Source organism: Prosthecobacter sp. Pr1 (assembly GCF_057652315.1).
Genome location: NZ_JBYFBS010000003.1, coordinates 1 through 57671 on the forward strand (window position 1 = coordinate 1; position 57671 = coordinate 57671).

The window sequence follows — 57671 nt, forward strand, 5'->3', positions numbered from 1 at the left end:
CTTTTCAGCACCTGCCTCACCGATCCGCCACCGGGTCCTTGCCCACAAAGATGCCCAGCACAGCACCACCGATGACCCAGGCGATCAAGTGATCGGCGATGTTCACCGCCGCATCGCGGCCCGGATTTTCAAACCAGATCCACATCGGCAGGTCGGCGGTCAGGCCGGCGAACAATCCTGCCGCCGCCACGAAGGCAATGCGCGCCGGATAAAACAACGCCGTCTGGGAGAGCAGCGCCGCAATCAACAGGGAGCAGACCAGGCAGCGGATGAAGCTCAAAGTCAGGTTCATCCCCATGCTGACATCAGCTTTGCCCGGACGAACAATGGCATACACGTAGGGGCCGTTCTTCATCGCTTTCTGCTGCTCTGCTACGAAGGCTTTTTTCTCTTCCGCAGTGGCGATTTTCGGCGCCTCACCCATGGCTGGCAGCAAGTAGATACCATGGCCGGAGGTCACGTTGGCCTTGATCACTTCGGCAACCTTGGATTCATCACGAAAGGCGCGGAATCCGTTTTGATGCCAGCCGAGGGCTGTCCACGACACCGCCTCCCAGCCGAAGACGGCCATGGCGGTGAGAACTGCTCCGAGAATGATTTTACCCATGAAGTTTAATAGTGGCTCAAGCTTGAAGGGCAAGCAGGCAATCTGCCAAAACGATCAGGCAATCCTACGAAGAACCCCTCAGCACACGGGCGTCAGCAGCGCCGCGCCGCTGAAGTGCGCCGCCAGATTCTCCACCACCAGCCGGGCCATCTCCGCACGCGTCTCATGCGTTCCGCTGCCGAGGTGTGGCAGCAGCACCGCGTTCTCGCACTGCATCAGCGCCTCCGGCACCTGCGGTTCATTTTCAAACACATCCAGCCCCGCGCCACGAATCGTGCCGTTTTGCAGCGCCGTGATCAGCGCCGCCTCATCCACCACCGAACCCCGCGCGATGTTGATCAGCGTGCCCTTCGTGCCCAGTGCGGCCAGCACCTCCGCGTTGATCAGGTGCTTCGTTGCCGCACCGCCAGGACAGGCCACCACCAAAAAGTCCACCTTTTGCGCGAGCGCGACCAGCGAGTCCACATACTCCCAGCTCACTTCTTGTTTTGTGCGGCCATGATAGGCGATGCGCATCCCATGCGCTTCCAGCCGGTGCGCGATCGCCTTGCCAATGCGCCCCAGACCCACGATGCCCGCCAGCTTGCCGTGCAGCGCATGCGCCAGAGGGAAGGCCCCCTTGGTCCACGCGCCCGCATGCAGGAAACGGTTCGCCGCGATCAGCTTCCGGCTCGTCATCAAAACCAGCGCGCTCGCCGTGTCCGCCACGTCTTCCGTCAGCACGTCCGGCGTGTTCGTCACCCGGATGGCATGCGCTTTGCACCAGTCCACCGGCACGCCATCATACCCCACGCCAAACACGCTGATGATCTCAAGATTCGGCAGCTGCTCCAGCAATGGCACCGGCGACACACTGCCCCCGGCCATCACGATGCCGCGGATTTCCGCCCCCACATCGGCCAGCAGCGCCGCCTTGTCCTCCGCATGGAAGTAATCATGACACACATGCGCCGCCAGCAGCGGCTGCATGAGGAAGTCCGGCAACGGGGCGAGAATGAGAACAGGGTTTTTTTCCATGGGATGTTATGAACGTGATTTTTTCCAGTCCTGCGGTGGCGTCAGGCGCACGCCCTCCGGCCATTTGGCGCCTTGCTGGATCCAGTCGTGAATGGTCTGCTCGTAATCGCGCTCCAGCCGTTCAGGGGTGGGCGGCATGGCCACGGGGTTGTCATGGCCCAGCAGCAGGACCTTGTAGAGCCGGCTTTGATGCGGCGCTCCCGGCACGATCACCGGCCCGCTGCGCCCGCCCTTCATCGCCCGCTCCTTGGTTTCCAGGTTCAGTCCGGCAAACTCATACCGATGCTGGTGGCACTCCAGGCAGCTCTTCTCCAGGATCGGCTTCACACGGCGCACAAAATCCACGGGGTCGTTCTTCAGCCGCGTCAGCTCCATCACGCAGGCAGGAAGCGCCGCGCCCAGCGCCAGTGCAATGCGAAGAAATCGGCTCATGAGTTCATCATCCGGTGGCAGCCCCGCCTGACAAGCAGCGATTCAGCCCGGACGATTCCGCATCATGTCCGCCACTTGCGCAAAGAACGTGCTGATGATGGGCGCCTCGGGGTCCGGCACCGCCACTTCGGTCATCGCCTCACCCATCAGTTTCATCCAGCGGTCCCGCTCTGCCTCACCGATGGAAAACGGCATGTGCCGGCCGCGCAGACGCGGATGCCCGCGCTCCTCGATATAGGTCTGCGGCCCGCCGAAACGATACACAATGAAATCCGCCAGCCGCTTCTCCGCATTCTCCCAGTCATCCGGCGGATACATCGTGCCGATCACATCATCCACCCGCACCCGCCGGTAAAACGCCGTCACCATCTCGCGCAGCTTGGTTTCGCCCACCCGGGCGCAGAGAGTTGAGAGTTCATCCATGGGAGCAGAGTAGAGATGGCCGCCAGGAAACGCAAAAAAGATCAAAGAACCAAACCTTCCGAATCTGACTCATTTTTTGTCCTTTTTTGCGTCTCCTTGCGGCCGCCCATCTTCAGTTTTCAGGAATTCCCCCGAAAGTTTCGTCTCTCACAGGACGGATGATTGACTCTCCGATCCAACTCGTTCGTATCTAACCCATGAAAATCGCGCTCACCCTCCTCACTCTCTTTCTCATGGCCTCCCTTGCCCCGACCTCCTCTGCTGCTGACGCCGCCAAAACTGAAACCGCCATCATCGGTGGCGGCTGCTTCTGGTGCGTCGAGGCGCAGTACCTCCTCGTCAAAGGCGTCAAGAATGTCGTCAGCGGCTACGCCGGCGGCAAAACCGAAAACCCCACGTACGAAGACGTCTGCACCGGCGACACCGGCCACGCCGAAGTCATCAAGGTCGAGTTCGATCCCGCCGTCATCAGCTACAAGGAAATCATCGATCTCTTCTGGGACGCGCATGACCCCACCAGCGTGACCAAGGAAGACGGGGTGCATCACGGCAAGTTCCTGCCCAAAGGCACCGCCTTCCAGGGCAACGACTACGGCACCCAGTACCGCTCCGCCATCTACTACACCAGTGAAGAGCAGCACAAGATCGCCGAAGCCTCCAAGATCGAAGTGCAGAAGAAGTGGAAAGATCCCATCGCCACCGAGATCGCCCCGCTGAAAAAATTCTACCCCGCCGAAGACTACCACCAGAACTTCAAAGCCCTCCATCCCGACCAAGGCTACGTCCGCGCCGTCGTTGATCCCAAGACCGAGAAGTTCAAGCACAAGCTCGAAGAGAAGGGCAAGATCAAGCCCGAGGCGAAGTAACCACCCACCGTGAACTGGTCCGCGCTCTCCAAGTGCGGTTTCCGATTTAGCCCAAGCCGCAAGGCTTGGGCTTTTTTGTTTAAACGACCGAGGTATTTTTTGAACAAACCTAGAAACGATCTTTCTCCGTCATAGGTTCTGGATTTATCTGGCCGCAGGGTCGCCATTCTGGCAGAACGGGCCTCCATTGATTTAACCATGAGTTCCTCCCGAATCATTCTTTGCCTCGCTTTATTTGGCGCGAGCCTGGGAGTTTGCCGCCAGGCACTCCGCCTCACCGACAGACCTCAGGAATTCCGGTCGCTGGCAAAGCTGGTCAGAGGCAGTACCACATATGGGGGCGCGTATGAATGGCTGGCTTTGCCTGCGGAGTTTTACACGAACATGGTGGAAAGCCTGGAATCGGAAGAACTTAAACGACGGGCTTGGAAGCGATTGTCGGTTTCAAATCCCGAGCTGACAAAATCGCAGATCAAAATTCAGGCCACCCGAACCAGGGCAAGCGGAATTCTCAATGTTCTTGCCACGGGTTCGGAGCCACGCGGAACAAGAATTTTTCTAGATGCCTTGATGGATGAGTTCATTGCCTGGAGAATGAGCGTGGTAGAGGTGGCGGCAAACAAAGCCCTCCACGCCTTCCTTCAAAAAACTGCGCGTTCGCATGAAATGGAGCCGCCTGCGGTCATCCTGGAAAAGTTCTTCTCCAGGATGGAAGCCGCCAGACATGGGGCGGACCAGAAAGTGGTGGCTCCCTATCTGGAAACTCTCCGGCTCCCACTCAAAGACCTGCCAGGGCAGCCCGGGTCGGAAGATAGCGGGAAGGCAGCACCAGATCATACCACCCACCTCGACCAAAACGTTCGGGAACTTGAAGCCAGAGTGCATTCCTATTTGTCCGATGCTGCAGAGTTGGTGAGGACCACTGAAATACAGGCGCTGGAGCAGGGGCCTCATCAAAAACAGTTCGAGCAGCTGGAGTTGTTCACGGGTACTTTCCTCGGGATAGATCCCACACAGATTGCCATCCAGGAACGTGCCACTCCCGCCACCGAGTACGTCGAAGACTGGCGCTGGCCCATCGCAGCGGGCGCCGGTGGTGGCGGTCTGTTGGGTGCCTTCGTTGGTCTGGTGCTGAGTTTGATCATCGTGCGCTCTTCCGTGCCACCTTCTAACTTGCCGCCTGGCATCCGCTCTGCCGAAATCGGGCAGCATTAATTTTCACCATGATTGTCTTCCGCTTTTTGCTTCGCCTCGGCATCATTCTGGGCTGCGCTTATATCGGCGCACTCATCGGTGCCAAATTTCAAGAATACCGCATTCTTGGCAGACCTGAGGCGTTTCGTTCGGAGGCAAAGCTTGTGGCAAACGTTCAGTTCATCAACCGCGAGCTGGAGGAGAGGAAGTTAGGGCTGAGTGAAGGCACCACATCTGACACTCTGGAAAGCGCTGAAATGAGCCGCCGCGCTTGGGAACGTCTGAGCGCACTGAGCCCCGATATCCACAAGGGTGAGATCGCCATCCGTGCCACCCAGACCAAAGGCAGCGGCACCATTAACCTTTTCGCGACCGGGCCGGAGCCCAAATCCACTCGGATCTTTCTCGATGCCTTGCTGGATGAGTTCATCGCCTTCCGGCGGGACGTTCGTGAGAAAACGCTGGGCGGGGCGCATCAGAAGGTGCTCAACGAAGCGACTGCCCTGCAGAAGGAGATGAAGGAGGCTGAAGCCTCTCTGGAGAAAGCACGTGCCAGCGCGGGCTCGGTCAGCGCCAATCTGGAGCATGTGCGCCTCCTGGCCCGCCTCACCACACTGCGAAACGAGCGTGACGAGCGCCGCTTCAAAATAGGAACCATGCCCGAAAACGATGCCGCACGCACCCTGATGCAAACCCGGCTATCCGCCATCGAACTCGAAATCAAGGGCATGGAAACCCAGCTCCAGCGCCAGGAAGCCGCCGCCTCCGAGCTTCGCGTGCTCACCGAAAAATTTGATGCAGTCAAACAGGCCTACGACAAAAAATTCGAACAGGCGGGCGAGCTCCAGACCTCCATCGAGGATGCGGATTTCGTCGTCATCCAGGAACGCGCCACCCCTGCCTTCGTAATCGTCGAAGAATGGCGGCTGCCCGTTGTCGTAACTGCCGTCGGCGGCGGCCTCATCGGCCTGGTGCTGAGCCTCCTGCTCGTGAGTTCTCCCAGGCCACCGCAAAGGCCAAGGGGGATGAGTCGATCGTGATCCCGGCTGCCAGCTCGTTCAGTACCGGACCACATCCTCCCCTCCCCGCACCACATCGTCACTTGCATCCCGTCCCTGCGTGCTTCATTCGCGGCGCTTGCAACCACTCCACCTCATCGACGCCATCGGCCCCTTCTTTCGCGGGCATGACGTGCGTACGATCAACTGGTCCAAGATCCCCTGGCACCACCTGCCAAAGGCTCGCGATGCCGCTGCGGATGCCTGGTGGGCGCAGGTACGGGAGGACGTCACGCGCTTCGCCGATCAAGCCTCGTCTTGGGGCTTCAATGCCGTCTCCCTCGATGACGTAACCCATCTCGCCGATCACGTCTGGCTGGAGCCGGAGCTGCGCGCACGCATCGCCCTCTACCGCGAGGAATTCGCCCGCTGCTTCGAGATCTTCACCTCACGCGGCCTGCAGATTCATCTGACGATGGATGTGATGACCTACACGCCGGAACTGCGGAGGCGCATGACGGATGCCAAGCGCGAGGTGAACGACTACCTCGCCGAATTGCTCGATGGTTTCTTCACCAGCTTCCCGCAGGTGGCAGGCATCATCCTGCGCATTGGCGAAGCCGATGGCAAAGGCGTGCACGATGAATTCCGCAGTGAGCTCGTCATCCAAAAGCCCGCGCAGGCGCGCCAGCTCCTGCTCGATCTGCTGCCCGTGTGCGAGAAGCACGCACGCCGCCTCATCTTCCGTACCTGGACGGTGGGCGCCTATCGCATTGGTGATCTGATGTGGCACCGCGGCACTTTCACCCGCGTGTTTGAAGGCCTCACCAGCCCGGCGCTCGTCATCTCCATGAAATACGGCGAGTCCGATTTCTTCCGCTACCTGCCGCTGAACTCCAACTTCTTCCGCACCGACGTGGCCAAGATCGTCGAGCTGCAAACTCGGCGCGAGTACGAAGGCTGCGGTGAGTACCCCAGCTTCACCGGCTGGGAATACGAACGCTACGCGCACGAGCTCAAGCACGCGAAGAACGTCATCGGCTGCATGGTCTGGTGCCAGACCGGCGGCTGGGTCCCCTTCCGCCGCATTGCATTGATCGATCCCGAAGCCATCTGGATCGACCTCAACACCTTCGTCACCATCCGCCTCATCAAGGACGGCATGCCCGTGGAAGACGCCGTGCGCGCCTTTGCCAAAGAGCGCTCCCTCGGCGATGCCGAAGCCCTCATCGAACTTCTGCGCTACTCGGACGAGGTGATCCGTGAGCTGCTCTACGTAGAAGAATTCGCGCAGCAAAAACTCTTCTTCCGCCGCGTGCGCATCCCGCCGCTGCTCCAGGTGTATTGGGGCAACATCTTCATCAATCACAGCGTCAAAAAGCTGCTGCTCTACTTTGTGCAGGAGCCGGAGGCCGCCCTGCGCAGCGCCGCGCGTTGCATGGGCCGGCTGGAGCAGATGATCGCTCTCGCCCCCCGCGCCGGTGTGCCCGTGGCCGATCTCGAGTACATGCGCGACACCTTCCGCCTTCTGGCGCTGGCGCGTGAGTACTACTTCACCGAGTTCACCCCCGAAATGGAGACTCGTCTCCGCGAAGCCAAGCGCGCCTACAAAGCCACTTACGCCAAGCGCGGCCTGCGCGCCCGCTATCGCATCAAGACCGACTTCAAGCCCTTCTGGCTCCACCGCCGCTACCTCGGCTGGGCCATCGAGCTCCTCATGCGCCGCCGCCGCGGCTACCGCCTCATCGACCGCCTGCTCATCCTGCACGTCCTCTCCATGATCTACCGCGTCATCGCCCTGCGGAAGCCGCACTGGATTCCCGGCTTTGCCAAGGAAAGCGCCATGGGCGTGGACGTGGTTTTTCGGTAGTACGACAGACACTCCTGTCTGTCGATCAGCGCTCACGCATCACCCGAACTCACGCAAATCCCACCCCACACGCCACCTTTTTCATGATGCGTGCTTCCAAGGTTGGGTTCTCTAAGGATGGACATGCTTGTCCGTCATTTGAGAAGGGTGGGGCTCGTTGAGAGCGCTGGCCGACAGACAAGAGTGTCTGTCGTACCTCAGATCTTCGGCTCCCACCCCTTGCGGTAGCCACCGTCGCGGCCCCAGAGCTTCAGCGCCTCCGCGTTATCCAGCACCTTCCCCGTCTTCGGATCACACTTCACCACCGTATTCGTGCGGTACGCCATGTTGCCCAGGTGGCACATCATCGTGCTTTTCTGGCCTTCTTCGATGGGGCTGTTCAGCTTCGCATTGCCACGGATGGCCTCGATGAAATTGCCCATGTGCGCGGGGTCACCGCCGCCTGCGCCTTTACCCTTGCTCATCTCCACGCCCTTCAGGTCGTAGTTGATCCAGGAGTCACGAGCGATGGCCATGGTGCCGTTGTCGCCATAGAACATGACTTCCGCCAGCGGCTTCTCCGCCGCACGTGCGTGGGAGCTGCTCTGCACCCACTCGCAGCCGGCGTGGCCGAAATCATACACCGCCGTTCCCGTGTCGGGCGTTTCCTGCGCATCATCGTAGAAGTAGCGCCCACCGTTGTAGGTGGTGCGCAGCGGATACTCGCCCTTGAGGCCCCAGCGCAGGATGTCCAGCGTGTGGATGCCGTTGTTGCCCAGCTCGCCATTGCCCCAGTGCCAGAACCAGTGCCAGTCGTAGTGCGCGAGCGATTTGAAATCATGCTTCGCATCATCCGGCACAGGGCCCTGCCAGAGGTTGTAATCGATGTCCGGTGACGCCGGCTTCTCGTTCGTCGCCACGGACTTGCGCGTGTTGTAGTAAAATCCACGGCCAAAGCGCACGGGACCGATGGCACCACCATGCAGCGCCTCGATCGCCTCCTTCATCCACGTCCGGCGCTGATTCCCCATCTGCACCAGACGGTCATACTTCTTCGAAGCCGCCACAATCATCTCCGCCTCATGCGCGTTCTGGCTGCCGGGTTTCTCCACATAGACATGCTTGCCCGCCTGCATGCACAGCAGCGCGGCCGGGGTGTGCCAGAAATTCGGTGTGGCGATGAAGACCGCATCCAGCGTCTTGTCGTCCAGGATGGTGCGGAAATCCTTCACACCCACGCAGGAGACCTTCTGCGTGTCATTGACCACCTTGAGGCCCAGTTCGAGACGCTTCGGGTCCACTTCGGCCAGATAGGCGATCTCCACGCCCGGGATTTTGAGCAAGGCCTGCACGTGCTGCATGCCACGCCCCAGCGCCACCACCGCCACTTTGACCTTCTTGCCCGCTTCATCAGCGGCATAGATTTTCGGAAGAGCGGACACCGCCGCGAGCGCGGACGTTTGGTGGAAAAAAGTGCGGCGGTTCATGTGAGTGAGAGCAAATCGGCACCGGAGGGGCCTGTCTTGCACGCCAATCCATTCACCAGCAGCCTGAGAGTTGACCACGGAATACACTGAATACACAGAAACTGAACCAGACTCTGGATTCCGTGTATTCAGTGTATTCCGTGGTTGATTCAATTCCGGCCAAATCTAAGCCGATGCAGAGCCGTACTTTCCCCGTGCATCCGGCCCATTTTCGCCCACTATCGGGGCTGCCACCATCCGCCATGACTTTCGCCGAACTTCACCGCATCTATCACCAGCCCTTTTTCGACCTCCTCAAGCAGGCCCGCGCCGTGCATGACGAGCATTGGACCGGCAACGAAGTGCAGCTCTGCACCCTGCTCAGCATCAAGACCGGCGGTTGCAGCGAAGACTGCGGCTACTGCGCCCAGAGCGCCCGCTACAGCACCGGCCTGCAGAAGGAAAATCTCATGCCCAAGGAGCAGGTCATGGAGCGCGCCCTCGCCGCCCGTGCCAGCGGCTCCACCCGCTTCTGCATGGGCGCCGCTTGGAAAGGCGTGCGCAAAGGCACCCAGAAATTCGATCAGGTGCTCGACATCGTGCGCGACGTTTCCAAGCTAGGCATGGAAGTCTGCGTCACCCTCGGGGAGCTCGGCGCAGATGAGGCCACCGATCTCAAGGAAGCCGGCGTCACCGCCTACAACCACAACGTGGACACCTCCCCGGAGCATTACCCGAACATCGTCAGCACCCACACCTTCGACGACCGCCTGCGCACCATCCGTCACGCGCAGGATGCCGGCATGTCAGTCTGCTGCGGCGGCATCCTCGGCCTCGGCGAGACCATCGAAGACCGCCTCAAAATGTTGGAAGTCATTTCCAATTTCAATCCCCAGCCCGAGAGCATCCCGATCAACGCCCTCATGCCCATCAAAGGCACACCGATGGGCGACAATGAAGTCGTTGATTCCTTCGCCTTCATCCGCATGATCGCCGTCACCCGCATCGCCGTGCCGAAGGCCAAGGTGCGCCTCAGCGCCGGCCGCACGAATCTGAGCCGCGAAGCCCAGGCCCTCGCCTACTTCGCCGGAGCCAATTCCATCTTCTACGGCGACAAGCTCCTCACCGCCGCCAACCCGCGCGCCAACGAGGACATGAAACTCCTCCGCGACCTCGGCCTCGCACCCCAGGCCCCCAATCCCGAAATGGAAGCCCCGGAAGCCACCGAAGGCCGCCCGCTGATGCCCTGCTGCACTGAGGAGCATGCCTGTGAGATGGAGAAGGCGAGCGGGTGCTGCTAGAAATCTATTTCGCTATTTCATTCGACTGCAACTTTGCGAAAGCCTTGCGTAAAAATGGCCCGGAGTCGCTATCTAAAAGCGTCAATTGGAAGCCATCAGTGGAAGCAATGGCGCGTGAAAACACCCACTTCTGGTCTTTGACATTCAGGGTGAATTCCCAATAAGTTTCTGGGGTGGTTGAGTTGCCTAATCTGAATGAAACTTGTGGTGAATCATCAGATATTTGATCCAGCTTCAGTTCGGTAATTTTGTTGTTCGCCTCAAACTCTTTTCTGGACTCCATCAGCGTTTCATCCCTGAGCCGTATTGTGGCATATTCATACAATGCATCACGGAACATTCCCGGAAATTCCTTGAGCAACGCATCCAGCTTATCTTTTGCTCTCGATACGTCTGTCTGTGCAACTACTAAGGTTGAAACAAGCAGCAAAGCAAGTGAGGCAAAGATTCGGCAATAACTCGGTGAATTCATAGATGGAATTAATGAAGCTATTCTGTTTATCGTAAAGCTTATCACACCGCCGCCTTCAGCAGCCGTGCCAGATACATCCCCGCCGTCTTGCCCACCTCCACCACTTCCGCGTGGTGCAGCGTCTGCGCTCTCAATCCGGCCGCCCAGTTGGTGAGCATCGAAATCCCCGCGACCTCCATCCCCAGCGCACGGGCTTGAATCGCTTCCGCCACCGTGGACATGCCCACAGCATCCGCACCCAGCGTGCGCAGCATGCGAATCTCCGCCGGCGTTTCATACTGCGGGCCGAGCAGCCCCGCATACACGCCCGCATGCAGCTTCAGGCCGATCTCCAAACTCGCCGCGTGGAATTTTTCACACCACGCCCGCGAATAGACCTCGCTCATGTCATGGAAGTTCGGCCCACCAAGCAACGGCGTGGTGCCTTGGAGATTGATGTGATCGGTGATGAGCATCAACCCGCCCACATGAAAATTCTCATGGATTGCCCCCGCCGCATTCGTGAGCACGACACGCTTCACGCCGATCCCGTGCATGAAGCGGATGCCCGCCGTGACCTCATGCGCCGTGAGCCCCTCATACAAATGCCGCCGCCCCTGCGCCAGCAGGATGGGCTTGCCGTGATGCTGCGCCAAAACAAACCGCCCCGCATGCCCCGGCACCGTGGAAGCACTCAATCCCGGCACCTCGCCATACGCGACTTCACTCTCGATTCCAAATGCATCCGCCACGGCTCCGAGACCGGAACCCAGCACGATGGCAGTTTCAGGACGGGCGTTTTGAAGGGCGATGAGGGACATATTGTGGACCACTATCTGGCGGCAATCCTCTCCTTCAACTCCTCATACAGCCGCTCCACCTCCGGCATCTCAATCCCCGCTGCTTTCGCCTGGCGCACCGGCTCGCCCCAGATCGCCTCCAGCTCCACCTCGCTGCCTGCCAGAAAATCAATGAGGCTGCTCGGCTTGTACGCAGACATCGTGCGCGTCCGCTCGATCATGTCATCAATCAGCGACAGCGGAATCGCATGTCCCAGCCGCCCTGCCGTTTGGATGATCTCACGCATCAAATCCCGCACTCGCTGCTCCAACACCGGATCCGCCAAAATCGCCGCCGTGTCCTTCCCACCCGCAGCAATCGAAAGACCGTTGAAGGGAATATTCCACACCAGCTTCTTCCACCGCGCCGTGAGCAAACTGGGCTCCACCTTGCACTCAATATCACAACGCCGGAACTCTGCCGCCAGTGCCTTCGTGCGCACCTGCGGCGCACCACTGTGCTCGCCCAGTGCAATCTGCCCCTGCGCGATGTGATGGATCACACCCGGCGCAATCCGGTTGATGCACACAAAGCACAGCCCGCCCAGCACATGCGCAGAGCCAAAGTGCCGCGCTAGGAAGTCATCGCTGCCCAGTCCGTTTTGCAGCGTGAGGATCATCGTCTTTTTGTGCAGCAGCGGCGGCAGCAAAGAGAGCAACGCCTCATTCGCCGTGGCCTTCATCGCGATGATCACCAGATCGCACTCCCCGATCTCCGCTGTGCTGCGGTGGCAGTGCACTTGCGGCAGATCGAAGTCGCCGAGAGGACTGCTGATCTTGAGCCCGTGCTGCTTCACCTGCTCATAATCCGAGCGCATGAGAAAATGCACCTCATTTCCATGCTGCGCCAGCCGCCCGCCATAGTAGCAGCCGACGGCACCGGAGCCGATGATGGCGATGCGTGGATGATCCAGATTCATAGGCGCAGTGTGGGGTGCATCGGTGATTCTTCAAATCATCACAAGCATAAGTAGTGCGGGCAATCCTGCCCGCGAAGGACGCGCTCAAATGCGGGCAGGATTGCCCGCACTACTTCACCATCAAATAATGCCGCGTCTTGCCATGCCTCTGCTTGTTCGTCAGTGGCGGCAGGTCGAGGTGGAAGAAATGGCGCAGGGTCTTGGTGTGGTGCTTGAGCGTCTGCTTTGCAGCCTCCTTCAGTTCCTTCCACCTCCTCCATGGATGATCCGGCGCATGCGTGATGTGCCTCAGCAAACTCAGCCATTCCACATACGCACGTGAGATGTCCCCTTCCGCAATGCCCGCCTTCAAGTCCTGCGCTCCCGGCTGCTCCGGATGCAGCAGCGCATCGAGCAATTCCGCCGCGCCTTCGCCGTAGTCATCCGGCAGACCATTCTCGAGATAGCCGTGATGATTCACAAATCCATACGTGCCACGACACACCGCCGCGAGTCGTTCGGAACCGCAGTTCAGCGGTAGATCAAATTTGGAGCCGCTGCGCAGATTCGCCAGGTGATGCACCAGATCATCCGCAGGATAGCTTTCATCCTCCAGCGCCGCCACAATCGCCAGTCCTTCACCGTGCTGGAAGAAGCTGAAGATTTCTCCACGCCGCGTCGGCACACCATCGGCATCGATCAGACCCAGTGTGCGCCATGCATGAATCGGTGATCCGCCACGCGGTTCGCGATCAGTCGTGGCCGTTTCGGCCATGTGAACCCCAGTCGCGTTTTGCACCACGATGCTGCGTTCCTGCGGTGCAAAGAGCAGCCTGCCATGACCATCCTCATAGGCCATCACCTCGATGGGCGCGAGATCGAAGCACGCAAAGACCAGGTTCTCCTTCGTGACTGTGCCGATGAATTCAGGGGCCACATCTGGGATGACGTCTTCGCCATGGTCGAGGATGGCCTTCGCGAGGTCACCCGCATGCAGCACGGTGATTTCCTCCAGCGGTATCGTTTCTGCGTTGCGCGGCAGCTTGAGCAAACGGCGAATCGACTTCGTCGGCTTCACGTCATCTCCCACCGGCGTGCCTAGGCTGATTTCGACGCCGTAGGTCACTTCCTTCTCGCGGCGGATTTTTCCCACGCGGCCGATGCCGTGAGCAAACTTCGCGGCGAAAGCCGGAACACTCAGCACCGCATGCACACGGCTCAGGGGCACGCGTTGCAGTGCATGGCGATGCTTGCGCTCCCACTCACCGTAGGAGTTCAGGATCTGCTTTTCCGTGGCTTCCAGTCCAAAGAGCGCCTTCGCATTCTCATGCTGCGGATGCACCACGTTCGGCTCCAGTTCCTCCAGCCCCAGCAGCGGCGGTACTTTGGCAAACAACCTGCCCGCAAAGCGTGTGGCGGCCTCGAAAGGATTCTCCTCCCTCAGCGCGGCGTGCTTCATCACGCGCAAAAAAATCGGCCATGCCAGCAGGGTGCTGCGGTGCAGCCGCGCAGGCCGCGCATCAAAGATGGAAGGGCTGTCACGGCTGGTGATCACATGGCCCTTGTCATCCAGGCCGCGTCTTCCGGCGCGGCCATACATCTGCAGCAGTTCATCCGGCGCGAGTTTGTGCTCGCTCTTGCCATCGTGAAACGTCGTGCCCGCCACATGCACGCTGCGCACGGAGAAATTGATGCCTGCCGCGAGTCCCATCGTCGCTGCGATAACGCGGAGCTGCCCCGCTTTCGCCAGCGGTTCGATCACACCCGCCCGTGCGCCATACGAGAGTCCGCTGTGGTGAAAAGCCACGCGTTTTTCCAGCAGCGTGGCCAGATCTTTTCCACATACCGCACGCTGTTCCGCCGTGAGCTCCAGCGGATCACCCATCGGCAGATCAGCGGCCAGCCTGCGCGCAATCGACTCCGCCTCCTTGCGTCGCGGAGCAAAGATCAGCAGCGGCGCAAGATCGGCCATCATCACCGCCGCCGCAAAGCGCGGCCAGTAGTTCTGAAACTGCTTCTGCCGCTGCGGCAGCGTCTCCATCGGCACCTCTTCCAGTGGCACGGGCCGTTCACGCGTCATCACCACTTCCGCCTTGCGGCCCAGACTCACCAGCCACGCCGCCACATCCTCAGGGTTTGCCACTGAGCCGCTCAGCAGCAGCAGCCGCGTGTCCTGCGGTGCCAGCGCGATGGCTGCCTCGTAGTTCGCACCCCGCGAGTGGTCCGAGATCATCTGGTATTCATCAATCACCAGCAGCGCCGGACCTTCGCCCCGCACGAGCCGCTCGATCTGCGTCTCCAGCGTGGCCACGACGACAGGCGCATCCACATTCTCCGCGATGTCCCCCGTGGCGATGCCCACATTCCACTTCGCCTCTTTCCACTCGGCGTACTTGTCATTCGCCAGCGCCCGCGTCGGCACCGTGTAGATCGCCGGACCCTGCAAATGCCGTCCCTGATGCAGCAGCTCAAAAATGTAGGTCTTCCCCGCCCCGGTCGGCGCGCTGACGACCACGTCACAGCCCGAACGCAGCAAATTCACCGCCTGGTGCTGCCACGGATCGGGGAGTTTGAGCTGGTTGAGAGATGGAAGCATGCGCCGCTCTCTATGACGCACGAATTCAAGCTTGTCACGAACCAGGCTTGTTCGTATCCTTAATGCATGGCCACCAGCGTATCTTATCTCTTGCAAGAGGCATTGCAGCTGTCTGCAGACATGCGCATCGATCTCGCGGAGCAGTTGATGGAAAGCGCATCTCCTTCGACTGAGGCGATCTCGGAGCAGATGAAGATCGTGCGCACGCGAATGAGCAATGTGGAGCGCGGTCTTTCGCGGCTGGTGGAGGCAGATGCGGCGCATCAGATGGTCCGCGAGGCTCTCTCTGCGAAAGCATGACGCTGCATTTCGAATTGGAGGCACTCGAGGAGTATCGCGATGCGGCGATTTACTCCAAGACAAGGTTTGGTCTTGGCGAAGACTTTGTGCAGGCCATGGAAGCAGCCCTGGAAACCATCGCACACGATCCCGCCCTGTTTCAGCTTGTGGGCAATGGCGTGCGGATCTTCCGCCTGAAGCGTTTTCCTTATCATCTCTACTACCATCATGATGCAGAGGAAGAGAAGATCACGATCTATGCCGTGGCTCATCACAGCCGTCGGCCTGGCTACTGGCGCAAGCGTCTGCGGTAGGTGCACAAGACCGGCTTGAATCTTCAATACGCCCCGGTATTTCTTTCCGGTAGCTTCTGAAAAGCTGTGCCAACGAAACGTTTCCCGGATTGCGGCTTTTCATATCCGCACTCCTCATGCTGCTGAACGGCTGCAATGCGGGAACCATGACCGTCGGCTACTATGACGGCACCACTGGCGAAGCCAGCAAGACCACGTACTCCAAGTACTACGACAATGGCGACTGGCTTCTGAAGGACAAGCTCGGGCTCGTCATCCTCGTGGATCACGACAAAAAAGTCATCCCAGTCGCGCATGGCACAGCGCAGGCGTTCGGAGCACTCGGGCCACGCGATTCCCTCGTTTCCGGCAAGCTCTCGATTGTTCTGTGGAACTTCGATTCTGTGCCTCATCAGGAAAAGTTCAAACGCATGACGGTCCCCAGCGGGTCACTGGATTTCCAAAATGAAGTGCTCACCGCCGCTCCGCAGAAGGAGACAGAAACCGAGGCTGGCAGCTTTCCGATCTTCAACTACGGCACTTCCATCCATGTGACCCTTGAGGTGGAGGTGGCCGAAAAGCCACGTTACATCGAGCTGGATCTGCTGCGGCGCACCAAAGCTCAGTTGAATCAGTACTTCTCCGGCGGTGCAGCGCGCCCCTATCCTTGGGGCGCTCGCAGCGTCAATCAGTGAACGATTCCACCACCCGTTCCAGCTCTCGTAGATTCGCCCGCGCCTGCGATTCATATCGCTCGCGTGCCCATGCGGTGAGGTAGATCTTCTCACGCTTCAAAAAGCCAGTCAGAATCTCCGCACGCTTCTCTGCATACACCGCCTGCGGCACCCACGCATACTCCGCACGAATCTGCCGCTCATACTCCAGCACACGCTCCAAGGGCTGTGCGAAGATGGCCAGATCAATGTCGATGATCCAGGCATCATCCTCTCCTTCTCCCGGCTGATGTGACTTCGTCAGCAAAATGAGCCGCGCCACCTCGCGCGCCATTTCATGATTGCCGAGCGCCTCCAGCGCCATCTTTGCGCTAAGTTCTTCGTTCTCGCTGCCCTGAGGGTCATACACCGCATCATGAAACCACAAGGCCATCTCGATGAGGTCCGGCTTCGCGATCAAACCCGACACCTTGGCTTCATCAAAGCATCGGAGGCACTCCTCAAGATGTTGCAGCGTATGGTACGCACGCTGCGGCTCCGAATAGCATTCCAGCAGCCGCGCATGCCAGACGGAGGCCTTGCCCGACAAACTCAGACGTCTCCAAAGGTTTTCCAAGCGTACGTTTGAAGTCATCATGAGGAGGAAACAATTTGAGACACAGGGTTGCAATTGCCAGACGAAGCTGCAAACCCTGAGTTATTCACAGCAATCATCTCACCCCCGCGCTTGAATCCAGATCACAGCACGGTATCGCTGAATGCACACATGGATTGCCGCCAAAATGAAATCGTTTCCAGCCTGATGACCTCGTATCACGAGGTGGGCGGGATCAACCATGTCGATTGCGGCAATCTGCCGTCCAAACGTGCCATTGCCACGCTCTGCGAGGATCTTCTTCATCTGCTCTTTCCCGGCTTCTTTTCCGACGAGGCCGTGTCCTCTCAGGAACTGGAGCTGATGACGAACGAACTCGTCGCCAGCATCCGTGAGCGCCTGAATGTGGAGGTGCGCCGCAGCCTGCGCCTCAATGGCAGCCATGAAAATCGTGATGCCGAAGCCGCTGACGTGGTGTGCAGTTTCTTGATGAGGCTGGCCGAAGTGCGTGCCCTGCTGAAAATGGATGTGGAGGCCGCCTACGCCGGAGATCCCGCAGCGCGTGGGTTTGAGGAAATCATCCTCGCCTATCCCGGACTCGAAGCCATCGCGATTCAGCGCACGGCCCATGTGCTTTACCTGAAGAACGTGCCGGTGATCCCGCGCATGATGACGGAGTGGGCGCACAGCCGCACCGGCATCGACATTCACCCCGGCGCGGAGATCGGCTCGCATTTCTTCATCGACCACGGCACTGGCGTGGTCATCGGTGAGACCGCCACGCTGGGAAATCACGTGAAGCTGTATCAAGGCGTCGGCCTTGTGGCGCGCTCCCTCGCCGCCGGGCAGGCTCTGCGGGGCAAGAAGCGCCACCCCACGCTGGAAGACCACGTCACCGTGTATGCCAATGCGACGATTGTCGGCGGCGACACGATCATCGGTGCGCGCAGCACCATCGGCGCAAACGTATTCATCCTCGAATCTGTGGCCCCCGACATGCTCTACGCTCTGGGTGAGCAGGAACACAAGGTGCAGGTCAAAAAGAAGAAGTGAGCATGCTCGATCTCTCCCAGCTGAATTTTGATTTTTCCGCCCTGCCGCACTGGGTGCCGTTTCGCAAGGTGCGTGACCTCACGCCCCCGCCAGAACCGGCGGAGGCTTCAGCGGAGGAACCCATCCCGGATGGCCGCGATGCGGAACTGGAGGAGCAGACGCGGGCCATGCTGCTGGCACTGGATCTGCCGGGCGGAGCCAAACTCGTCACCGTGGCATGGAATGCGCGCCTGCGCAGCACGGCAGGCTATGCGCGCTATCCGGGCTGGGCCATTGAGCTGAACCCGCGGCTGCGTGAGTTTGAAGGCCAGGTGGAGCGCACCCTGAAGCATGAGCTGGCGCATTTGATCGCCTACCATCGCAGCGGCCGCAAACGCATCGAGCCGCATGGCCGCGAATGGCGTCAGGCCTGTGCGGATCTCGGCATCGCCGGTGAAAAAGCCCACCACCGTCTGCCGCTGCCGCGCAATGAAGTCGAACGCAAGCTGACTTACGCCTGCCCCGCCTGCCAGACCACCGTGCAGCGTGTGCGCAAGTTCCGCCGCCCCACCGCCTGCCTGCGCTGCTGCCGGTTGCATGCCGGCGGCCAGTATGACGGGCGCTTTCGTCTCGCGTTGGTGACTAAAAATTAGTTGCTGGGATACGCGTCTTTCCTCCAAACTCGGGCCTCCAGGCTGCGTTTATGCTTGACCTAGGTGCTCCTACCCGCTGCTTTAGCGTCACTCTCAACCCTTCCGTCATGAAAACCGCTTCGCGTTTCCTCTCTCTTGCTTCCGTCTGCCTGTTCGCCGCCAGCGCCAGTGCGCAGCTCGCAGAAGAATTCCACACCTGGACGAACACCTCCGGCAAAACGGTGGAGGCGACCCTGATTTCGGTCGATGCCGTTGCCAAGACGCTGAAGATCAAGACGAAGGACGGGCGCGAGTTTGATGTGGCCATTGCCAATCTGAGCCCGGCTGACTTTGAATACGCCAAGGGACGCTATGCCGCCATGCAGGCCGCCCCTGCTGCCGCACCCGCAGTGGCGATGCCTGCGACTCCAGCGGGTACACCCCCTGCCACGCCCCCCGCTGCCGCGCCCAAGGGAGGTGCCAAAACCGCTGCCGTCGTGAAAAAACCTGCGCCCCCGAGGCCTGCCATCGCGGTGGTACCAGCGGCCAAATTCAAAGCCCCCTCGGCCAACGATTACCTCAGTGGCGTCGCCAAAGTGCGGCCGCGCCTGATTCACAACGCCGCTGGCTGGGCGGCGCTGAAAGGTCAGATCGCAGCGGATCCTGTGCTGGCAAAAATCATGGAGGCCATGAAAGCCTCCGGGGAGGATCTTCTGCTGGATCCGGAGCTCACACGCATCAACGGCGAGACCGGGGGTGAAGGACCAAAAGCTGTTTATCGCATGGGCCTGCTGGGGGCGCTGCACTTCTGCGACGGCGATCTGAAATGGCAGGACAAAGGCACCAAGGAACTCATCGCCCTGACAGACAAAGTGACCTTCCGCGACTGGCATCCTGATCTCATGGACAATTTGACCGACCTCGTGGTGGCCACCTCCCTGGGCTATGACTGGTTCCGCGCCGGATTGAACGCCGAGCAGGCGGCTGTCGTCCGTACCTTCCTCGCAGAGAAAGGCATCGGGGCCCTCATCGCACATCTTGAGGGCGAAGAGATCCCCGAGAGCGCCAAAGGCACCTCCGGCGGCCAGACGGGAACAAAATCCAAGGCCGCCCCACCGAAGGCCCAAGGAAAGCCTCAGGCGAAACCCGATGTTGGCAAACTCCTTCCAGACAGCAAGCAGATGGCCGCCGCCTCCGCCCTCCTGCTCTCCGCCATCTGCCTTGTGGATGAGGACCCTTCCATCGCCAAAAAAGCGGCGGATGCGGCTGCCAAGGTCTTTGGCAAAGGCATCGTCCGTTTTGCTCCAGCAGGTGTCTGGCCCGAAGGCCTGCAGGCCGGTGAAACAGTGATGGATTACGTGGCCATGCTCTCTGAGTCCCTCAAGGCCGCTTCTGGACGCGATCTTAACATCAGCCTGCTGGAAGGCATTCCGCAGTTCAACACCGCCCGCATGCACATGATGGGCCCCAGCGGTCAGTCTTTCAATTTTGGAGATGCCACCAGCGCTGCCTCCACCCGTCCGTGGGTCGCCACCTGGCTGAGTGGCATCGCGGGAAATCCCGGCCTCCGTGCCGTCGCTGCCGCTGGCAAGCAGCCTGTGACCGCCGCCTATTTTGGCCAGGTCGGCAACTTCATCTACTACAACCCGCACGCCGCCGGAGACGGCACGGCGGACACGATGGACTACGCTCAGCCCGGCGGCTTTGTGGCCACCTCACGCTCCGGCTGGGAAAAGACGGATTACTTCGTCGCCGTCAAAGGCGGCGAAAATGAAGACACCACGGCGCAGCTCGACATCGGCAGCTTTGTGCTGGAAGCCGGCGGTCAGCGCTGGGGCATCGAACTCGGTGCTGAAATGGACAAAGCCCCCGGCTTTGAAGTCAAACCCGGCGCGGATCGTACCAAGCGTTTTGCCCTTTACCTCGAAAACACGCTGGGTCAGAACACCCTCGTCATCGACGGCAATCAGCAGGAACTCGATGCCAAAGCAGCGGTGCTGCTCGGTGCCTCCACACCGGAACGCGGCCTCGCCGTGGTGGACATGACCAAGGCCTATTCCAAACCCGCGAAGGACGTCCATCGGGGCATCATGGTCGTGCGCGGGGAGAAGCCCTACATTGTGGTGCAGGATGACCTCATCATGAAAAACACCGGCAACATCACCTGGAGCATGCACACCATGGCGGAGATCAACCCCTCCGGCACCACGGCCAAGCTCACCCTCGGTGGCAAAACCCTCGTCGCTACGATTGTCTCACCCGCCTCGGCCACCTTCAGTGCAGGCGTACCACCAGAACCCGCCAGCGAACAGTCCCGTGACTTGGTAAAGGCCAACGTCCACGTGCTCAAGGCTTCGGTCGAGGGTGCCAAAGGTCCGCAAAGCCTCTGCATCACCTTTGCCCTCGATGAAGCGCCAGCGCATACGCCCACGCCGGTCGCGACCTGGGTATCGAAGAAGTGATCACTGCAGCATGCTGCCGTTTTCTGAGTGCCTTCACATCAGGCGCGGAGAACGGCGGCAGGCAGAAAGATGACGCCCCATTACGCTATTCTCCTGCCAGGCGCAGGCATTCCGTCATGAGTTGAGGGCCAAGGAAGTAGCCTTTGGCGACAAGGTTCTCCAGCACGGGTCTGATGCTTGGGAGCAATCCTTCACGCTTCGCACGCAGGAACACTGCGCAGGTGCCCCGCACTTCCAGATGATAGGCCTCTGCTGCGATACGTCGCGCCCGGCGTTCGTCAATCAAGACACCGGTGATGCCATGATCCCGCGCCGCCTGAATGACGGATGCCTCACCGGCATCCAGCTCGGTAACGAGCAGAGGGTCGGGTGTTGATGTCTCCACGATTTCGACGTGAGCGAGAGTTTGCCGAACCTCGTCGGCATCTCCAGCATCTTTGGCCGTTAGTTCGGCCACCACTGCCTGCGTGGTCATCACGCGCGGAAACAGCTTTGTCAGCAAATGCCCGAGGTTGGTACGGCTCAGCGCAATGAGAGGGCCGGTGTTGCAGACAATGGGATGAGCAAAGAAATCAGCCATCGGCGAATTCCCGTTCGAGATCATCACCGTCCAGTTCGCTTACCGGAACTCCACAGCGGCTGCATTCGGCAAGGAAGGCCACCCGGCCCATGCCGCACATTTTTGCCGCCTGTCCTGAACTGACTTCTCCAAGTTCGAAGTACTTCAGCGCCAGCAGGAAGCGGCTGCGTTGTTCCACGTCTGCACGGCTCTTAGCGTGCAATGTCAAGGTGACCGGGAATTCGACTTCAAGCAAAGAGGTCATGAGAGTGCTGACATGCTAAACCGACTTCTGGCTGTTTTCAATCTCTCAACTCACGCCCGCGGGTGCGCGGCTTCATAGACTTCCTTCATGCGCTGCGTGGAGACATGCGTGTAGATCTGCGTGGTCGAAAGGCTCGCATGTCCCAGCAGCTCCTGCACGCTGCGCAGATCGGCGCCGTTGTTCAGCAGATGCGTGGCAAAGCTGTGGCGCAGCTTGTGCGGCGTGAGGTGCACCGGCAGGCCGGAGGCACGCCAGTATTTCATGATCACATCGTCCACGGACTGTGCCGTGATGCGCGTGCGCAGCTTGCTGAGAAACAACGCTCCATCATGCACACCCGCCTTTGCGCGGTAGCGCTGCACGGCCTCCAGGGCTTTGGAGCCCACCGGGCAGAGCCGCTCCTTCTTCCCCTTGCCAAACACGCGCACGGTTTCGGTGTAGGTGTCAATGTCCGCCACGTTCAGCCCCACCAGTTCGCTCAGACGCATGCCGGTGCTGTAAAACAGCTCCAGGATCGCCGTGTCACGCTCCGGCGCCCACACCGCATCGCGCTTGGATTTTTCCAGGCTCAGCGGCAGCGCCAGCATGGCCTCCACCTGCGTCACTGTGAGCACCACCGGCAGCTTCTTTTCACGCTTGGGCAGCTGCACCTCCAGCAGCGGATTGGCTTTCCAGCCGCGCCGCCGCGTCAGCCATTTGAAGAAACTGCGCAGCGCCGCGAACTGCAGCCGGATCGTCGCCCGCCCGCGTTCGCGCTTCATCAGATCAAACAAGAACGCGCGGAAGTCATCGGCGGTGAGTTCGCTCCAGCCTTTGAACGGCGTGCGCCATTCACGGAACTGCCGCAGGGCCAGCTCGTAGTTTGCCAGCGTGCGCTCCGAGGAGCGGCGCTCCACCTCCATGAACTCCAGAAACTCGGCGGCGAGCTTGTCCTCCATGGCGTTTATCCTCCGGTCTGTTTCGCGCGGCACACGCTGCAGATTTCATCGCCGGAGTCCAGCACGCGGAATTCCAGCTGCGCATCATCCAGCTCCGTCTTTTTGCAGACCGAGCATTGGTGGAAAAAGGTGCCCTGCGGGAGCTGGGCAGATTCAAACTTGCCACGGCGTGAGGCCACCTGGGCCATGCGCGCCCGTTCGCTGAGGAATCCAGGGCCGAACGCGATGAAAAAGTTCAGGTGTCCCACCAGCACCGGAAACAGCAGCGCGGGCTCACGCACCACCAGAAAGGCCGTCATCCCCGCAGTCAAAGCCGCCACCCATTTCATTTTGATCGGCAGAATGAAGTAGATGTAGATTTCCTCATTCGGATACAGGGACGCAAAGGCGAACAGCAGGGTCTGAAAGAGAAACATTCCTGACGCAGGCCAGTGAAACAGCAGCGCCCCCACGGTCACGGCAATCATCCAGCCGATGATGTAGAGATTGACCCGGAACGCTCCCCAGGCCGATTCCAAACCGCGGCCAATCCACATCATGAACATCGCGCCGATCAGCGCCCAGATGAGCGAAAAATTGCCGGGGATGAACACATGGGTGACCAGCCGCCAGACCTCGCCGTGCATCACCCGGATCGGATTCAGCTCAAGAAACTGCAAATACGCCGCCGCACCCTCCGGCGACATCACCATGACCATGAAGAGCACCAGCAGTTGAAACGCGGCGATGACCTGCACCAGGCCTGGAATGGCGAAGCGGCCGAATTTGGACTCTAATTGAGGAATGAGGGACATGTCTGTGGGGTTGGTAGTCCGGTTTCAGCCCGGAGCCAAGAGAAGAACGAACGTCACACACAGCGCGGCTATCCAATCGCGTGCGCCGAAGCGATCTCCATCACCCGTGAAGCGCAGCAGCTTGAACAACGCCCCCGTAGGGCACCCGTAGCGGCAGTACGCCAGCGGGGTGAAGAGCGACACCAGCAGACCGCCGATGGCGATCCCAATGCTCGCCCAGCCCGCCACGCGAAACAGATACGCATCAAAGGGCTCCAGGGCGTTCAGATTGACTGGCAGGCCAAAGGCCACGCTGAACAACACCAGCGCCAGCAGCACGAAGGGCAGTTTGGACAGCAGCTTGTCGGTTGTTTTCGAAGGCGACCACTGCCACGGCAGCCGGCGGACGAGGAGCTGCTGCAGCGCGCCGTGCGGGCAGATGTGGTGGCAGTAGATCTGCTTGCTGGTGAACACCGGCCCCAGCAGCGCCACGGCAGCCAGCAGCACCAGCCCATGGGCGTTTTTCCAGGGGGTGCCGTGTGTCGCCCATCCTACGAGGAGTCCTTGGGACAGCATCTCACCCGCAACAAAGCCGCCATAGATCACCAGCAGTACGTGATGCAAATGCCGGCACCACGCCCGGCCCCGCAGCGGAGTGAAGGCCATCACCAAAGCCGCCAGCAGGATCGCCACATGGCCGCTGTCCTGCCAGCGCCAGCGAATCTGCTGCCACCAGCCGCTGCGGGCCTCCTGCTCATGCAGCAGGGACTCAGCACGCACCCGCACCCCTTCGGCGATGCCGTAGCTCGTCTGCGTAGCGCCGGATACGCCTTCCACGCCGACGGCATTGAAGTCGATGTGCGCGATCTTCTCCGTCGTCATGCCATCAAACGTTTTCAAAAACGCCGGATCGCCCGTGACGTAGCCCACATACTGCTCCGTGTCATAGCTGCGCCGCAGGGCGATGCCGCGCAGCGTCGTGCCGCCAGCATCCATCAGCATGAAGGTGTCGCTCGGCCCTTTGTAGCCGACTGTTCCATCGGAAGCCGGCGCCGTGCGCACCGCCAGCGCGATCACCGCACCTTTCTCATCCAGCACTTCCTGTGAACCGGGATGCTGTTTGGATTCACGCAGTTTCACCGCCCGAGGTTCGAGCTTTTTGACCTCATCCAGCGTGATCGCGTCAGGAAACCGCAGCGAAGTCGTCGCGCTTTTGCCCAGGCGGCGCAACACTCCTTCAGCAATCGCGCTGCTCGTCAGCGTCGCCCCGGAAACGGCCTGCGGCAGCAGGCTCGAAAGCTCCGCAGCCTTCTTGCCCGTGAACTGCTTGAAGAACGACCTTTCACGCACCACCTCGGCCAGATGATCCGTCGTATCTCCGCTGCTCAGGATGCGCAGCCCCAGGACTTTGCCACGTGAGTCCAGCGCGATGAGCGTGTTCGTCGGCCCCGAGTAGCCGATGATGTCATCCGCTTCCGGCGAAGTCTGCATGACATGGCCAAGCGTGATGCCCGAGGCATCCTTCACCGCCTGCATGCCGTTCTGGGGCGTCAAAGTCGCTGCAGCAGGAAAAAAATCCCGCACGCGGTCCACCGTCAGCGCCACCGATGAAGACGGGTGTGAGCGCCGGATGGCCACGACCGCCAGCGCCAACAACGCCACGCGCCAGAGGCGTAGAGCGGGGGATTTCCAGCGGCGGGTGGAGGGCATGGCAAATCGTTAGCAGCATGGCCCGGAATGTCATTCACGAAGCCGTTGCCGTGCTGAATCGACCGGTGGAAATATGTTTCAGGACGGAATTAACGTTCCAAGTCCCCTCGCTGGGTTATGATGGCACCACCATGAGCTGCCGGCTTGCCTCCTTCGCTCCGCGCTGGCGGACACCGGCAACTGCGACAAGGCCTGCTTTGATCTGAATTTCGATGTCTCACTTAAAAAGAGCGACATCAAGGTGCTCTCTATGCTGTTCTTCATCCGTGCGGGCGATACGATCAAGGTGCACTTCTTCGTCTCCCTGAAACGTAATCCTTCCTGATTCATGCCCGCTTTCATTCATCACATCTCCACCGAGACGCCGGACTTCATATACAGCAACGAGTTCACGCGTGAGCGCATGAAGAGCTGGGTGTCCGAGCCGCGGGCCAAACGTCTGGTGGACATGATCTATGACCGCACGGGCATCGAGACGCGCTACAGCGCCAGCGATGACTTCATGAAGGATGACGGCGCGCTGTTTTACACATTGCCGGATGGTTCCATCAACTCTCCCACCACCGGCCAGCGCAACACGCTTTATGCCAAGGCTTCGCGCGAACTCGCGGTAAAGCTCGCACACAAGACCCTGGCCGAGTGTCCGCAGTTTGTGAAGAGCGACATCACGCATGTGGTCTTTGCCTCCTGCACCGGCTTTGCCAATCCGGGGCCGGACTACCACATCATCCGTGACGTGGGGCTCAATGAAAACGTCGAGCGCTACACCGTCGGGTTCATGGGCTGCTACGCCGCCTTTCCAGCGCTGCGTATGGCAGCTCAATTTTGTGAGGCCAATCCGCAGGCCGTGGTGCTGGTGATGTGTCTTGAACTCTGCTCCCTGCATCTGCAGGTCAGTGACAAACCGGAGAGCATCGTGGCCAATGCGCTGTTTGCGGACGGCGCTGCTGCGGCCATCGTCAGCGCACGCGAACCGGCGCATGACCGGCCCTATTACCGGGTGCATGGCTTTCAGTCGGCGCTGGTGCCTTCCAGCGAAGCGCACATGGCCTGGGACATTGGCGACCACGGTTTCAACATGGTGCTTTCGGCCTATGTGCCCGAACTTATCGGCAGCAACATCCGTGCGATGGTCGGCGGCATCCTCGACAAGCGCGGGCTCACACCGGCGGACATCGACGAATGGGCGGTGCATCCAGGTGGCCGCGCGATTCTCGACCAAATCGAAGAGCAGCTCGCCCTGCCCGCCACGGCTCTGGAAATGTCCCGCAGCGTGCTGCGCGACTACGGTAACATGAGCAGCCCGACGGTGCTGTTTGTACTCAAAGGTTTCCTCGAAGAAGCGGAGACTGAGCGCGCCATGACCTGCGCCATTGCCTTTGGTCCGGGGCTCACGGTGGAAACGGCGGTGCTGGAACGCTGCGGAGCCGCCATCTCGGCAGCCCAGAAAGCCCAGCCTGCCGCGCTGGCAGAAGTCGTGGCATGAAACCAGTCACCAACAGTGCGAAAAGCGCGCCAGACTACGATGTGATCATCGTGGGTGGCGGGCCTGTGGGCTTGTTGCTGGCCTGTCTGCTGAAGCAGCAGGGGGTGCGTCTCCGCGTACTGGAGCGGCGTGCCGAGCCCATGGCGTACTCGGCGGCCATCGGCATCACGCCACCCTCACTGCAGATCCTGGACAAGCTGGGTCTCGCCGCCGAGTTCGTCGCCAAGGGCGTGCAGGTGCGCGACTGCCTTGTGCATGGCCAGCGTGGTCAGCTTGGTTGTGTTTCGTTTCGGGAGATTCCGGATGCGCACCGCTTCATTCTGTCACTTCCGCAGGCCACCACCATTGCGATCCTGCAGAAGCATCTGGGGCAGGAGCACTTCCAGCCCGGCTGTGAAGTCAGCGACGTGAGGCAGTTTGAGGAGCACTGTTCCGTGCAAACCGGTGATGGTATGATCACGGCACGCTTCGTGATCGCGTGTGATGGCAGCCGCAGTCGCGTCCGTGAGTTCATCGGCATGCGGGCACCGGGTCATGTCTATGACTGCCATTTTGCCATGGGCGATTTTACCGACCGCAGTGGTTTTGGTGATGAGGCGCACTTGTTTTTCACCGAGACGGGTGCGGTGGAGTCTTTTCCACTGCCCGGTGGCCAGCGGCGCTGGATTGTGCAGACTGAAACGCATCAGGATCATCCACCACTGGGGTTTGTCAGCGAGCTGATCAAAAGGCGCACCGGCCTCGATGTCCCAGCCACCGATCAGCTCAGTGAAAGCGCCTTCACGCCGCGTAAATTCAACTGTGACCGCTACTACGAGGGGCGCATCATCCTCTGTGGTGACGCCGCGCACGTCATGAGCCCCATCGGTGGCCAGGGCATGAACACCGGCTTTGCAGACGCAGAGTTTCTCGCCGCCATTCTTTGCCAGGCCGATCCGCTGCAACTGCTGCCAGCCTACAACCGCTTCCGCCGCAAGGCGGCCAAAACAGCCATCACCCGCGCCGAGTGGGGCATGTGGCTGGGCACCTGGCGCGGCAAAGCGCTCTCGATGCTGCGTGATGTCCTTTTGAAGTTCCTGCTCTGCCAGAAACCTGTCGCCAGACACATGGGATCCTTTTATGCGATGCTCACGATCCCGTTCAATACCCTCGCGCGGGTTCCTTTGACCAGTTTGCAGCCGCGGCGGATTTGAGCTCCGGTCCTTTGGGCGCAGCCCGTGTGGCTGGAGTTTTGGCGGGACGAAAAACGAAAGAGGGTGCCACTCATACCCTGTACACCCTATATTAGCCCCAGAATGTAAGGGATGGCGCTGGCTGCCTAGGTGCCTTGCGTGCTGAAAAGCGTTGATCCATCACCATAATTGACTAAACACAGCCATGCCCGTGAGCGACGAACGAAAACAGGAAATCACCAAATCCCTCAAACGTTGCAGTGAGGAGACGGTCGCCGCCGCACTTCGTTTTGAAGAGAGCAAGAACCTCGACGAGCTGGACGCCATCATTCTCGGCGTGCTGGCACGTGATGCGGCGAATCCGCGGCCAGATGGTGTGGCTTCGGTCACAGACGACATGAAGCTGATCGATGACATCGGCATGGATTCGTTTGGCATGATCGAAGTGGTGATGACGGCGGAAGAAGTGCTCGGCCTGACGATCGCCACGGAAGAACTGAGCGGCATCATCACGCTGGGTGATCTGAAGAAATTCCTCCGGGCCAAATTCGGCGCGAGTGCCTCATGAAGCGGGTGGTCGTCACCGGCCTGGGGTTCATCTCCAGCATCGGCAACAACCGTGCGGCGGTGACGGAAAGCCTGCGCGAAGCCCGGTCTGGCATTGAGTTTGTTCCAGAACTCGCCGCCGTGAATGACCGCGTGAAGCTCGCAGGCACAGTGAAGGGCTTCGAGTTCCCAACCTCTGATCCGCTCGACTGGACCTTTCCCGAACAGGTGAAACTGAGCCGTGCACAGCTACGCACCATGGTTCCCAATGCCGTCTTCGCCTATGCTTCCATGCAGGAGGCCATCGCTGATGCCAGACTCGATCCGGAACAAGTTTCAGCTCCGCAGACCGGCTTGTACTGCGCTTCGGCAGGATCACCTTGGATGACCTATCTGGCGATGGATTCGGTGATCAAACGCGGCCCTGCTCGCACCTCTGCGCCCGTGGTCATCACGGGCATGCCGAATTCGCTGCATCTCAATTTAACGGCCCTGTTTGCCATCAAAGGCGCGACCCTGGCATTCAACAGCGCATGCGCCTCCTCCTCGCACGCCCTCGGACACGCCTGTGACATGATCCGGATGGGCCGGCAGAAAACCATGTTCGTCGTGGGTGCCGAGGACGCCCAGCTGCTGCACACCGTTTTGCCGTTTGCTTCACTGCGGGCCCTGAGCTCTCAAAGCGATCCTGCCTTGGCGCCGCGTCCGTTTGATGCAGGCCGCGATGGCTTCATCACCACCGGTGGCGGTGTGACGCTCGTGCTCGAAGAGGCTGAACATGCCGCCGCACGCGGTGCCACGATTTACGCCGAGGTCGCGGGCTGGGGCCAGGGCTCGGATGGCTACGATGTGGTGGCACCGGACCCAAGCGGCAGCGGACTGGCGCGTGCCATGACCAATGCCTTGCAAGACGCCAATTTGGAGGCTGCGGCGATCGATTACGTCAACGCGCACGGCACTGCCACCAATGCGGGTGACATCGCCGAGCTGAGCGCGCTGAAAACCGTCTTCACCGGTGATGCCAGACCGAAGGTCAGCAGCACCAAGGCGCTCACTGGCCACGGCCTCTGCCTGGCAGGAGCCCTGGAGGCGGGCATTTGCTGTCTGGCCTTGAAGGAAGGCTTCATGCCAATCTCCGCCAAGATTCAGCAGCTGGATCCCGCCTGTGAAGGCGTGGACATCCTCACCAGTCCGATCAAGCAGGCGCCGCGTGTCGCGATGAGCAACTCCAGCGGCTTCGGCGGCTCGAATGTGGCGCTGATTTTCTCGCAGCCTTAACTCCTGCGCTGAAGCCATGAAAGAGCGTGTCTTCCAGCCCGAACTGCTCGACACGCTGCCGCCGAAGGACCCCGACGCCATTCGCGCGCGTGAGGAAATGCTGCAGGTCAACGGCATCATGGGCAATCATCGCTGGATTGAGCGCATGGTGCGCCGTCATCGTGAGGACGGCTGGCGCATCACGGAGCTGGGTGCGGGGGATGGAGCGCTTTCATTGCGGCTCATGGAAGCAGGCTGTTGCAACGCGGCGGCGCTGCATGCTTTTGATCTGGCACCCAGGCCGGAGCTCTGGCCCGCAGAGGCGCACTGGACGCGTGGCGATGTTCTGGCGCAGGCGCTGCCCGACACAGAAATCGTGATCGCGAATTTGTTTCTGCATCACTTCACCACGGAACAACTGCGCCTGCTGGGTTCGCGTCTGTCTCCTGTGACACGATTGATCATCGCAGCTGAACCAGCCCGTTACTGGATTCACAGTCTCTCCGGCAGGTTGTTTTGTGAGCTGGCGGAGCTCAATCATGTGCAGCGCCATGACATGCAGGCGAGCATCCGTGCAGGATTTCGTGGTGACGAGCTGCGGGATGCACTCGCACTGGATTCCACCTGGCAGACCTGTGTCAGCAATCATCCCTGCGGGGCCTGTCGCTTCATGGCGTGGCGCTGAGAGCCCGTCAGTGAGGCGATGACACCCGTTGCCGTGGGGCGTGACTGCATTCATACTGCGGCACATGATCCGGCCCCACACGCCGCCAGAAACGCCCGAAGACAAGCCAGCGCACCGCGGAGAAGCGGGTGGCGCATGGGCGTCCCCTTGGGAGCTGGATCTGGAGTGGCTGGATGCGCCGCCCGGGAAAAAGAAACGCTACATCGAGGAGAAAAAGAAGCCTGCGCCGCAAGAGCCCAAGGCCGTGCCCAAGCCACCGGTGGAAACGCCGCCTCCAGTGGAGGTGGAAAAAGTGCCCGTCGCGCCGCGTCAGGCACCCCCTTCCCGGCTGGTGACGAAACCCCGGCCCACGCCGTCAGTTGAGCGCGAGGCCTCATGGTCCACGCTGGCCATCCTGAGCATGGGCTTGCTGGCCTTGGTCTTCATCGCCTGGCTCTATGTGGACGATCAGGCTCCGGGCCTGGATACGGACCTTCTCTTGAACCGGCCGGTCGATCAGGCGGCTACAATCCAAACACCCGACAAGCTGCGCAAGTTTTTGAATGCGCTGATCCCGTTTGAAGACAAACGGCTCGCAGGCAAACCACCATGGCTGTGGGACACACCAACGCTCTCGCGCTTCGTGCAGTCCAATGCCACCACTCTCGAAAATCTGCGTGATCTGCTGGAGGACGCCGACTGGCATCCCACGCACGCCGCATGGCATGCTGCGGACCCATGCGAGAATCCGCGCTGGCATCAGGTGCTGGTGCTCAAGCAGGCGGAGGCCGCCTATCTCTCCCGCCGCATGCAGGAAGAGGCGGCGTTCACAGCGGCCATCGATCTCGCGGAACTCGGCTGGCGACTGGAGCAAATCTGGGCCTGGCCCTCCTGCTACCAACGCGCGCTGGAGGCACAGACTCTCGCCGCACAAACGCTCGCCGATCTGCTGCGGCAGACCAAGCTGCCAGAGGCCGCGCTGCGCCAGTTTCAGCGACAGTTCAATGTCTGCCAGCCCACGGCAGAGGTGCTGGAAGGCGCGATGAATGCCTTCTACGTGCATGAGAAAAAACTCATCCTCGGCCCGAAGAGCGGCGAGAATCTCGACACCATGCCTGGCGGAGTTCAGCTGCATCGCCCGGGCCGGTTGTTTTTCAAACCCTATGAAACCCTGCAGCATTTCGCCACGGCATTCCGGCAGATGAAAACGGAAGTGCAGGCACCTCTGGCGCATACCACCGAAGTGCGGCTGAAAGAGGTCGCCGCCTCTGGAGCTTCCTACCAGCCCAATTCCGCCGGGCTCGCCTACTACCATCAGCGCATGAAGACCTACACTCCCTTGCCCGCTGAATTTGGAAAGGTGCGCACACGCGGAAATTTGATCGTCACCTTGTTTGCGGTGCGTCGCTGCATTGCAGAGAAGAAATCAGTGCCCGCCAACCTCGAACAACTGCGCACTTTCAACTTCCTCCTCGACGTGCCTGTCGATCCCTACACCGGCGCTCCGCTGCAATACAGCCTCGCACGCGGTCTGATCTGGTCCGTGGGAAATGATCTCAAATCCGCCAACGGCTCGCCCACCGAACCACCGATGAACGATGCCGCCGAACCCACCGTGGAACTCGGCATCGCCGTGGCGGCGGTGGCGAAGTAGGGGGGCGTTCGCAGGCTTGCATTCGGCACATTCGTCTCATAAAATCCCCCATGGCTGTTTTGTCTCCATTGCCTGAGCCGCCCGCCTTCATGCGCCACCGCACGACGGTCGAGGAGTTGTACCGGCTTTATGAAACGCGTGACCCGGCCGACACGCAGCGAATGGAACTCATCGAAGGAGAGATTGTCTTTATGATGCCACCCGGACCTCTGCACGCTGGATTTACCGATGAAGCAGAGGATGTGATCCGTCGCAAAGTAGGAAGCTCCTGCCGCGTGCGCTGTCAGCATCCTATCCGCATCAACCGGCACAACGAACCGCAGCCGGACATTGCGGTGGTCAAGCCGCGCAAGGATGCCTATGCACTTTCGCATCCTGATCCCGACGATGTGCTGCTCATCATTGAGGTGTCGGACACCTCGCTGGAATTCGATCTGAACGCCAAGCGCCACACCTATGCCAAAGCAGAGATCGCGGAATACTGGGTGCTGGATGTGAACTCGCTGGAGCTTCACGTTTTTTTGAATCCTTGGGAAGGTGATTACACGCAGCACACAACCTATAAGGGTGATGCCGAAGTGGCCTGCACGACGATTGCTGATCTCAAGATCAGCGTGCGCGAGCTTTTGCCTGGGATTTGAGGACAGCGGACTGACTACTTTTTCCACCGCATGCAACGGAAAGGATGATCATCGATCAAATTCGCCTGCACGCCTGTAAGGCGGTCGGCGTGGAAGAACTGGACGCCGACGTAGTGGTAGATCGGGATGATGACGGCTTCGTCGGTGACGAGTAGCTTTTCAGCCTGCTGAAACAGCGTGTTGCGCTGGTTCAAATCAGCTTCACGAGCGGCTGCTGCGATGAGGGCGTCGTATGAAGCGTTTGCGAAGCCGGTGCGGTTGTTGCCGCTGGATGAAAGAAACATCTCCAAAAACGTGCCGGGGTCATTGTAGTCGCCCACCCAGCTGCTGCGGCAGAGGTGGTAGTTTTTCTCCTTCATCGAAGCGAGGTAGATCTTCCATTCCTGCTTCGCCAGATCCACGCTAACACCCAGGTGCTCCTGCCACATGGCCTGCAATTCCACGGCGATATTGCGCTCGACGGGCTTTGGAAAGTAGAGGTACTCCACGCGTGGGAAGCCCTTGCCGCCGGGATACCCCGCTTCTGCGAGAAGCTTGCGCGCGCGCTCAGGATCAAATTCGGGGCCGGGCGGTGGCTGGTAGTTTTGTCCGGCACCGGGCGGTGTGAGGCTGAAGGCGTTGCGCTCGCCCAGCTGGGTGATCTTTTCGGTTACGCGCTTGCGATCAATGGCCAGCGAGAAAGCCAGTCGGATCTTCGGATTGTCAAACGGCGCACGGTTGACGTTGAAGCGGGTGAAGTAGCTGCCGAGGAAGGGACCCGTGTGGAAGTAAGGTTCCTGCTTGAGCTTGGCGGTGAGGGAGGTGGGCACCATGCCCTTGTCCATGATCAGATCCGCCTGCCCCGTGAGGAAGTAATTGATCGCCGTGTTAGGCTCAGAGATCGGCAGGATTTCGATGCTCTTCATCGGCACATTGGCGGCGTCCCAATAACCCTCGTTGCGGCGCAGCACGATGCGGTCGTCCAGCAGCCAGTCTTCCAGCGTGTAGGAGCCGTTGCCGATCAACGATCCCGGTTTGATCCACGCCGTGCTGTGCTTTTCAATGATGCGCTGCGGCACGGGGTAGAACGCTGTGAAGGCGCAGAGGTCGATGAAATAAGGCGTGGGGTTTTCGAGCTCGACGCGCAGCGTGCGGTCATCCAGCGCCGTGACCCCCACCTGCGTGAAGTCCTTGAGCGTGCCTTCGTGGTAAGCGCGCGCGTTTTTGATGACGTAAAGCTGGCCGGCATAATCAGCGCCGAACTCGGGCGTCAGCACGCGCTTCCAGGAATAAATAAAGTCCTGCGTGGTGAGCAGTGCACCATCACTCCACGTCGTATTCGGGCGCAGATGAAAGGTGTAGGTCTTGCGGTCCGGTGTCATCTCCCAGCGTTCGGCCATGCCGGGCTGCGGTTTCCCCGTCTCATCAATGCGGCAGAGACCTTCGAACAAAGCGGAGGCAATGCGCATGCCCACTTGGTCGGTCACGACGTGCGGATCAATGCTCTCCGGCTCGGCACCGTTGATAAAGACAAGGTCTGCGTGCGGCCGCGATTTGCCGCAGGCGGCGAGGGAGAGCAGAAGTGCGGCGGCAAGGGCGAAACGAATCACGCGAAAAGCTAGCACACGGTTGCGACTGTCCGCAGCACATTCCTTGCATCAGGCTGCAATGATTTGCCTGCACGCAGCGTTCCCAACGCCCAGCTTTTTTCCAGCCCATGCGCCTCCTCTGCCTTCTCACCCTCCTTGCCGTCTCCGCCCGCGCGGAATTGAAACTCCCCGCCATCATTGGCGACAACATGGTGCTGCAGCAGAAGCAGTCGAATCCCGTCTGGGGCTGGGACGCCCCCGGCACCGAGGTCACCGTGACCTTTGCCGGCCAGACCAAGACCGCCAAGGCTGGCGCGGATGGCAAATGGACCGTGAAGCTGGATGCAGTGCCGGCGAATGCGAAGCCAGCGACGATCACCATCAAGGGCAGCAGCACCAAGGAGCTGAAAAACGTGCTCGTGGGCGAGGTGTGGATCTGCTCCGGCCAGTCCAACATGGGGTTCAATCTTTCCAGTGTCTGGGATGCGGACCTCGACATCGCGCAGGCAAAGCTCCCACAGATCCGCCTCATCTCCGTGCCGCAGGTCGGCACGCAGGAGATCCAGAACGACTTCAAAGGCCAGTGGGAAGAATGCAGTCCCGCCAATGCCGGCCAGTTCACCGCCGTGGGCTACCATTTCGGCCGTGTGCTGCATGAGATGCTCGGCGTTCCCGTCGGCCTCATTGACAATGCCTGGGGCGGCAGCGCCTGCGAAGCCTGGGTGAAACGCGACGTGCTCGAAAAAGACCCGCGCTTTGCCTCCATCATCGCCCGCTGGAAACAGACCGAGTCCACCTTCACGAAGGAAGCCTTCGACAAGCAGCAGGCCGATCACAAAGCCAAGGTAGATGCGTGGGTGAAGGCCCGCGCTGCAGCGGTCAAGGCCGGCGAAATGTACACCGTCCCAGCTCCACGTCCGCCGCAGAATCCAATGACCGGCCAGCACCGCCCGGGCAATCTCTATGCAGGCGTGCTGCACCCGACGATTGGCTACGGCATCAAAGGCGTGATCTGGTACCAGGGCGAGTCCAATGCCAGCCGCGCGAAGGAATACGGCGAGCTGTTTCCCTTCATGATCGAGCATTGGCGCAAAGAATGGCAGCAGGGAGATTTCCCCTTCTACTGGGTGCAGCTGGCCGACTTCAAGCCCTACCAGACCGAGCCGGTGGAAAGCGACTGGGCCGAGCTGCGCGAAGCCCAGACCCGCACGATGAGCAAGCTGCCCAAAACCGGCCAGTGCGTCATCACCGACCTCGGTGAAGCAAACGACATCCATCCCAAAAACAAGCGCGACGTGGCCGAGCGCCTCGCCCGTTGGGCCTTGGTGAACGATTACGGCCAGAAGCTGCCCTACCGCAGCCCTGAGATCAAAGATGCGAAGTTTGACGGCGGCAAAGCACTGCTGACTTTTGACTACGCTCCGCAGGGCCTGCGCACGGTCGATACGGATGAGGTCAAAGGTTTCATGATCTGCGGTGAGGACAAAAAGTGGGTCTGGGCCAAAGCCAGCATCATCGGCGGTTCGAAGAAAGGCACCAACCAGATCGAAGTGAGCGCTGAGGGCATCGCCAAACCCGTGGCCGTCCGCTACGCCTGGGCTGACAATCCGGTCTGCAATGTCTTTTCTGCCGAAGGCCTGCCAGTGACGCCGTTCCGTACTGACGATTTTCCAATGATCACGGACCCTGCCAATCCGAACAGCGCCGAGGCCCAGATCGCCAAGCAAAGGGAAGAGATCGTGAAGCTCAGAAAAATTCAGGCAGAACAGCAGAAGGCCATCGAAGCGAAGAAAAAAGCCGCGAAGAAGTAAGCGCCCGCTTCGAGGGCGATTATTTCTTCAGCAAACTTGTGTTAGAAGTGGCGGACCGCGTATGTTTGTGACTTCACGTCACCTGCATGAACATCCGACCGCTTCTGCCTTTTCTCGCCCTGGTTCTGCTTCCTTCAGCCCTCTGCGCGCAACCCGTTCCGGCTCCTCCCGCAGCAAACTCGGCCATCGACACAGCTTCGGGAGCATGGGAAGGCATCGTCAACATCGATGTTTCAGTGCTGGTCCCCGACTATCGTGAGCCATGGAACGCCGGCCAGCCCAGCGGCGGCAGCGGCACCGGATTCCTCATTGGCAAAAACCGGTTTCTGACCAATGCCCACGTCGTCAGCAATGCCACGCGCATTCTGATCCGCACCACCAACGACCCTGAGCCGCATCCAGCCAGGATCGTTCACATCGCGCATGATTGTGACCTCGCCTTGATCGAAGCCGAGGACAGCAGCCACTTTGAAAAGCTCAAGCCGCTCGACTTCGGCGGCATTCCCCAGCTCAACACCGAGGTGATCGCCATCGGCTATCCCATCGGCGGTGACCGCATCTCCGTGACACGTGGCGTGGTCTCACGCATCGACTTCCGCCCATACAGCCATACCAGCGTAGACTCCCATCTCGCCATTCAGGTGGATGCCGCCATCAATCCCGGCAACTCCGGCGGTCCGGTGATGCAGGCGGGCAAAGTCGTCGGTGTGGCCTTTCAGGGCTTCAGCGGTCGCGTGGCGCAGAACGTCGGCTACATGATTCCGGTGCCGGTCATCAAGCGCTTCCTCAAGGACATCGAAGACGGTCGCTACGATCACTATGTGGATCTCGCCGCCAGCGATTTCCCCATTGAAAATCCAGCCCAGGCCAAGGCGCTCGGCACCGGCAGTGATGGGGTCGGCGTGATGGTCGGAGACGTGGAGCCCCAGGGCAGCGTGGGCGATCTGCTGAAAATCGGCGACGTCATTCTGAGCATTGATGACAACCCGGTGATGAACAACGGCCTCGTGCGCTTTGAAGGCGAGCTGATGGACATGAATGAAATCGTCGAGCGCAAGTTCGCCGGTGACACCATCAAGCTGAAGTACATGCGCGATGGAAAAAAACTGGAGTCCACGGTGACTCTGAAACGCTTTGATCCCTATGTCCGCCTCGGCGCCCAGTACAACCAGCGCCCACGCTACATCGTCAATGCCGGCCTCGTGTTTCAGCCGCTGGACCGCAACCTGATGGACGCCCATCAAATGCGCGACGACACGGTGAACTACGTGTTCGACAACTTCCTGACCGACAAGCTCTACGTGGAGCGTCCTGAGCCCGTCGTGCTGACAAACGTGCTGCCGGATGAAGTGAATACCTGGATCACGCCTTACGCGCACAGCATCGTGGATGAAATCAACGGCGTGAAAATCAAGACACTCAAGGATGTGGAGACGGCCCTGGCCAAGAAGGACAAGCCCTTCATCGAGATCGTGCTGCTGGAAAAAAACCGTCCGCTGGTGCTCAAGCGTGAGCTCGCCGAGGCCGCCCACAAACGCATCATGGAGACCTACAACATCCTCGAAGACTCCTATCTTGGCGACGAATAGCCGCGTGATCCGACTTTGAACCTCTCAGCCTCGACGCATCCATGAAGCTCTCCCCGATTTTCCTTTTTCTCGCATTCGGTGCCGCCACTTTGTCGGCTCAGACACCCGAGACAGAAGCCCCCAAAAAGAAGCGTGCCCCTGCAGTAGCAGAGGTGGGCTCTGCTCCGCAGCAGGTCGTGCAAAACAACTCGCTAGTGAGGGTGAACGCCACCTCCCAGCCCTACAGCCTGCATCTGCCCTGGCAGAAGGAATCCCCTTCGAGCCGGCGTGGACTCGGGGTCGTGCTTGCCGGCAACCGCGTGCTCGTCACCGGCCAGATGGTGGCGGACGCCACTTACATCGAGCTCGAGCTGCCGGAGAAAGGCCAGAAGATTTCCGCCAAGGTCGTGGCGGTGGATTATGAAGCCAATCTGGCCCTGTTGGAATCAGCGCCCTCCGACAAGCAGAAGGCCTTCTTTGCCGGCCTTAAGCCCATGGCGGTGGACACCAGCACACGCATTGATGACAAGGTGGACATTCTGCAGACCGGCCGCGTCGGTGAGCTGATCAAAAGTGAGCTGAGAATCAGCAAGGTGATGACCCGCCGCTACAATGTCGAAGGCTCCGGCTTCCTCGTCTATGAGGCCAACAACATCGTGCGCAGCGAGGCCAACAGCTTCACCCTTCCTGTGGTGAAAAGCGGCAAGCTCGTCGGTTTGCTGCTGAGCTACGACTCCAAGAACCAGGTCACCACCATTCTGCCGGCGCCGATCATCGAGCACTTTCTCAAAGACGTGGCGGACGGCAGCTATGAAGGCTTCCCAAGCCTCGGCATGGAATTGCAAACCACGCTGGACGAGCAGTTCCGCGATTTCCTCGGACTCAAGGCCGATGCCCCGGGCGTGCTCATCAGCATGGTCATGAAGGGCGGCTCGGCTGAAAAGGCCGGCATGAAGAAGGGCGATATCCTGGTGGCCATCAATGGGTTCGTCATTGATTCACGCGGAGACTACAAGGACCCGCAGTTCGGTGCCCTCAGTTCCAGCCATCTGGTGCGTGGTCGTGCCTATGTGGGTGAGAAGGTCGAGATCCAAGTGATTCGCGAAGGCAAGGAAGTCACGCTCAAGGGAGAGCTCACCCGTCGCAAGCCGGATGACTTTCTCGTCCTGCCCTACCTGTTCGACAAAGGCCCGCGTTATGTGCTCATGGGAGGGCTGCTGTTTCAGGAGCTGTCCCATCCGTATCTGGACGCCTTTGGAGACGAACAGCGCGGTGGTGCCATCCTGCGCCTCTCTCGCGTCGCCTCCCATCCTGACAAGTATGAGGAGGAAGGGCGCAAAAAGCTCGTCTTCCTCAGCCTCGTGCTTCCCACTCCCAGCGCCCAGGGCTATGACAAGCTCGGCGGGCAGGTGGTCAACAAGGTGAACGGCAAGGCCATCAAAGATCTCAATGACCTCAATGAGGCCTTCAAGAGCGTGACGGACACCACGCATGTCATCGAGCTCAATGACTTCCCGCACATCCTCTATCTCGACACCGCCACTGCAGCCAATGACAACAAGCGCCTGCTCGGCGGTGCCTATCGCATCGGCAGCCTGATGCGGCTGGAGTGAGGCTTACTTCACCGCACCGATCAGTGTCTGCAGCCGTGACACCTGCGCCTTCAGCAGGGTGATCTCCGCCTCCATCTTCGCGCGCCAGTCCGCATCAGACGAGTCTTCCACCACCGGTGCTGCCGGTGCATGAGCGGAGAGAGTGGCAGCCGCTGCGCCTGCCACCTCGCCACACAGCAGATGCATGAACTGCGCCACACGCTGTCCCGGGCCTGCGGGAATGCACTGCACCAGCGGGCCTTCGTTGTAGCCGATCAGCTCCGCCAGTGCGTTCTCCACGCTGGGCATGTCCGGGAATTCAAACAAGCGCTCAGTGCGCTGGCGCAGCTCGCCTGCCGTTTGGGATCCGCGCAGCATCAGCATGCACAGCAGCGCCATGTGGGGGCGGTCTAGGCCTTGCAGCTTGCCCTTCAAGTTGTGCCGGTACTTCAGGGTGCGGCCGCCCACGATGTTGACTTCAAAAACATAGCCATGGGTTTTCATCGACTCCAGCGCCCGCAGCACGGTGCGCTCGTCATAGCGTACGATGGGGTCACGGTTCGTGGTCTGATTGCAGGCGGTGACGAGCGCGTTCAGCGTCATCGGATAGTAGTCCGGCAGCGTGATTTCTTTTTCGATCAAACAACCCATCACCCGGACGGCTTCGGGCGTGAGCGTGAACAGGATGGCAGGAGTGACGGATTCGGCGGACATGTGAAAATAGCTTGGGAAAAGCGGTCAACATCCACGGTTGCAGGCCGCGTTCAACATCCGGTCGGGGTTGGTTTTCAAGGAATGCGAATATATTTCTGAATACATCTCTCTGGGGGGCGTCGAACTCTGTGTCATGAAAACGAAACTTGTCCTCCTGTGCGGCGCAGTCTTCGCTGCTCTATCACTCTCCTCATGCGACATATACGGATATCCCGGCTATGGCTACGGGGGGTACGGTGGCTACGGCGGTTATGGCCGCAGCTATTACAACAATAACTACTACGCAAGTCCTCTGCTCGGCTTGGGTGGCCTCGGCGGTTACTATGGCGGCTATTCCAGACCCTACGCTTATAGCAGTTACAACCGCAACTATTACTCCAGCCCCTTCCGGTCCTTTGGCAGCTTCGGCAACTTCGGGAATGTCGGCTACAACAGGGGCCACTACAGCTCTCCGTTTCTGGGACGCACCAACCTGTCGCCCTTGGGTCGTAGCTTCGGCGGCTCCCCATTCGGCAATCACAGCTTTGCCAGCCACAACTTAGGCGGCTCTCCTTTCGGCGGCCACTCCATGCATAGCGGCTCTTTGGGCGGCTTAGGTGGCGGTCATAGCTTCGGTGGTGGCGGCGGCCATATGGGTGGCCATCATCATTGATCCGACTTCGCCATTCTCAGCAGCTCTCACGCAGCGCTCAAGGTTTCTTGGGCGCTGTTTTTTTGTCTGCTGGCGCGTTCACAGGGCCGAAGCTCAACACTGGAAAAGCGCGCCTCATTGAAAGGATGCCGTGTACGAACTCAGCGCACCACTTGGTCCAGAGAAAGCATCTGCCACTCACCCTCCGCGAGATCACCGAGCACATACGGCCCGAAGCGCTCCCGGTGCAAGTTTTCCACATGCCAGCCCTGGCTGGCAAACATGCGGCGCACCTGATGGTAGCGGCCTTCGGTGATCGTGAGACGGGCGCTTTGGCTGGACACGATTTCCAATTTCGCAGGCAGGCAGGGCTTCTCTTCGCTGCGGAGCATCAGATCGCCTTTGGCAAAGATGTCGATGAGCGAAGGATCGAGCTCGCGATCCACTTCCACGAGATAGGTCTTCTCGATGTCTGATTTCGGCGAAGTGTAGCGATGCACAAGGCTGCCGATGTCCGTGACGAGCAGCAGCCCGCTTGTGTCTTTGTCGAGACGTCCCACACTCGTCACCGCCGGATTGCGCTCCGGCCAGTGGGAAGGCAGCAGCTCATAGATGTTCTGGCCTTCCTCCTCGCTGTGCGTGCAGGAGTAGCCCACTGGCTTGTGCAGCATCGCCAGCAATCCATCCGGTGCTTCCAGCGGTTCGTCATCCACTGTGATCAGCGCGGAATCCACCCGCTGATCCGAACGCTTCACCACCACACCGCCCAGCTTCACCCGGCCCTCTTTGACAAACGCCATCGCCTCCCGGCGTGAGCAGTAACCGAGGGCAGAGAGCAGTTGATCGAGGCGGCGCATGTGGGGTGGGATAGAAAGGGGCGGAGGGTCGCTGCTCGGGGCGGGATGTCATGTGGGAAGTGAGCGGCTCTCTGAGTATTGTAGTCCCGGCTTTAGCCGGTTCCGGGCGAATGTTCCAAGACACCCGCCATCCAGAACCGGCTAAACAGGCTGTGTGAAAACACCCTTTTGAAAGCGCCAGCCTGAATACCTGAGGAAATCAGGCATTCAGGCAGGTGATTTTCGGCTTCGACGCTGCGCTGTTTTTTCTGGGTGCTCAGATGGATGAAAATGCACTCATCAGAGGGCCGGCGCAGGGCATTGGCAGCAAGCTGACGCTCTTCATGCCGCCTTGGGCAGCGCTCTGAGCAGTTCGCTCATCGGTTTGAGATTGAGCACGCGCCTGAGGTTGTAGGCCAGCGCGCTGAGGCTGAACTCAGCTTTCACCCGCTCCAGTCCGCGGGTCAAAAAGTCGCCGTGTCCCCATTGCTTGAGCGTGCCAAACACATGCTCGACCACCTCGCGCCTGCGGGCGCTCATCGCTGATTTTCCGGCCATGCGCGCCGCTGCCCGCTCCAGCACGGCTTCATTGGGCAGACGGTGGATCTTCCTGTAGGCCCCGCCGGTGCACTGGGCTTTGATCGGGCAGGTGCGGCAGGCCGCTGCATTGGCATAGTGCAGGATGGTCTTGCCGTGGCGGCGGCATTTGCCCCGCAGCTTGAGACGCTTGTCTCCGGGACATTGATACTCGTCAGCCACAGCGTCATAGGTGAAGCGCTCCTTGCCATGCACTGCCCTGCCGTCCCTGCTGCTGCGTCCGCTGGTGCTGCCTTGCGCAGGCACGTAGGTGATGATGCCTGCGGCTTCACAGGCTTCGAGCTCATCGGCCGAGTGGTAGCCTTTGTCGGCGACCACCTCCAGGCTCGGCACCTTGAGTTCAGTCTTCGCGGCCTGGGCGATGGCACCGAGCTGGCCTCGATCACTGGCGCACTGCACCACCTCTTCGGCGACGATGAGGTCATGCTTCGCATCCACGGCGACCTGCACGTTGTAGCCGATGAAGAACCCGCCGCGCTGCGTGTCGCACATCTTGCGTGCATCGGCGTCGGTGAGCGAGACTTCGGTCTGGACGCTCTTCTGCATCTCTGCAAGCAGCGCGGCATGCTCCTGGCGGCTGGTGCGCAGCCGGGCGATCTTTTCGGCCATGGTCTCAGGCTTCTTCTCGCCGCCGGTGGGCGGCGAAGCAGGTGGTGGCGCCGGTGGCCCCTGCTCTGCATCCTGCGTGTCGAGCTCGCGCAGGTAGTCATCAATGCGCTGGTCGATGTGCTTGATCACCTCGCGCAGCTGCTCGGCGTTGAAGTGGCGGCGCTTGCCGTTGCTGGCCTTGAACTTGCTGCCGTCGATGGCCACGAGCTCCGCGCCAAAGAGCTCGAGCTTGCGGCACAGCAGATTGAACTCGCGCAGCACGCCTTTAAACGCCTTGCGGTTGTCGCGGCGGAAGTCGGCGACAGTCTTGAAGTCGGGTCGCAGAGTGCGCAGCATCCAGATGACTTCGAGGTTGCGCGCGGCCTCGGCCTCCAGGCGGCGGCTGGAGCGGATGCGGTTGAGGTAGCCGTAGAGGTAGAGCTTGAGCAGGTCGGCCGGGTGATAGGGCGGACGTCCGGTGGCCTTGGCGGTGCAGCGCTCAAAGCCCAGCGCCTTGAAGTCGAGCGACTCGGCATACGCATCAATGAAACGCACTGCGGCCTCCGCTGCGACGTAATCATCCAAGCATGGCGGCAGCATCTGCACTTCGCCGCGATCAGTTCCTCGAAGGTGGCTCATGCCCATCTTGTTGCGCATGAACATGCCTCCGGTCAAATCGGTGAAATAGTTTTCACACAGCCTGGACAGCCGGGACTACAATACGAAGATTCAATCATCCCAACCGGAGCCGTATTCGAGGAGCGGATAGGCCTGCCAGATGCAGGCTGCTTGATCCCGGCCAGTCTTTCGCAGGTAATCATGCGCGCTGGACCAAGGCCATTCGGTCCATTGGGAGGCATGGCCGTGTTTGACGGCGTTGTGATGGATGTAGTTCACGGTCGTCCAGAAGTGGGATTCGCTGCGCATCGCGCGATCGGTGGTGCGATGCCAGCAGATACGCCCACGTGCATTGTCCTCGCCATTCCAGGCGAAGGACATGCGGCCATGCAGTTTGCCGAGGTGTGTGATGAGGGGCGGGAGGTCTGGGGTGGTCGCCAGCACATGGAAGTGATTGGGGAGGACGCACCATGCGTGGATGACGGCATTGGTTGACTCAAACGTATGTTGCAACTGCTTCACGAAATCATCGATGCGTTCTATCGAGGCTCCGATGATCGGTGCATGCTCGTAGCATGTGCCCGTGATGAGATACTGGCTCGTCTGCTGACCACTGAAGTGCGGCGGGCCGTGCCAAGGACGATTGAGCAGCTTGCGGCGTTTCAGCACTTCTTCACGCATCTCCTGCGTCCATTTTCGCCAGGCGTACATGGCGTGACTTCAGCGCGAGTGTCCGAGCCACGCAAGGCCGTATTGTAGTCCCGCTTTTAAGCGGTTCTGGACAGCGGGTGTTATGCGGACGCGCGCCCGGAACCGCCTGAAGGCGGGACTACAATACGCACGGTGGGTATACGATGCTGGGAAGCGAAGTGAGGTTTATGCCCCAATCAGCTTCCGCGCTTCCGCCAGCGCCGCATCCACCTTGGCCACGTCCTTGCCGCCGCCGCGTGCAAAGTCGGGCTTTCCACCGCCTTTGCCACCGACGATCGGCGCGATGCTCTGGATGATCTTCCCAGCCTGCACTTTGCCCTGGTGCTCTTTGGCGACACTGGCGATCAACGCCACGCTGCCACCGCCCGTTGCGGCGAGAACGACAATGCCGTTGAAGGTGCCCTTCAAGGCTTCAGCCACGCCCACAGCGTAATCAGCATCCACATCACCGAGGTTGGTGATGATGGTATTGTTCGCAGCGGTGGCGATGAGGTCTTTGGCCTTCACGGAAGCCTCGCGCTGCTGCGCGGCTTTGAGAGCCTTTTCGAGTTCCTTCTGCTGCGTGAGAATCTGATCGAGCTTCTTCTCCAGATCGGCGGCACCTTGGGCGCTGACTTTGCCGGCGAGGAGCTTGAGGAGTTCGGCATCAGCGCGAGCGGCGTTGTAGGCTTCGAGGCCGGCGATGGCTTCGATACGACGCACGCCGGAAGCTACGGCGCTTTCGCTGACGAGGCGGAAGAGGCCGATCTCGCCAGTGCTGCGGGTGTGGGTGCCACCGCAGAGCTCCATGCTCCAGCCATCGAGCTTGTTGCGCTGGCCACCGATCTGCACCACGCGGACGAGGTCGCCGTACTTCTCACCGAAGAGCGCCATGATGCCGTTGTTGGCCTTGGCTTCCACGTAGGGAACTTCGGTCCAGGAAACAGGATCGTTGGCGACGATGCGCTCGTTCACCAGACGCTCGATGTCGCTGATCTGCTGTGCGGTGAGCGCAGCGCTGTTGAAGTCGAAGGTGAGCTTGTCAGGAGTAACAGAGGAGCCCTTCTGCGTGGCATCCTTGTTAACCACTTCATGCAGCGCCCAATGCAGGATGTGCGTGACGGTGTGATGGCGCTCGATGGCATGACGGCGTGGGGCATCGACAATGAGCTTCACGGTGGCATCGACAGCAGGCGCTTCATCGCCTTCGAGGAAGTGCAGCCAGGTGTTGCCGACCTTGGTCGTGGCGCTGATCGGATAAGTGTTCGCACCGAGAATCAACTGACCCGCATCACCAATCTGTCCGCCCATCTCCGCGTAGCAGGTGGAGACATCCAGCACCACGGCCGTCTTGTCCTTCATCTCGACGACTTCGAGCACGCGCACGTCGGCTTCGAGCGCGTCGTAACCAATGAACTTGGTCGGCGCCTTGGTTTCGATCTCAGAGACGGAGACGACCTGCTTGTTCTTCTTGCCAGCTTCGCGGGCGCGCTCCTTCTGCTCTTCCATGAGCTCATCAAACGTTGCCCGATCTACGGTCAGACCTTGTTCACGAGCCATGAGTTCGGTGAGATCAAACGGGAAGCCCTCTTGGTCATAAAGGCGGAATGCGAGCACACCTGAGATCATCTTGGAAGTGCTGCCGTCCTCATTTCTTTGGGAGACGATCAGTTCGCCATCTTTGTGAGTACTAAAGCTCAAACCATCGGAGCCTTTTGACGGATCTGTATCCGACGAACTAGCAAAGGAGACTGCCTTCTCGAAGAGAGCGATACCCTTGTCCAAAGTCCGGTTAAAGCTCTCTTCCTCCAGCTTCAGCACGTTCTTGATCTGCTCCTTCTTAGTGCGCAGTTCCGGGAACACATCACCCATCTGCGCCGCGAGAACATCGACGAGCTTGAAGAAGAACGGCTCCTTAAACTCCAGCGTGCGGCCATACTTCACGGCGCGGCGCAGGATGCGGCGGAGCGTGTAGTTGCGGTCGCTGTTGCCAGGCTGAATTCCATCTGCAATCGCGAAGCTGAGGGTGCGCAGGTGGTCGGCGATGACGCGGAAGGCGACGTCGATCTTCTCCTGCTCGGTCACGGGCACCACATGGCCCTGCTCATTGGCCTTCGGCAGCGTGCTGGCGTAGGTCTTGCCGGAGAGCTTGGTGAGCTCATCAAAGATGGGCTTGAAGACGTCGGTGTCGTAGTTGCTGATCTTGGCGGTCTCGAAGTCGGTGAAGTTCTTCGTGCCCTGGATGATCGAGCACACGCGCTCAAAGCCCATGCCGGTGTCCACGTGCTGCGCGGGGAGCGGGACGAAGCTGCCATCCGGGTTGGCGTTGTACTGAATGAAGACGTTGTTCCAGATCTCGATGCAGCTCGCGTCGCTGCCGTTCACGAGCTTGGCACCTGCGCGCTGGCGGTCTTCGTCGAGGTTCGGAGCGCCGGGAGTGAGGTCGATGTGGATCTCGGTGCAGGGGCCGCAGGGGCCGGTGTCACCCATCATCCAGAAGTTGTCCTTCTTGTTGCCGTTGACGATGTGGATGTCGGGATCAAGGCCGATGCTGCGGAACTTCTCCGCCCAGATGTCCCAGGCTTCCTGGTCGCGCTCAGCGGGGTCGCCCTTGCCGGGCTGATAAATGGTGGCAAACACGCGGGTCGGCGGGAACTTCCAGCGCTCGATGACAAGCTCCCAGGCCCAGGAGATGGCTTCTTTTTTGAAGTAGTCGCCGAAGGACCAGTTGCCCAGCATTTCGAAAAGCGTGTGGTGGTAGGTGTCCAGACCCACGTCTTCCAGGTCGTTGTGCTTGCCGCCGGCGCGGATGCACTTCTGCGTGTCCGCCGCACGGGTCGGGAGACCTTTGTGCAGGACGCCCGGCCAGGTGTCCACGTCCGCGCTGCGCTCGCCGAGGAAAATGGGCACAAACTGGTTCATGCCGGCATTGGTGAAAATGCGTGCGCCGTCGCGGCTGGTGTAGCCCACGTTGTCACTGGGGACGATGGTGTGCTGCTTCTCCTTGAAGAAGTCGAGGAAGCTCTGGCGGATCTGGGCGGCGGTGGGGACGGCGGACATGGCTGGAAAAGGGAGCGCGGATGGTAGCGGGATGAAGCCGAAGGTAAAGGCGGGGTTTTAGCGTCTGGAAGGCCCGCAGTGGCCGCCGAGGATGAGCCGGGCCATCCCTGAGGGCGGGCCGCCACCGCGCATCCGCTCCGGGCATGGAGAATGCCGCTCCGCGTCAAGATTGGTGATTTCTCCGGCGTATCTGAGAGGTGATTCGCCCCTTCATCACCCTTTTTCTGGTTGCCTCCGCCGTCGCGGAGCCGGCACCGCGTCCCATCCAGTTCTCCAAAGAGATCCGGCCCATCCTGAGTGAGAACTGCTTTTTCTGCCACGGCCCTGACGAAAAGAAGCGCGAAGCCGGCCTGCGCCTCGACGACGAAACCAGCGCCAAAAAGAACAACGACGGCACCACCGCTGTGGTGCCGGGACATCCCGAAAAAAGCGCCCTTCTGGAGCGCATCCTCACCAAGGACCCTGATGAGGTCATGCCGCCCCCAAAGCAGCACAAGACCATCTCTCCCGCGCAGATCGCCCTTCTGACCGAATGGATCAAACAAGGCGCGCCCTGGGGCAAGCACTGGAGCTATGAGAAGGTGGTGAAACCAGCCGTTCCGGCAGGCTCCAAACAGCCCGTGGACGCCTTCCTCCTGCAGCGCCTGACTCAGGAAGGACTCAAGTATTCGCCCCAGGCCGATACCGCCACGCTGATCCGCCGCGTCGCGCTCGATCTGACCGGCCTGCCTCCCACGCTCGCAGAGCTCGATTCATTGTCCAAGCAGCCCTACGACAAGATCGTCGATCACTACCTCTCCCTCCCTGCCTACGGCGAGCATTGGGCACGGCAGTGGCTCGATCTCGCACGCTACGCGGACAGCTCCGGCTACCCCAGCGACCAGCCACGTGAGATCTGGGCCTACCGCGACTGGGTCGTGCGCGCGCTGAATTCGAACATGCCGTTTGATCAGTTCACCATCGAGCAAAACGCCGGCGATCTGCTGCCCAATCCCACGGACGATCAGCTCATCGCCACCGCATTCCATCGCAACACGATGACGCAGAACGAAGGCGGCACCGATGACGAGGAGTTCCGCAACGCCGCCATCATCGACCGCGTAAACACCACCTTCGCTGTCTGGATGGGCACCACCATGGCCTGCGCCCAGTGCCACACGCACAAGTTTGATCCCATCACGATCAACGAGTACTTCCAGTTCTACGCCTTCCTCAATCAAAGCGCCGACAGCGACAAGAAGGACGAAGTGCCCCTGCACAGCTTCGACACACCCGAGTTGATTCAGCAGCGCACGAATCTGAAAAAGGAGATCGAAACTCTGGAGCAGAAGTTCACCTCCCCTGCCCCCGCATGGCTCGCCGGACTCGATGCCTGGGACCAGGGCTTTGCCCGTGATCTCGGCTGGCAGACCCCGCAGCCGGCCAAGGTGACCACGCAATCCAAACAAACCGCCGCCATCGCCGCAGGCGGTGCCGTTTCGATCCCCAAAAACAGCGACAAAGACAGTTACACCATCGAGCTGCCCGCCACTGGCGACAAACTCAGCGCCCTGCGCATCGAAACGATGCCAGCCGCTGGTTTCAGCAACTTCGTCATCACCGACGTGAAAGCGGAAGTCGTGCCGCCAGACTCCAAACAAGCACCGCAGGCGCGTTACGTGCGCATCGAACTGCCCGGTGATAAAAAGATGCTCCAGCTGGCCGAAGTCCAGGTGTACAGCGGCAGTGAAAACATCGGGCCAGCAGGTGTCGCCACACAAAGCAGCATGTACACCGATGCCGCCGCCAAGCGCGCCATCGATGGCAACACCGAAGGCGATTACGCGAAAAGCAGCGTCGCGCACACCGCCGGCACCGACAACGATCCTTGGTGGGAAGTCGATCTGAAGGCCTCCAAACCCGTGGATCGTGTCACCATCTGGAACCGCACCGATGGCAACGTCGGCAGCCGTCTCGATGGCTTCCGCGTCGTGCTGCTCGATGACAAACGCCAGACCGTGTGGAAGAGCGAAAACACTCCCGCGCCTGCGAAAGACAAAGCCTTCGCCATCAGCGGCCCGGTCGCCGTCAGCTTCACCACCGCGCTGGCAGATTATGAGCAGACCGGCTTCACCGCTGCCTCCGTGCTGAAACCCAAAGATAAAAAGCAGCAGGGCTGGGCCGTCTCAGGTGCCGCCGACAAGCCGCACACCCTCACCCTTCTGGCAGCATCTCCGGTGGTCGTTCCCTCCGGCTCCAAGCTCCGCATCACCCTCGCACAAAACAGCGAGTTCAAGCAGCACACCCTCGGCAGCTTCCGCCTCAGCTACACCGGAGATGCCCGCGTGCAGCAGGTCACCAAAGTGCCGCAAAATGTCGTCGCCGCTCTCGCTCAGGCCAAAGACAAACGCACGCCCGCACAGCAGCAGACCGTGGTGGAGTACTTCGTGCGGAATATTGCCAAAGCATCCGCCGCGGAGCGCACCCGCCTCGCCGCCGCGAACAAAGAACTCGCCGCCCTCAAGCCCGTCACCGTGCCCATCATGCGCGATCTCGATCCGAAGCAGCGTCGCGTCACGAAAATCCAGCTCCGTGGCAACTGGCAGGCTCTGGGTGATGAAGTCAGCGAAGGCACTCCCGCAACCTTCAATCCCCTGCCCGCCAATGCCCCGCGCAATCGCCTCACCATGGCCAAATGGCTCGTCAGTCGCGATAATCCGCTCACCGCACGCGTCACCGTGAACCGCCTGTGGGAAAGCATCTTTGGCACCGGCATCGTGCGCAGCAGCGAGGAGTTCGGCAGTCAGGGAGATCTGCCCGTGCATCCCGAATTGCTCGACTGGCTCGCCGCCGAGCTCATGGACAGCGGCTGGGACATCAAGCACATGCTCAAGCTGCTGCTCACCAGCCAGGCCTATCAGCAAAGCACCAAGACCACGCCGGAACTCAACGAGCGCGATCCCGACAACCGTCTCCTCGCCCGCGGTCCACGCTTCCGCCCCACTGGCGAACTTCTCCGCGATCAAGCACTCGCCGTCAGCGGCCTGCTCAGCGCCAAAATGTACGGCCCGCCCGTGCGCCCGCTGACTCCCAATCTCGGCCTCACCACCGCCTTTGGCCGCAGCAACGACTGGACGATCAGCCCCGGCGAGGACAAGCACCGCCGCAGCCTCTACACCGAAGTCCGCCGCAACAGCCCCTACGCCAGCTTCACCACCTTCGACGCCGGCAACCGCGAAGTCTGCATGATCCGCCGCAGCCGCACCAACACACCCCTGCAGGCCTTCGTGACACTCAATGATCCCGTCTTCATCGAAACGAATCAAGCCATGGCCCGCCGCCTCGTCGCCGAAGCCAAGGCAACCCCCGGGCGCCTCGCCCTCCTCTTCAAACTCTGCCTCTCACGCGCCCCGAATGCGCATGAAACTTCATCTTTGACGCAGCTCTACAACGACTCACTCACCACTTATCGCGCCGATCCTGCGGACGCCACCAAGATGGCCACCGATCCCCTCGGCCCCGCGCCCAAAGACACCGACATTGCCGAACTCGCCGCGTGGACGACCATCGCTAACGTGGTGATGAATCTGGATGAGTTTTTGATGCGCCGTTAATTCCACACTGATTTCCCCATGAACCCCATCACTCACGACACCCTTCAGCTCAAGACGCGCCGTCAGTTTCTCGGCAACGCGGGGCAGTTCAGCCTCGGGGCCATCGCCATGCATGCGATGCAGCAGAAGGCGGGAGCCAGTACGGCGTCAGACAATCCGCTCGCACCCAAGAAGTCGCAGTATGCGCCGAAGGCCAAGCGCGTGATCTACCTGCACATGTCAGGTGCGCCGCCGCACCTCGACCTCTTTGATTACAAACCGGAGCTCGTGAAGCGCAGTGGGCAGGACTGTCCTGACTCGATCCTCAAAGGCCGGCGCTTCGCCTTCACTACTGGCGTGCCCAAGCTCATGGGCACACCGCGCACCTTTGCGCGCTATGGCAAAGGCGGCATCTGGATGAGCGATGCCTGCCCGAATTTCCACACCATCGCCGATGAGATGTGCATGATCCGCTCCATGAACACGGATCAGTTCAATCATGCGCCTGCGGAGCTGCTGCTCTTCACCGGCCATGCACGGCAGGGCCGGCCCTCCATGGGCTCATGGGCCACCTATGGCCTTGGTACGGAGAATCAGGACCTGCCGGGGTTTGTCGCGCTCATCTCCAGCGGCACCCAGCCCAGTGGCGGCCAGGGCTGCTGGGGCAGCGGCTTTATCCCCAGCGTGTATCAGGGCGTGCAGTGCCGCAGCAAAGGCGACCCCGTCCTCTTTGTCAGCGATCCCGCCGGCATGAACCGCGCCATGCGTCGCAAGACGCTCGATGCCCTGCAGGATCTCAACCAGCAGCAGGTCGCCGAATTCGGCCATCCCGAGACCGTCACGCGCATGGCCCAGTATGAACTCGCCTTCCGCATGCAGACCAGCGTGCCCGATGTCATGGACATCTCGAAGGAGCCGCAGCACGTCATCGAAGCCTACGGCGCAAAACCCGGCGAGGCCAGCTTTGCCAACAACTGCCTGCTTGCCCGGCGGCTCATTGAAAAAGGCGTACGCTTTGTGAATCTCTTCGACTGGGGCTGGGACTTCCATGGCACCAGCGAAGGCAGCGGCATCACCACCGGTCTCACCGCCAAAATGGCCGCCACCGACAAGCCCGTGGCCGCGCTTATCAAAGATCTCAAGCAGCGCGGCCTGCTGGACGACACCCTCGTCATCTGGGGCGGTGAATTCGGCCGTACCCCTTTCCGCGAAGGCCGCACCGCCGCCAGCAAAGTGCTCGGCCGCGATCACTACCCCGACTGCTTCTCACTCTTCATGGCCGGCGGCGGCGTGAAAGGCGGCTTCGAGTACGGCAGCACCGACGAGCTCGGTTTCAGCGTCGCTGAAAACAAAGTCCACGTGCACGACTTCCAAGCCACTGTGATGCACCTCCTCGGCTTCGATCACGAGCGCCTCACCTACCGCTTCCAAGGCCGCGACTACCGCCTCACCGACATCCACGGACACGTGGTGAAGGATCTGCTGGCATAAGAGCCGACTATTTTGAATGCGACGAAGGCTTTTCTTGCCATTTCGTCAGGCATTGGCTTGGATCGGGTCGAATGCTGACTGCTGACCAAATCCTTGCCCTTTCCCCCGACGATTCGTCGGCCAAGGCGGCCAGGGGATTGCTGGCTCCGGCCAAGTGGCCGACGCTCGGACATGATGAAGCGGCGATCTGGGGCGAGTGCCAGGGGAGCGGTTCCAAGCCGTACCAAGTGATCATTGATGTCACCGGGCCTTCGTTCAAATGCGGCTGCCCGAGCCGCAAGTTTCCATGCAAGCACGGGCTGGCGTTGTACCTGCTGCTGGCGCAGAAGCAGAGCGCCTTCACGGCGAACACGCAGCCGGCTTGGGTGAATGAATGGCTCTCCGCGCGGCAGCAGCGCAGCGAAAAACAGGCGGAGAAAAAAGCGGCGCAGGCCGAGGCGAAGCCCGTTGATGAAGCGGCTGTTGCGAAGCGGGAGGCGAAACGGCTCGACCGCATGCTGGGTGGCGCGCGTGATTTGGAACGCTGGCTCGCGGATCTGGTGCGGCAGGGGATCGCGGATCTGCCAGCGAAGCCTGCCACCTACTGGCGGGACACTGCGGCGCGTTTGGTGGATGCGCAGGCGACAGGTCTTGCCGTGTGGGTGCGCCAGCTCGAAAGTGCGGTGTCATCTGGCGAGGGCTGGCAGGAGCGTGCGCTGTTGCAGATGGGCCGGATGCAGCTGCTCACCGATGCGTTGCAGCGCCTGGACTCGCTGCCTGAGCCACTCCGGCATGATGTGCGCAGCAGTGCGGGCTGGACGGCAGACAAGGACGAGGTGCTGGCCGGCAATGATCGTGTGGGGGACACATGGAAGGTGCTGGGTGTGAGCCACGATGAGAACGACAAGCTGTGGGAGCGCCGCGTGTGGCTGCGTGGCCTGACCACGGACCGAGATGCCTTGCTGCTGGAGTTTTCGCATGGTGGGCGACGCTTTGACCAGGTGTTTGTAACGGGCACGCGACTCAAGGCGACGCTGTGTTTCTTCCCGAGTGCATCGCCGCTGCGCGCGCTGCTGGTGGATGCTCCGGTGGAGGCCTCCTCTGGCGCACCGGGGGAAGTCGTCACGACCTGGGATCGGGCGCTGGATTCTGTCGCTTCTGCGCTGGCGCGACAGCCGTGGTTTCAACGCCTGCCGGTGCTGCTGCACCATGCCACGCCTGTGCTGCGCGGGCGGCAGTGGCTGGCCCGTGATGCTGATGGGCGCGAGGCACCTCTGCGTGTCAGTGATGATGATGGCTGGCAGTTGCTCGCCCTTGGCGGTGGAAATCCGCTGACGCTTTTCGGTGAATGGCATGGGGTCCACTGGCGGCCGCTGACGGCCTGGCACCCGAATGAAGAAACTCCCTGCTGGACGGAGGTGCTCACAGTCGCATGAGCGCGCTCGCCTCACTTGCCACCAGTGCGCTCCTTGGTACCGCACGGCATCCGCCCGAATGGCCGGCTCCTGAGGGGCCGGTCGGAGATCTGCTTGGACGCATCCCGCGCGATGCGGTGGAGAAAGCGCTGCTGCAAACGGCAGGCGTGCTGGGCACCTGTCAGCTCGCGGGCCTGCTGCCAGCGCAGGTGGGTTCTGCACCTGCACCGTCAGAGTCTTCGCCACAGGATGTGCGGATGGACCTGCTGGCAGCCATTCTTGCCGATGGACCCGAGCGGCTGCAGGTCGAGGCGTTTCAAGCCATTGCTTCCGCCGGCAAACACCTCCCTCATCGTCTGCTGCCAAAAGCACTGGAGTGCGGACGGCGCAGCATCGCCTTGCGCCCCAGTCTGCTGGCGGTGCTCGGCTCGCGTGGAGCTTGGCTTGCCGTGCAAAATGAGGCGTGGTCCTACGCCGCAGGTGCAGTGAACATGGACACCGTGAGCGATGAGGTGTGGCAGCTCGGCAGTCTCGATCAGCGGCGGCTCTATCTGACGACACTGCGTGCCACCGATGCCGCGAAGGCGCGCGAGCTGTGCCGCGCCGCCATGAGCACAGAAGGGGCGAAGGAGCGTACCGCGTTCATCGAATGCCTCGGTACAGGACTCACCCTCGATGATCAAGATTTGCTCGAAGCGACGTTCGCGGACAAAAGCAAGGAGGCACGGCAGGTGGCGGCGCGGCTGCTTTCCACGCTGCCGGACTCGCGCTTCGCCCAGCGCATGTCGGCGCGTGCGGCGCTGTGTTTGAAGTCCGAGAAGAAACTGCTGCGCGGCATGGTCATCACCCTTGAAGCGCCTGCCGCCTACGATGCCACATGGAAGCCGGATTTGATCGAGGAAGCAAAGCCGAAGGGCCTGAGCATGGGCGAGCGCGCTTGGTGGCTGTTTCAAATCGTCCGTCAGGTGCCGCTGCGCTGGTGGGAAACGCAGACGGGCATGACGCCTGGCGAATGCCTGGCCTGGGCGCAGAAGTCAGACTGGAAGGACGTGCTGCTGCAAGGCTGGGCCGAGGCGCAGGCGGTGCAGCGGCGCGTGGAGTGGGCGGAGGCCTTCCTGAGCACGACCCTGCCGCCAAACGGTCCGCTCACGTTTTTTGACCTGCTCGAAACCCTGCCGCCAGCCATGCGGGAGCCGCATTTCCTCAAGCTGCTGACCGACAACAACTCCAACGTGGTCGCCTTCAGCACGGTGATCGATCGCTTCATCAAAGGCCTGCCGCTGGGCGCGCCGATGCTGTCGCCTGCGGTGGCCGCGAAAGTGATCAAGATCCTGAAGCAGCGCATCCAGAGCGGCGAGGCGCGCTACGACTGGCAGCTCCGTGCCTCACTCGTAGAGCTCGCATGCCTCATGCCTTCAGCGGCCTTCAACGACTTCGCTCAAGGCTGGGATCTTACCAAGGAGGAAGCCCAGCCCTTTGCCGAGGCCGTGGCGCGTGTGGGCCTGGTGCTCGATCAACGCCGCCAGCTCGCCTCGTGAAACTTTGAAACAGAACCCCTGCTTATCCATGATCAACACGCTCCGCCAACACGCTGAACACCTCTTTGCTCACGAGCTCGACGAATTGAAAAAGACCGATACGCGGCAGCGGCCCACGAACTGGGAGCTGTCGCCGTGGGCGGTGGCCACCTACCTGCTTGGCGGCAAGCTGGACAACGGCTTTGAGGTCAGCGCCAAATACATTGGCAACCGACGGGTGATCGAGATCGCGGTAGCCACGCTGGCCACCGACCGTGCGCTGCTGCTCTACGGCGTGCCCGGCACGGCGAAAAGCTGGGTGTCCGAACACCTTGCCGCTGCCATCTCCGGTGACTCCACGCGGCTGGTCCAAGGCACCGCCGGGACGAGCGAGGAACAGATGCGCTACGGCTGGAACTATGCCCTGCTGCTTTCCAAAGGCCCGTCAAAAGAAGCGCTGGTGCCGAGTCCGCTGATGAAGGCGATGAGCGATGGCCGCATCGCGCGGGTGGAGGAACTCACGCGTATCCCGGCGGATGTGCAGGACACGCTGATTACCATTTTGTCCGAGAAGACGCTGCCCATTCCGGAACTCTCCAGCGAGGCACAGGCAAACCGCGGCTTCAACGTCATCGCCACCGCGAACAACCGCGACAAAGGCGTGAACGAACTCAGCAGTGCGCTCAAGCGCCGCTTCAACACCGTCGTGCTTCCCGTGCCCGCCACCGAAGCGGAGGAAATCGCCATCGTCACCAAGCGCGTGGGAGAGATGGGCAAAGCGCTCGAACTTCCCGCCGAACCACCCGCACTCAAGGAAGTGCGTCGCATCGTCCAGGTCTTCCGTGAGCTGCGCGACGGACAGACTGCCGATGGCAAAACCAAGCTCAAGCAACCCACCGGCACCATGAGCACCGCCGAAGCCATCAGCGTGCTCAACAGCGGCATCGCGCTCGCCGCGCACTTTGGAGACGGCACTCTGCGTGCAGGCGATGTCGCTGCCGGTCTGGTAGGTGCTATCATCAAAGATCCCGTGCAGGACTTGGTGGTGTGGAAGGAGTACCTCGAAACCGTGGTGAAGGAACGCGACGAGTGGAAGGATCTGTACCGGGCGTGCCGGGAGGTGATTTGATTCGACTGACACCCATGACCCACCTCTTCGGCATCCGCCATCACGGCCCTGGCTGCGCGCGTTCCTTGGTTCGCGCGCTGGACGAGCTGTCGCCGGATTGCATCTTGATTGAAGGGCCGCCTGAGGCGGAGGCCGTGCTGGCGTCGGCGATTCATGCGGAGATCGAGCCGCCGGTGGCGCTGCTGTTGTACTGCCCGGACGATACGAAGAAGGCGTCGTTTTATCCCTTCGCGGAGTTTTCGCCGGAGTGGCAGGCCATCCGTTTTGGACTCACGCGCAGCGTGCCGGTGCGCTTCATGGACCTGCCGCAGGCGCACGATCTGGCGCTGCGAGATGCGGAGATGGCCGCCCCTCTGGCGGATGAAGCCGAACCCGCCGCAGAAGCCGAACCCGAAGACATCTCGGGCGATCCGCTCGACTGGCTGGGCCGTGCAGCAGGCTATGGCGATGGCGAAACGTGGTGGAACCAGATGGTCGAAGAGCGTCGTGATGCTGACAGCACGGGTCTATTCGCCGCGATCCAGGAAGCGATGACGAGCGTCCGTGCCGAGATCCCACGCAAGCTCACTCCACCATCGCAGCAGCGCGAGATTCTGCGTGAGGCGCACATGCGCAAAACCATCCGTCAGGCAGAGAAGGATGGGTTTCAAAAGATCGCCGTGGTTTGCGGCGCATGGCATGTGCCCGCGCTCGCCACCATGCCAAGCGCGAAAGCGGATAACGACCTGCTCAAAGGCCTGCCGAAGGTCAAAGTAGCCGCGACTTGGGCGCCGTGGACGTACGGACGCCTTGCTGCCGCCAGTGGCTACGGTGCCGGGGTGATGTCGCCGGGATGGTATGAATTTCTCTGGAAAAATCAGGCTGCTGAAGCCTCCCAGCGCTCCATCGCATGGATCTCCAAAGTCGCGCGGCTGATGCGCGAGGAGGACATCGACTGCTCCTCTGCACACGTCATTGAAGCCGCACGTCTCAGCGATGCGCTCGCCGCCATGCGCGAACGCCCCGCCGCCGGGTTGGATGAAATCAATGAGTCCATCCGCACCGTCATCTGCATGGGCGAGGATGCACCGCTGAAGCTCATCCGTTCCAGGCTAATCGTGGGCGAAAAATTGGGCCGCGTCCCGCCGGATGTGCCCACCGTGCCGCTACAGCAGGATTTGGAAAAACAGCAGCGCAGCCTGCGCCTGAAGCCGGAAGCCCTGGCGAAGGAACTCGATCTGGATCTGCGCAACGAGAACGACCTCAGCCGCAGTCACCTCCTCCACAGGCTAAAGCTGCTCGGCATCCAATGGGGCGAGGTGCGTGGCACCGGGCGGAGTGCGAAGGGCACCTTTCATGAAGTGTGGCAGGTGCAATGGCAGCCCGAGTTTGCCGTGGCCATCATTGAAGCCTGCCGTTGGGGACATACGATCAGTGATGCGGCCACGGCGCTGGCGATTGATCAGGCGCAGAAGGCGGAGTCTCTGCCCGCGCTCTCGGCGCTGGTTGATCGTGTGCTTCTCGCCCATCTCCCGCATGCGGTGGAGCCTGTGACGCACGCGTTGGAAAACCTGGCCGCCATCGCGGGCGATGCTTCACAGCTCCTCGAAGCCATTCCACCGCTGGCCAATATTTTCCGTTATGGCAATGTGCGCCAGACCGACGCCTCGCTGGTCGGGCATGTGCTCGATGGCCTCGTCACGCGCGCCTGCATCAGCCTCGGCGGGGCGTGTGCTTCGCTGGATG

At 60.7% G+C, this 57671-nt stretch carries 49 protein-coding genes (1 of these 49 running past the window's edge); 28 read left to right on the top strand and 21 right to left on the bottom strand.

Going from position 1 to position 57671, the window contains the following annotated elements; translation table 11 throughout:
• Positions 1-16 precede the first annotated feature (16 nt).
• From AC24GY_RS05305 to AC24GY_RS05320, 4 genes are all read right to left on the bottom strand, one after another.
• Positions 17-607, bottom strand: coding sequence for a hypothetical protein (locus tag AC24GY_RS05305; RefSeq protein ID WP_487680921.1), 591 nt, complete (start codon positions 605-607; stop codon positions 17-19).
• Positions 608-685: 78 nt separating this feature from the next.
• The gene (locus AC24GY_RS05310) at positions 686-1624 is read right to left on the bottom strand and encodes a 2-hydroxyacid dehydrogenase (protein ID WP_487680923.1); all 939 of its coding nucleotides are present in this window, start codon (positions 1622-1624) and stop codon (positions 686-688) included.
• Positions 1625-1630: 6 nt separating this feature from the next.
• Positions 1631-2056, bottom strand: a complete 426-nt coding sequence (locus AC24GY_RS05315; protein ID WP_422319315.1) for a c-type cytochrome domain-containing protein — start codon at positions 2054-2056, stop codon at positions 1631-1633.
• Positions 2057-2098: 42 nt separating this feature from the next.
• Positions 2099-2479 carry a globin domain-containing protein gene (locus tag AC24GY_RS05320; protein ID WP_422319317.1) on the bottom strand — a complete coding sequence of 127 codons (381 nt, stop codon included), beginning with the start codon at positions 2477-2479 and terminating at the stop codon, positions 2099-2101.
• A 233-nt stretch (positions 2480-2712) separates the two neighbouring features.
• On the opposite strand from AC24GY_RS05320, the gene msrA reads away from it, so the two are divergent.
• From msrA to AC24GY_RS05340, 4 genes are all read left to right on the top strand, one after another.
• Positions 2713-3345, top strand: coding sequence for a peptide-methionine (S)-S-oxide reductase MsrA (gene msrA / locus AC24GY_RS05325; protein ID WP_422319319.1), 633 nt, complete (start codon positions 2713-2715; stop codon positions 3343-3345).
• Positions 3346-3543: 198 nt separating this feature from the next.
• The gene (locus AC24GY_RS05330; protein ID WP_487680926.1) at positions 3544-4560 is read left to right on the top strand and encodes a hypothetical protein; all 1017 of its coding nucleotides are present in this window, start codon (positions 3544-3546) and stop codon (positions 4558-4560) included.
• 8 nt (positions 4561-4568) lie between these two features.
• Positions 4569-5579 (top strand): GumC domain-containing protein, encoded by a 1011-nt coding sequence (locus AC24GY_RS05335; protein ID WP_487680928.1) that lies wholly within the window; start codon positions 4569-4571, stop codon positions 5577-5579.
• A 97-nt stretch (positions 5580-5676) separates the two neighbouring features.
• Positions 5677-7407 carry a hypothetical protein gene (locus AC24GY_RS05340; protein WP_487680930.1) on the top strand — a complete coding sequence of 577 codons (1731 nt, stop codon included), beginning with the start codon at positions 5677-5679 and terminating at the stop codon, positions 7405-7407.
• A 197-nt stretch (positions 7408-7604) separates the two neighbouring features.
• Here the strand turns inward: AC24GY_RS05340 and AC24GY_RS05345 are convergent, their stop codons facing one another.
• Positions 7605-8873: a Gfo/Idh/MocA family protein gene (locus AC24GY_RS05345; protein ID WP_487680932.1), complete on the bottom strand. Its 1269-nt coding sequence runs from the start codon at positions 8871-8873 to the stop codon at positions 7605-7607.
• A 242-nt stretch (positions 8874-9115) separates the two neighbouring features.
• On the opposite strand from AC24GY_RS05345, the gene bioB reads away from it, so the two are divergent.
• A complete protein-coding gene (gene bioB, locus AC24GY_RS05350; protein WP_487680934.1) occupies positions 9116-10153 on the top strand; it encodes a biotin synthase BioB in 1038 nt (345 codons plus the stop codon).
• Positions 10154-10157: 4 nt separating this feature from the next.
• Here bioB and AC24GY_RS05355 read toward each other — a convergent pair whose 3' ends face one another.
• The 4 genes from AC24GY_RS05355 to AC24GY_RS05370 all read right to left on the bottom strand — a co-directional run bounded on the left by AC24GY_RS05355 (position 10158) and on the right by AC24GY_RS05370 (position 14938).
• Positions 10158-10625, bottom strand: coding sequence for a hypothetical protein (locus AC24GY_RS05355; protein ID WP_487680936.1), 468 nt, complete (start codon positions 10623-10625; stop codon positions 10158-10160).
• Between the two features lie 41 nt (positions 10626-10666).
• The gene (locus AC24GY_RS05360; protein WP_487680938.1) at positions 10667-11425 is read right to left on the bottom strand and encodes a purine-nucleoside phosphorylase; all 759 of its coding nucleotides are present in this window, start codon (positions 11423-11425) and stop codon (positions 10667-10669) included.
• A gap of 11 nt (positions 11426-11436) precedes the next feature.
• Positions 11437-12363: a 2-dehydropantoate 2-reductase gene (locus tag AC24GY_RS05365; RefSeq protein WP_487680940.1), complete on the bottom strand. Its 927-nt coding sequence runs from the start codon at positions 12361-12363 to the stop codon at positions 11437-11439.
• 109 nt (positions 12364-12472) lie between these two features.
• Positions 12473-14938, bottom strand: a complete 2466-nt coding sequence (locus AC24GY_RS05370) for a DEAD/DEAH box helicase (protein WP_487680942.1) — start codon at positions 14936-14938, stop codon at positions 12473-12475.
• Positions 14939-15058: 120 nt separating this feature from the next.
• Here AC24GY_RS05370 and AC24GY_RS05375 point away from each other — a divergent pair, with 120 nt between their 5' ends.
• From AC24GY_RS05375 to AC24GY_RS05385, 3 genes are all read left to right on the top strand, one after another.
• Positions 15059-15238, top strand: a complete 180-nt coding sequence (locus AC24GY_RS05375) for a hypothetical protein (RefSeq protein WP_487680944.1) — start codon at positions 15059-15061, stop codon at positions 15236-15238.
• Complete coding sequence (locus AC24GY_RS05380) at positions 15235-15531, top strand: type II toxin-antitoxin system RelE/ParE family toxin (protein WP_397385726.1); 297 nt, start codon at positions 15235-15237, stop codon at positions 15529-15531. Before AC24GY_RS05375 ends, AC24GY_RS05380 begins: the two co-directional genes overlap by 4 nt.
• A 116-nt stretch (positions 15532-15647) precedes the next feature.
• On the top strand, positions 15648-16205 hold the full coding sequence (locus tag AC24GY_RS05385; RefSeq protein ID WP_487680946.1) for a hypothetical protein: 558 nt from the start codon (positions 15648-15650) through the stop codon (positions 16203-16205).
• On the opposite strand, the gene AC24GY_RS05390 is transcribed toward AC24GY_RS05385, so the two are convergent.
• Positions 16195-16821: an HD domain-containing protein gene (locus AC24GY_RS05390; RefSeq protein ID WP_422321614.1), complete on the bottom strand. Its 627-nt coding sequence runs from the start codon at positions 16819-16821 to the stop codon at positions 16195-16197. The two genes, AC24GY_RS05385 and AC24GY_RS05390, sit on opposite strands and share 11 nt — an antisense overlap.
• Before the next feature lie 129 nt (positions 16822-16950).
• Between AC24GY_RS05390 and AC24GY_RS05395 the strand changes: the two genes are divergently transcribed.
• The 3 genes from AC24GY_RS05395 to AC24GY_RS05405 all read left to right on the top strand — a co-directional run bounded on the left by AC24GY_RS05395 (position 16951) and on the right by AC24GY_RS05405 (position 20905).
• Positions 16951-17832, top strand: coding sequence for a serine O-acetyltransferase (locus tag AC24GY_RS05395; RefSeq protein ID WP_422321615.1), 882 nt, complete (start codon positions 16951-16953; stop codon positions 17830-17832).
• Between the two features lie 2 nt (positions 17833-17834).
• On the top strand, positions 17835-18464 hold the full coding sequence (locus tag AC24GY_RS05400; RefSeq protein WP_422321616.1) for a SprT family zinc-dependent metalloprotease: 630 nt from the start codon (positions 17835-17837) through the stop codon (positions 18462-18464).
• A 107-nt stretch (positions 18465-18571) separates the two neighbouring features.
• Positions 18572-20905 carry a heparinase II/III domain-containing protein gene (locus tag AC24GY_RS05405; RefSeq protein WP_422321617.1) on the top strand — a complete coding sequence of 778 codons (2334 nt, stop codon included), beginning with the start codon at positions 18572-18574 and terminating at the stop codon, positions 20903-20905.
• A gap of 85 nt (positions 20906-20990) precedes the next feature.
• On the opposite strand, the gene AC24GY_RS05410 is transcribed toward AC24GY_RS05405, so the two are convergent.
• From AC24GY_RS05410 to AC24GY_RS05430, 5 genes are read right to left on the bottom strand one after another with little or no spacing between them, the layout of a single operon-like run.
• Positions 20991-21485 carry a PIN domain-containing protein gene (locus AC24GY_RS05410; RefSeq protein ID WP_487680949.1) on the bottom strand — a complete coding sequence of 165 codons (495 nt, stop codon included), beginning with the start codon at positions 21483-21485 and terminating at the stop codon, positions 20991-20993.
• Positions 21478-21729, bottom strand: coding sequence for a UPF0175 family protein (locus AC24GY_RS05415; RefSeq protein ID WP_422321619.1), 252 nt, complete (start codon positions 21727-21729; stop codon positions 21478-21480). Before AC24GY_RS05415 ends, AC24GY_RS05410 begins: the two co-directional genes overlap by 8 nt.
• A gap of 50 nt (positions 21730-21779) precedes the next feature.
• Complete coding sequence (gene xerA, locus AC24GY_RS05420) at positions 21780-22667, bottom strand: site-specific tyrosine recombinase/integron integrase (protein ID WP_397384381.1); 888 nt, start codon at positions 22665-22667, stop codon at positions 21780-21782.
• Positions 22668-22672: 5 nt separating this feature from the next.
• Positions 22673-23461 carry a hypothetical protein gene (locus AC24GY_RS05425; protein WP_487680952.1) on the bottom strand — a complete coding sequence of 263 codons (789 nt, stop codon included), beginning with the start codon at positions 23459-23461 and terminating at the stop codon, positions 22673-22675.
• A 24-nt stretch (positions 23462-23485) separates the two neighbouring features.
• Positions 23486-25150, bottom strand: coding sequence for an FMN-binding protein (locus AC24GY_RS05430; RefSeq protein WP_487680954.1), 1665 nt, complete (start codon positions 25148-25150; stop codon positions 23486-23488).
• Between the two features lie 328 nt (positions 25151-25478).
• Between AC24GY_RS05430 and AC24GY_RS05435 the strand changes: the two genes are divergently transcribed.
• The 7 genes from AC24GY_RS05435 (at position 25479) to AC24GY_RS05465 (ending at position 32570) form a co-directional block, all read left to right on the top strand.
• Positions 25479-26636 carry a type III polyketide synthase gene (locus AC24GY_RS05435; RefSeq protein ID WP_487680956.1) on the top strand — a complete coding sequence of 386 codons (1158 nt, stop codon included), beginning with the start codon at positions 25479-25481 and terminating at the stop codon, positions 26634-26636.
• On the top strand, positions 26633-27829 hold the full coding sequence (locus tag AC24GY_RS05440) for an FAD-dependent oxidoreductase (protein ID WP_487680958.1): 1197 nt from the start codon (positions 26633-26635) through the stop codon (positions 27827-27829). Before AC24GY_RS05435 ends, AC24GY_RS05440 begins: the two co-directional genes overlap by 4 nt.
• A gap of 190 nt (positions 27830-28019) precedes the next feature.
• Positions 28020-28376: a phosphopantetheine-binding protein gene (locus AC24GY_RS05445; protein ID WP_487680960.1), complete on the top strand. Its 357-nt coding sequence runs from the start codon at positions 28020-28022 to the stop codon at positions 28374-28376.
• Positions 28373-29632: a beta-ketoacyl-[acyl-carrier-protein] synthase family protein gene (locus AC24GY_RS05450; RefSeq protein WP_487680962.1), complete on the top strand. Its 1260-nt coding sequence runs from the start codon at positions 28373-28375 to the stop codon at positions 29630-29632. Before AC24GY_RS05445 ends, AC24GY_RS05450 begins: the two co-directional genes overlap by 4 nt.
• 16 nt (positions 29633-29648) lie before the next feature.
• The gene (locus tag AC24GY_RS05455; protein ID WP_487680964.1) at positions 29649-30296 is read left to right on the top strand and encodes a class I SAM-dependent methyltransferase; all 648 of its coding nucleotides are present in this window, start codon (positions 29649-29651) and stop codon (positions 30294-30296) included.
• 64 nt (positions 30297-30360) lie between these two features.
• Positions 30361-31929, top strand: a complete 1569-nt coding sequence (locus AC24GY_RS05460; protein ID WP_487680966.1) for a hypothetical protein — start codon at positions 30361-30363, stop codon at positions 31927-31929.
• 89 nt (positions 31930-32018) lie between these two features.
• On the top strand, positions 32019-32570 hold the full coding sequence (locus tag AC24GY_RS05465) for a Uma2 family endonuclease (RefSeq protein ID WP_487680968.1): 552 nt from the start codon (positions 32019-32021) through the stop codon (positions 32568-32570).
• 14 nt (positions 32571-32584) lie between these two features.
• On the opposite strand, the gene AC24GY_RS05470 is transcribed toward AC24GY_RS05465, so the two are convergent.
• Positions 32585-34159 (bottom strand): peptide ABC transporter substrate-binding protein, encoded by a 1575-nt coding sequence (locus tag AC24GY_RS05470; RefSeq protein ID WP_487680970.1) that lies wholly within the window; start codon positions 34157-34159, stop codon positions 32585-32587.
• Positions 34160-34266: 107 nt separating this feature from the next.
• On the opposite strand from AC24GY_RS05470, the gene AC24GY_RS05475 reads away from it, so the two are divergent.
• The 3 genes from AC24GY_RS05475 (at position 34267) to AC24GY_RS05485 (ending at position 39130) form a co-directional block, all read left to right on the top strand.
• Positions 34267-35949 carry a sialate O-acetylesterase gene (locus tag AC24GY_RS05475; protein ID WP_487680972.1) on the top strand — a complete coding sequence of 561 codons (1683 nt, stop codon included), beginning with the start codon at positions 34267-34269 and terminating at the stop codon, positions 35947-35949.
• Positions 35950-36035: 86 nt separating this feature from the next.
• Positions 36036-37538 (top strand): S1C family serine protease, encoded by a 1503-nt coding sequence (locus AC24GY_RS05480; protein WP_487680974.1) that lies wholly within the window; start codon positions 36036-36038, stop codon positions 37536-37538.
• Between the two features lie 41 nt (positions 37539-37579).
• Positions 37580-39130: a PDZ domain-containing protein gene (locus AC24GY_RS05485; RefSeq protein WP_487680976.1), complete on the top strand. Its 1551-nt coding sequence runs from the start codon at positions 37580-37582 to the stop codon at positions 39128-39130.
• A gap of 3 nt (positions 39131-39133) precedes the next feature.
• Here AC24GY_RS05485 and AC24GY_RS05490 read toward each other — a convergent pair whose 3' ends face one another.
• The gene (locus AC24GY_RS05490; RefSeq protein ID WP_487680978.1) at positions 39134-39823 is read right to left on the bottom strand and encodes a YceH family protein; all 690 of its coding nucleotides are present in this window, start codon (positions 39821-39823) and stop codon (positions 39134-39136) included.
• Between the two features lie 133 nt (positions 39824-39956).
• Between AC24GY_RS05490 and AC24GY_RS05495 the strand changes: the two genes are divergently transcribed.
• Complete coding sequence (locus AC24GY_RS05495) at positions 39957-40475, top strand: hypothetical protein (protein WP_487680979.1); 519 nt, start codon at positions 39957-39959, stop codon at positions 40473-40475.
• Between the two features lie 140 nt (positions 40476-40615).
• On the opposite strand, the gene AC24GY_RS05500 is transcribed toward AC24GY_RS05495, so the two are convergent.
• The 4 genes from AC24GY_RS05500 to alaS all read right to left on the bottom strand — a co-directional run bounded on the left by AC24GY_RS05500 (position 40616) and on the right by alaS (position 46843).
• Positions 40616-41311, bottom strand: coding sequence for a pseudouridine synthase (locus AC24GY_RS05500; protein ID WP_487680981.1), 696 nt, complete (start codon positions 41309-41311; stop codon positions 40616-40618).
• 321 nt (positions 41312-41632) lie between these two features.
• A complete protein-coding gene (locus AC24GY_RS05505) occupies positions 41633-43114 on the bottom strand; it encodes an IS1182 family transposase (protein WP_487680983.1) in 1482 nt (493 codons plus the stop codon).
• Between the two features lie 90 nt (positions 43115-43204).
• Positions 43205-43804 carry an REP-associated tyrosine transposase gene (locus tag AC24GY_RS05510; RefSeq protein WP_487680985.1) on the bottom strand — a complete coding sequence of 200 codons (600 nt, stop codon included), beginning with the start codon at positions 43802-43804 and terminating at the stop codon, positions 43205-43207.
• A 165-nt stretch (positions 43805-43969) separates the two neighbouring features.
• Entirely contained in the window at positions 43970-46843 is a 2874-nt protein-coding gene (gene alaS / locus AC24GY_RS05515) for an alanine--tRNA ligase (protein WP_487680987.1), read from the bottom strand.
• Between the two features lie 197 nt (positions 46844-47040).
• Here alaS and AC24GY_RS05520 point away from each other — a divergent pair, with 197 nt between their 5' ends.
• The 6 genes from AC24GY_RS05520 to AC24GY_RS05545 all read left to right on the top strand — a co-directional run.
• Complete coding sequence (locus tag AC24GY_RS05520; protein WP_487680989.1) at positions 47041-50436, top strand: DUF1553 domain-containing protein; 3396 nt, start codon at positions 47041-47043, stop codon at positions 50434-50436.
• 18 nt (positions 50437-50454) lie between these two features.
• Entirely contained in the window at positions 50455-51906 is a 1452-nt protein-coding gene (locus tag AC24GY_RS05525; RefSeq protein WP_487680991.1) for a DUF1501 domain-containing protein, read from the top strand.
• Between the two features lie 71 nt (positions 51907-51977).
• On the top strand, positions 51978-53321 hold the full coding sequence (locus tag AC24GY_RS05530; RefSeq protein ID WP_487680993.1) for an SWIM zinc finger family protein: 1344 nt from the start codon (positions 51978-51980) through the stop codon (positions 53319-53321).
• Positions 53318-54838, top strand: a complete 1521-nt coding sequence (locus AC24GY_RS05535; RefSeq protein ID WP_487680995.1) for a DUF5691 domain-containing protein — start codon at positions 53318-53320, stop codon at positions 54836-54838. The genes AC24GY_RS05530 and AC24GY_RS05535 overlap by 4 nt, the downstream gene beginning before the upstream one ends.
• A gap of 28 nt (positions 54839-54866) precedes the next feature.
• On the top strand, positions 54867-55946 hold the full coding sequence (locus tag AC24GY_RS05540; protein WP_487680997.1) for an ATP-binding protein: 1080 nt from the start codon (positions 54867-54869) through the stop codon (positions 55944-55946).
• A gap of 14 nt (positions 55947-55960) precedes the next feature.
• On the top strand, positions 55961-57671 hold the 5' portion of the coding sequence (locus tag AC24GY_RS05545) for a DUF5682 family protein (RefSeq protein ID WP_487680999.1). The gene runs 554 nt beyond the window's last position; only the first 1711 of its 2265 coding nucleotides appear in the window; the start codon lies at positions 55961-55963; the stop codon falls past the right edge of the window.

Bases quoted from the DNA above. Each gene is read 5' to 3' on its own strand.
- AC24GY_RS05305 (WP_487680921.1), bottom strand. From the start codon at position 607: ATGGGTAAAATCATTCTCGGAGCAGTTCTCACCGCCATGGCCGTCTTC.
- AC24GY_RS05310 (WP_487680923.1), bottom strand. From the start codon at position 1,624: ATGGAAAAAAACCCTGTTCTCATTCTCGCCCCGTTGCCGGACTTCCTC.
- AC24GY_RS05315 (WP_422319315.1), bottom strand. From the start codon at position 2,056: ATGAGCCGATTTCTTCGCATTGCACTGGCGCTGGGCGCGGCGCTTCCT.
- AC24GY_RS05320 (WP_422319317.1), bottom strand. From the start codon at position 2,479: ATGGATGAACTCTCAACTCTCTGCGCCCGGGTGGGCGAAACCAAGCTG.
- msrA (WP_422319319.1), top strand. From the start codon at position 2,713: ATGGCCTCCCTTGCCCCGACCTCCTCTGCTGCTGACGCCGCCAAAACT.
- AC24GY_RS05330 (WP_487680926.1), top strand. From the start codon at position 3,544: ATGAGTTCCTCCCGAATCATTCTTTGCCTCGCTTTATTTGGCGCGAGC.
- AC24GY_RS05335 (WP_487680928.1), top strand. From the start codon at position 4,569: ATGATTGTCTTCCGCTTTTTGCTTCGCCTCGGCATCATTCTGGGCTGC.
- AC24GY_RS05345 (WP_487680932.1), bottom strand. From the start codon at position 8,873: ATGAACCGCCGCACTTTTTTCCACCAAACGTCCGCGCTCGCGGCGGTG.
- bioB (WP_487680934.1), top strand. From the start codon at position 9,116: ATGACTTTCGCCGAACTTCACCGCATCTATCACCAGCCCTTTTTCGAC.
- AC24GY_RS05355 (WP_487680936.1), bottom strand. From the start codon at position 10,625: ATGAATTCACCGAGTTATTGCCGAATCTTTGCCTCACTTGCTTTGCTG.
- AC24GY_RS05360 (WP_487680938.1), bottom strand. From the start codon at position 11,425: ATGTCCCTCATCGCCCTTCAAAACGCCCGTCCTGAAACTGCCATCGTG.
- AC24GY_RS05365 (WP_487680940.1), bottom strand. From the start codon at position 12,363: ATGAATCTGGATCATCCACGCATCGCCATCATCGGCTCCGGTGCCGTC.
- AC24GY_RS05370 (WP_487680942.1), bottom strand. From the start codon at position 14,938: ATGCTTCCATCTCTCAACCAGCTCAAACTCCCCGATCCGTGGCAGCAC.
- AC24GY_RS05375 (WP_487680944.1), top strand. From the start codon at position 15,059: ATGCGCATCGATCTCGCGGAGCAGTTGATGGAAAGCGCATCTCCTTCG.
- AC24GY_RS05380 (WP_397385726.1), top strand. From the start codon at position 15,235: ATGACGCTGCATTTCGAATTGGAGGCACTCGAGGAGTATCGCGATGCG.
- AC24GY_RS05385 (WP_487680946.1), top strand. From the start codon at position 15,648: ATGCTGCTGAACGGCTGCAATGCGGGAACCATGACCGTCGGCTACTAT.
- AC24GY_RS05390 (WP_422321614.1), bottom strand. From the start codon at position 16,821: ATGATGACTTCAAACGTACGCTTGGAAAACCTTTGGAGACGTCTGAGT.
- AC24GY_RS05395 (WP_422321615.1), top strand. From the start codon at position 16,951: ATGGATTGCCGCCAAAATGAAATCGTTTCCAGCCTGATGACCTCGTAT.
- AC24GY_RS05400 (WP_422321616.1), top strand. From the start codon at position 17,835: ATGCTCGATCTCTCCCAGCTGAATTTTGATTTTTCCGCCCTGCCGCAC.
- AC24GY_RS05405 (WP_422321617.1), top strand. From the start codon at position 18,572: ATGAAAACCGCTTCGCGTTTCCTCTCTCTTGCTTCCGTCTGCCTGTTC.
- AC24GY_RS05410 (WP_487680949.1), bottom strand. From the start codon at position 21,485: ATGGCTGATTTCTTTGCTCATCCCATTGTCTGCAACACCGGCCCTCTC.
- AC24GY_RS05415 (WP_422321619.1), bottom strand. From the start codon at position 21,729: ATGACCTCTTTGCTTGAAGTCGAATTCCCGGTCACCTTGACATTGCAC.
- xerA (WP_397384381.1), bottom strand. From the start codon at position 22,667: ATGGAGGACAAGCTCGCCGCCGAGTTTCTGGAGTTCATGGAGGTGGAG.
- AC24GY_RS05425 (WP_487680952.1), bottom strand. From the start codon at position 23,461: ATGTCCCTCATTCCTCAATTAGAGTCCAAATTCGGCCGCTTCGCCATT.
- AC24GY_RS05430 (WP_487680954.1), bottom strand. From the start codon at position 25,150: ATGCCCTCCACCCGCCGCTGGAAATCCCCCGCTCTACGCCTCTGGCGC.
- AC24GY_RS05435 (WP_487680956.1), top strand. From the start codon at position 25,479: ATGCCCGCTTTCATTCATCACATCTCCACCGAGACGCCGGACTTCATA.
- AC24GY_RS05440 (WP_487680958.1), top strand. From the start codon at position 26,633: ATGAAACCAGTCACCAACAGTGCGAAAAGCGCGCCAGACTACGATGTG.
- AC24GY_RS05450 (WP_487680962.1), top strand. From the start codon at position 28,373: ATGAAGCGGGTGGTCGTCACCGGCCTGGGGTTCATCTCCAGCATCGGC.
- AC24GY_RS05455 (WP_487680964.1), top strand. From the start codon at position 29,649: ATGAAAGAGCGTGTCTTCCAGCCCGAACTGCTCGACACGCTGCCGCCG.
- AC24GY_RS05460 (WP_487680966.1), top strand. From the start codon at position 30,361: ATGATCCGGCCCCACACGCCGCCAGAAACGCCCGAAGACAAGCCAGCG.
- AC24GY_RS05465 (WP_487680968.1), top strand. From the start codon at position 32,019: ATGCGCCACCGCACGACGGTCGAGGAGTTGTACCGGCTTTATGAAACG.
- AC24GY_RS05475 (WP_487680972.1), top strand. From the start codon at position 34,267: ATGCGCCTCCTCTGCCTTCTCACCCTCCTTGCCGTCTCCGCCCGCGCG.
- AC24GY_RS05480 (WP_487680974.1), top strand. From the start codon at position 36,036: ATGAACATCCGACCGCTTCTGCCTTTTCTCGCCCTGGTTCTGCTTCCT.
- AC24GY_RS05485 (WP_487680976.1), top strand. From the start codon at position 37,580: ATGAAGCTCTCCCCGATTTTCCTTTTTCTCGCATTCGGTGCCGCCACT.
- AC24GY_RS05490 (WP_487680978.1), bottom strand. From the start codon at position 39,823: ATGTCCGCCGAATCCGTCACTCCTGCCATCCTGTTCACGCTCACGCCC.
- AC24GY_RS05495 (WP_487680979.1), top strand. From the start codon at position 39,957: ATGAAAACGAAACTTGTCCTCCTGTGCGGCGCAGTCTTCGCTGCTCTA.
- AC24GY_RS05500 (WP_487680981.1), bottom strand. From the start codon at position 41,311: ATGCGCCGCCTCGATCAACTGCTCTCTGCCCTCGGTTACTGCTCACGC.
- AC24GY_RS05505 (WP_487680983.1), bottom strand. From the start codon at position 43,114: ATGAGCCACCTTCGAGGAACTGATCGCGGCGAAGTGCAGATGCTGCCG.
- AC24GY_RS05510 (WP_487680985.1), bottom strand. From the start codon at position 43,804: ATGTACGCCTGGCGAAAATGGACGCAGGAGATGCGTGAAGAAGTGCTG.
- alaS (WP_487680987.1), bottom strand. From the start codon at position 46,843: ATGTCCGCCGTCCCCACCGCCGCCCAGATCCGCCAGAGCTTCCTCGAC.
- AC24GY_RS05525 (WP_487680991.1), top strand. From the start codon at position 50,455: ATGAACCCCATCACTCACGACACCCTTCAGCTCAAGACGCGCCGTCAG.
- AC24GY_RS05530 (WP_487680993.1), top strand. From the start codon at position 51,978: ATGCTGACTGCTGACCAAATCCTTGCCCTTTCCCCCGACGATTCGTCG.
- AC24GY_RS05535 (WP_487680995.1), top strand. From the start codon at position 53,318: ATGAGCGCGCTCGCCTCACTTGCCACCAGTGCGCTCCTTGGTACCGCA.
- AC24GY_RS05540 (WP_487680997.1), top strand. From the start codon at position 54,867: ATGATCAACACGCTCCGCCAACACGCTGAACACCTCTTTGCTCACGAG.